44 protein-coding genes and 1 tRNA gene (1 of these 45 only partly in view) are annotated in these 57671 nt (G+C 44.0%); 33 read left to right on the forward strand and 12 right to left on the reverse strand.

What is annotated here, in order from left to right:
* Positions 1-69: 69 nt before the first annotated feature.
* The 7 genes from R7Q09_RS18260 (at position 70) to choV (ending at position 9745) form a co-directional block, all read left to right on the forward strand.
* Positions 70-2091 carry a tetratricopeptide repeat-containing diguanylate cyclase gene (locus R7Q09_RS18260; RefSeq protein ID WP_081008327.1) on the forward strand — a complete coding sequence of 674 codons (2022 nt, stop codon included), beginning with the start codon at positions 70-72 and terminating at the stop codon, positions 2089-2091.
* Positions 2092-2696: 605 nt separating this feature from the next.
* Positions 2697-3296: a transcriptional regulator BetI gene (gene betI, locus R7Q09_RS18265; RefSeq protein ID WP_064369302.1), complete on the forward strand. Its 600-nt coding sequence runs from the start codon at positions 2697-2699 to the stop codon at positions 3294-3296.
* An 18-nt stretch (positions 3297-3314) separates the two neighbouring features.
* On the forward strand, positions 3315-4775 hold the full coding sequence (gene betB / locus R7Q09_RS18270) for a betaine-aldehyde dehydrogenase (protein ID WP_025767886.1): 1461 nt from the start codon (positions 3315-3317) through the stop codon (positions 4773-4775).
* A 180-nt stretch (positions 4776-4955) separates the two neighbouring features.
* Positions 4956-6671, forward strand: a complete 1716-nt coding sequence (gene betA, locus R7Q09_RS18275; protein ID WP_318071075.1) for a choline dehydrogenase — start codon at positions 4956-4958, stop codon at positions 6669-6671.
* Between the two features lie 36 nt (positions 6672-6707).
* On the forward strand, positions 6708-7646 hold the full coding sequence (locus R7Q09_RS18280) for a choline ABC transporter substrate-binding protein (RefSeq protein WP_005382646.1): 939 nt from the start codon (positions 6708-6710) through the stop codon (positions 7644-7646).
* A 75-nt stretch (positions 7647-7721) separates the two neighbouring features.
* On the forward strand, positions 7722-8564 hold the full coding sequence (choW, locus tag R7Q09_RS18285) for a choline ABC transporter permease subunit (protein WP_318071076.1): 843 nt from the start codon (positions 7722-7724) through the stop codon (positions 8562-8564).
* A gap of 2 nt (positions 8565-8566) precedes the next feature.
* Entirely contained in the window at positions 8567-9745 is a 1179-nt protein-coding gene (choV, locus tag R7Q09_RS18290) for a choline ABC transporter ATP-binding protein (protein WP_132937138.1), read from the forward strand.
* A gap of 95 nt (positions 9746-9840) precedes the next feature.
* Here choV and R7Q09_RS18295 read toward each other — a convergent pair whose 3' ends face one another.
* A complete protein-coding gene (locus tag R7Q09_RS18295; protein ID WP_042523604.1) occupies positions 9841-10497 on the reverse strand; it encodes an NAD(P)H-dependent oxidoreductase in 657 nt (218 codons plus the stop codon).
* A gap of 243 nt (positions 10498-10740) precedes the next feature.
* Between R7Q09_RS18295 and R7Q09_RS18300 the strand changes: the two genes are divergently transcribed.
* A complete protein-coding gene (locus tag R7Q09_RS18300; RefSeq protein WP_115386585.1) occupies positions 10741-11175 on the forward strand; it encodes a globin in 435 nt (144 codons plus the stop codon).
* 41 nt (positions 11176-11216) lie between these two features.
* Here R7Q09_RS18300 and R7Q09_RS18305 read toward each other — a convergent pair whose 3' ends face one another.
* Both R7Q09_RS18305 and R7Q09_RS18310 read right to left on the reverse strand, forming a co-directional pair.
* Complete coding sequence (locus R7Q09_RS18305) at positions 11217-11999, reverse strand: slipin family protein (protein ID WP_005373196.1); 783 nt, start codon at positions 11997-11999, stop codon at positions 11217-11219.
* Positions 12000-12009: 10 nt separating this feature from the next.
* Entirely contained in the window at positions 12010-13386 is a 1377-nt protein-coding gene (locus R7Q09_RS18310) for a nodulation protein NfeD (RefSeq protein WP_318071077.1), read from the reverse strand.
* A 498-nt stretch (positions 13387-13884) separates the two neighbouring features.
* Here R7Q09_RS18310 and R7Q09_RS18315 point away from each other — a divergent pair, with 498 nt between their 5' ends.
* The 3 genes from R7Q09_RS18315 to R7Q09_RS18325 all read left to right on the forward strand — a co-directional run bounded on the left by R7Q09_RS18315 (position 13885) and on the right by R7Q09_RS18325 (position 17770).
* A complete protein-coding gene (locus R7Q09_RS18315; RefSeq protein WP_017820324.1) occupies positions 13885-14853 on the forward strand; it encodes a cytochrome-c peroxidase in 969 nt (322 codons plus the stop codon).
* Positions 14846-17203, forward strand: a complete 2358-nt coding sequence (locus tag R7Q09_RS18320) for an ATP-binding protein (protein ID WP_318071079.1) — start codon at positions 14846-14848, stop codon at positions 17201-17203. Before R7Q09_RS18315 ends, R7Q09_RS18320 begins: the two co-directional genes overlap by 8 nt.
* A gap of 99 nt (positions 17204-17302) precedes the next feature.
* Positions 17303-17770 carry an OsmC family protein gene (locus R7Q09_RS18325; protein ID WP_213893474.1) on the forward strand — a complete coding sequence of 156 codons (468 nt, stop codon included), beginning with the start codon at positions 17303-17305 and terminating at the stop codon, positions 17768-17770.
* A 75-nt stretch (positions 17771-17845) separates the two neighbouring features.
* Here the strand turns inward: R7Q09_RS18325 and gdhA are convergent, their stop codons facing one another.
* Complete coding sequence (gene gdhA / locus R7Q09_RS18330; protein WP_318071080.1) at positions 17846-19198, reverse strand: NADP-specific glutamate dehydrogenase; 1353 nt, start codon at positions 19196-19198, stop codon at positions 17846-17848.
* 305 nt (positions 19199-19503) lie between these two features.
* On the opposite strand from gdhA, the gene R7Q09_RS18335 reads away from it, so the two are divergent.
* Complete coding sequence (locus R7Q09_RS18335; RefSeq protein ID WP_206225659.1) at positions 19504-20514, forward strand: DUF2804 domain-containing protein; 1011 nt, start codon at positions 19504-19506, stop codon at positions 20512-20514.
* 7 nt (positions 20515-20521) lie between these two features.
* Positions 20522-21379 (forward strand): sterol desaturase family protein, encoded by an 858-nt coding sequence (locus R7Q09_RS18340; RefSeq protein WP_005373167.1) that lies wholly within the window; start codon positions 20522-20524, stop codon positions 21377-21379.
* Positions 21380-21395: 16 nt separating this feature from the next.
* On the opposite strand, the gene R7Q09_RS18345 is transcribed toward R7Q09_RS18340, so the two are convergent.
* Positions 21396-21470: transfer RNA gene (locus tag R7Q09_RS18345), tRNA-Gly, on the reverse strand.
* A gap of 371 nt (positions 21471-21841) precedes the next feature.
* Between R7Q09_RS18345 and R7Q09_RS18350 the strand changes: the two genes are divergently transcribed.
* The 3 genes from R7Q09_RS18350 (at position 21842) to R7Q09_RS18360 (ending at position 23616) form a co-directional block, all read left to right on the forward strand.
* A complete protein-coding gene (locus R7Q09_RS18350; RefSeq protein WP_318071081.1) occupies positions 21842-22360 on the forward strand; it encodes a DUF4136 domain-containing protein in 519 nt (172 codons plus the stop codon).
* An 87-nt stretch (positions 22361-22447) separates the two neighbouring features.
* Entirely contained in the window at positions 22448-22885 is a 438-nt protein-coding gene (locus R7Q09_RS18355) for a hypothetical protein (RefSeq protein WP_225473018.1), read from the forward strand.
* A gap of 50 nt (positions 22886-22935) precedes the next feature.
* The gene (locus R7Q09_RS18360) at positions 22936-23616 is read left to right on the forward strand and encodes a DedA family protein (RefSeq protein WP_033906460.1); all 681 of its coding nucleotides are present in this window, start codon (positions 22936-22938) and stop codon (positions 23614-23616) included.
* 124 nt (positions 23617-23740) lie between these two features.
* Here the strand turns inward: R7Q09_RS18360 and R7Q09_RS18365 are convergent, their stop codons facing one another.
* From R7Q09_RS18365 to R7Q09_RS18375, 3 genes are all read right to left on the reverse strand, one after another.
* Complete coding sequence (locus tag R7Q09_RS18365) at positions 23741-24064, reverse strand: hypothetical protein (protein WP_042522561.1); 324 nt, start codon at positions 24062-24064, stop codon at positions 23741-23743.
* An 86-nt stretch (positions 24065-24150) separates the two neighbouring features.
* Complete coding sequence (locus R7Q09_RS18370) at positions 24151-24609, reverse strand: hypothetical protein (RefSeq protein ID WP_017633653.1); 459 nt, start codon at positions 24607-24609, stop codon at positions 24151-24153.
* A gap of 328 nt (positions 24610-24937) precedes the next feature.
* Positions 24938-25579, reverse strand: coding sequence for a murein L,D-transpeptidase catalytic domain family protein (locus tag R7Q09_RS18375; protein WP_167416091.1), 642 nt, complete (start codon positions 25577-25579; stop codon positions 24938-24940).
* A gap of 822 nt (positions 25580-26401) precedes the next feature.
* Here R7Q09_RS18375 and R7Q09_RS18380 point away from each other — a divergent pair.
* Positions 26402-26977 carry an imm11 family protein gene (locus tag R7Q09_RS18380; RefSeq protein ID WP_025767876.1) on the forward strand — a complete coding sequence of 192 codons (576 nt, stop codon included), beginning with the start codon at positions 26402-26404 and terminating at the stop codon, positions 26975-26977.
* A gap of 139 nt (positions 26978-27116) precedes the next feature.
* Here the strand turns inward: R7Q09_RS18380 and R7Q09_RS18385 are convergent, their stop codons facing one another.
* Positions 27117-29477, reverse strand: coding sequence for an EAL domain-containing protein (locus R7Q09_RS18385; protein WP_167416090.1), 2361 nt, complete (start codon positions 29475-29477; stop codon positions 27117-27119).
* 472 nt (positions 29478-29949) lie between these two features.
* Here R7Q09_RS18385 and rbsD point away from each other — a divergent pair, with 472 nt between their 5' ends.
* From rbsD to vctC, 13 genes are all read left to right on the forward strand, one after another.
* The gene (gene rbsD, locus R7Q09_RS18390; protein WP_005382620.1) at positions 29950-30369 is read left to right on the forward strand and encodes a D-ribose pyranase; all 420 of its coding nucleotides are present in this window, start codon (positions 29950-29952) and stop codon (positions 30367-30369) included.
* 23 nt (positions 30370-30392) lie between these two features.
* Positions 30393-31898 carry a ribose ABC transporter ATP-binding protein RbsA gene (rbsA, locus tag R7Q09_RS18395; RefSeq protein WP_206954260.1) on the forward strand — a complete coding sequence of 502 codons (1506 nt, stop codon included), beginning with the start codon at positions 30393-30395 and terminating at the stop codon, positions 31896-31898.
* Positions 31895-32878, forward strand: coding sequence for a ribose ABC transporter permease (gene rbsC / locus R7Q09_RS18400; RefSeq protein ID WP_005382618.1), 984 nt, complete (start codon positions 31895-31897; stop codon positions 32876-32878). Before rbsA ends, rbsC begins: the two co-directional genes overlap by 4 nt.
* Positions 32879-32965: 87 nt before the next feature.
* Positions 32966-33844 (forward strand): ribose ABC transporter substrate-binding protein RbsB, encoded by an 879-nt coding sequence (rbsB, locus tag R7Q09_RS18405; RefSeq protein WP_005373143.1) that lies wholly within the window; start codon positions 32966-32968, stop codon positions 33842-33844.
* A gap of 223 nt (positions 33845-34067) precedes the next feature.
* Positions 34068-34985, forward strand: coding sequence for a ribokinase (gene rbsK / locus R7Q09_RS18410; RefSeq protein ID WP_149192074.1), 918 nt, complete (start codon positions 34068-34070; stop codon positions 34983-34985).
* Positions 34986-35020: 35 nt separating this feature from the next.
* The gene (locus R7Q09_RS18415; RefSeq protein ID WP_213972718.1) at positions 35021-36043 is read left to right on the forward strand and encodes a substrate-binding domain-containing protein; all 1023 of its coding nucleotides are present in this window, start codon (positions 35021-35023) and stop codon (positions 36041-36043) included.
* 499 nt (positions 36044-36542) lie between these two features.
* On the forward strand, positions 36543-37274 hold the full coding sequence (gene pnuC, locus R7Q09_RS18420; protein WP_025767870.1) for a nicotinamide riboside transporter PnuC: 732 nt from the start codon (positions 36543-36545) through the stop codon (positions 37272-37274).
* Positions 37275-37284: 10 nt separating this feature from the next.
* Positions 37285-38016 carry a nucleoside phosphorylase gene (locus tag R7Q09_RS18425; protein ID WP_137282702.1) on the forward strand — a complete coding sequence of 244 codons (732 nt, stop codon included), beginning with the start codon at positions 37285-37287 and terminating at the stop codon, positions 38014-38016.
* Between the two features lie 134 nt (positions 38017-38150).
* The gene (locus R7Q09_RS18430) at positions 38151-38831 is read left to right on the forward strand and encodes a Crp/Fnr family transcriptional regulator (RefSeq protein WP_167416087.1); all 681 of its coding nucleotides are present in this window, start codon (positions 38151-38153) and stop codon (positions 38829-38831) included.
* A 163-nt stretch (positions 38832-38994) separates the two neighbouring features.
* Positions 38995-39903 (forward strand): siderophore ABC transporter substrate-binding protein, encoded by a 909-nt coding sequence (locus tag R7Q09_RS18435; RefSeq protein ID WP_005376635.1) that lies wholly within the window; start codon positions 38995-38997, stop codon positions 39901-39903.
* Positions 39904-39925: 22 nt separating this feature from the next.
* A complete protein-coding gene (gene vctD / locus R7Q09_RS18440) occupies positions 39926-40861 on the forward strand; it encodes an iron chelate uptake ABC transporter permease subunit VctD (protein WP_130546284.1) in 936 nt (311 codons plus the stop codon).
* Positions 40854-41804: an iron chelate uptake ABC transporter permease subunit VctG gene (vctG, locus tag R7Q09_RS18445; RefSeq protein WP_213972719.1), complete on the forward strand. Its 951-nt coding sequence runs from the start codon at positions 40854-40856 to the stop codon at positions 41802-41804. The genes vctD and vctG overlap by 8 nt, the downstream gene beginning before the upstream one ends.
* A gap of 2 nt (positions 41805-41806) precedes the next feature.
* Positions 41807-42562: an iron chelate ABC transporter ATP-binding protein VctC gene (gene vctC, locus R7Q09_RS18450; protein WP_017635379.1), complete on the forward strand. Its 756-nt coding sequence runs from the start codon at positions 41807-41809 to the stop codon at positions 42560-42562.
* 42 nt (positions 42563-42604) lie between these two features.
* Here the strand turns inward: vctC and cueR are convergent, their stop codons facing one another.
* Positions 42605-42991: a Cu(I)-responsive transcriptional regulator gene (cueR, locus tag R7Q09_RS18455; RefSeq protein WP_005376627.1), complete on the reverse strand. Its 387-nt coding sequence runs from the start codon at positions 42989-42991 to the stop codon at positions 42605-42607.
* Between the two features lie 77 nt (positions 42992-43068).
* Positions 43069-44037, reverse strand: coding sequence for a helix-turn-helix domain-containing protein (locus tag R7Q09_RS18460; protein WP_213972720.1), 969 nt, complete (start codon positions 44035-44037; stop codon positions 43069-43071).
* Between the two features lie 116 nt (positions 44038-44153).
* Here R7Q09_RS18460 and R7Q09_RS18465 point away from each other — a divergent pair, with 116 nt between their 5' ends.
* Together R7Q09_RS18465 and R7Q09_RS18470 are read left to right on the forward strand one after the other, a co-directional pair.
* On the forward strand, positions 44154-46160 hold the full coding sequence (locus R7Q09_RS18465; protein WP_176311500.1) for a TonB-dependent siderophore receptor: 2007 nt from the start codon (positions 44154-44156) through the stop codon (positions 46158-46160).
* 41 nt (positions 46161-46201) lie between these two features.
* Positions 46202-46483: a DUF2218 domain-containing protein gene (locus tag R7Q09_RS18470; protein ID WP_005376622.1), complete on the forward strand. Its 282-nt coding sequence runs from the start codon at positions 46202-46204 to the stop codon at positions 46481-46483.
* A gap of 88 nt (positions 46484-46571) precedes the next feature.
* On the opposite strand, the gene R7Q09_RS18475 is transcribed toward R7Q09_RS18470, so the two are convergent.
* Positions 46572-46823: a YgjV family protein gene (locus tag R7Q09_RS18475; RefSeq protein ID WP_005376619.1), complete on the reverse strand. Its 252-nt coding sequence runs from the start codon at positions 46821-46823 to the stop codon at positions 46572-46574.
* A gap of 861 nt (positions 46824-47684) precedes the next feature.
* Between R7Q09_RS18475 and R7Q09_RS18480 the strand changes: the two genes are divergently transcribed.
* Positions 47685-57671, forward strand: the 5' portion of a protein-coding gene (locus tag R7Q09_RS18480; RefSeq protein WP_318071082.1) for a retention module-containing protein. Its footprint extends 8634 nt past the window's final position; only the first 9987 of its 18621 coding nucleotides appear in the window; it begins with the start codon at positions 47685-47687; its stop codon lies off the right edge, out of view.

Consider the following 57671-nt stretch of genomic DNA (forward strand, 5'->3'; position numbering starts at 1 on the left):
CTCAATTACACTGAAGTAACTACCCATTAGGGAAGAGCAATAATGTCACTATTTCATTCGCTTAGGACGATGCCGCTATTATTGGGGTGTCTGTGTTTTTCTGTTCAGGCCTCCACAGAAAAGGTGGAACAGGAAGGTAAGTTTTTACAGTCGTTAGAAGGCATCGAAAATCAAATTTACGCATTACCTCAGAGTTCTTTAGCTTTGATTGAAGCGTTAGAAGAAGAGTCTTTACTACAAAACCAACCAACAGCGCTGTTGGTGCGTTACTGGCTTGCCAAGGCCACGGTTTTAGAGCTGCTAGGGCGCGTAGAAGAGAGTCAGAGTGTCGTTCAAAAAGGATTGGAGCTTGTACGTCCACAGAGCCATGAGTATCTCCTGTTTAAGTTGATTCAGATGCGAACTATGGTTGGAAAGAGCGATATCGATACCGCGCTTTCTGCGTTGGATAGCTTGTTGGAAACATCGCGTGAGAATGGTGATAAGCAACTTGAATCAGAAATCCTGTTGCTAAAAGGACGCTATTACGATGAGCAAGGTGAGTTTAAAAAATCCTATGCTGCACTTATGTCGTCCATGGATGCGGCTGAATCTTCAGGTGTTCACGGGCTGGTCGAACGTGCAGCACTAGAGCTAGGTGACGTACTTGTCAAAATTCAGGGTTACGACCGATCTGAGGCGCTTTTGGAACAAGCATATCGCTATTTTAGAGATAGGCGTATGTCGTTCAATGAGTTGTTGAGCGTTTTGACGATAGCGAAACTTCATAAAGCACAGTTCCAATACGAAGAGGCGATAGCGTCATATCAGCGAGCGTTAAAGCTGGCTCAAATTATCGGTGATGGACGCTTTAGATTTCGAGTTAACCTTGAACTTGCAGCTTTATATCGCGAGACGAATCAAGAAAAGAAGATGGTTAACCACTTGAAGCTGGCGGAGAATTTACAGTACAGAGAAACGTCTAGCGCGTATTTGGCAACATTTAAGTTGTTACAAGCCGAATATATGTTAGAGCAGCAGCAATTTGAAATACTTTTAGCGATGATCGCGCCAATGCTGCCGGAGATTATAGAGAGTCGATACGTCAAGCAACAGCAAATGGAGCTACTAAAAGTCGCCGCTATGGCCTATGCGGGAAGCAATGACTTTAAACTAGCATTCGAAACTTACGGTAACTATCACGATAAATTTATCCAATTTAGCAATCAAAGAGAAGTTGAAAATCTTGAGCGCCAGCAGACGTTATTTGAGTTGGAACGACTTGAATATGAGAACGAAGATCTCAACTGGAACAATGTGTTGCAGCGTATGGAGCTAGAAAATAACCGTCGTACTTTTTACTTATTGGGTGAAGCGCTACTTGCGCTCATCGGTGTTCTATTTTTGATGGCGGTAGTATTTCTCGTCGTCAATCGCTCGCGTTTGAGAATGCGTCGCCTCGCAAAGACAGACACATTGACAGGGTTGTTCAATCGCCGTTTTTTAGAGGACTGGTTCACTAAGCCAGTAGAAGTGAGGCGTGAGCGAAAAGAGAAACCGGTACCTCAATCTAAGCAAGAAAAGATACAACACTTTGTTTTTGAGCAAGTCGAGCAAGTTAAGTACGGTTATCTAGCTTTAAATAAATGGGTAGATAGCAAACTCGATAAACAGAAAATGGTGCCAAATAAACCACAATCGGGGCCAGTAACTTTAGCGTTAATCGATGTGGATTATTTCAAGCAGGTAAATGATACCTATGGGCATGTGTTTGGAGATACCGTACTAACGGGCGTTGCCAAAGTGTTGGAGGAAACTGTACGTGAAAACGACATTGTTGCTCGCTTTGGTGGTGAAGAGTTTGTTGTTGTTATGCCCAATACAGACCATAAAAACGCCCTTATTACTGCAGAACGTTTACGTAGCGCTTTATCCCTACATGGCTTTGTTACGGAACAGAAAGAAGAAGTGAGAGTGACCTGTAGTTTTGGAGTCGTTACCACTGAAGATAATGAGATGAGTTTTAAATCACTTTGTGATCAGGCCGATAAATTGCTTTATCAAGCGAAAGCGAACGGACGCAACTGCGTGAAAGGTCGCTCGCTAGCGTAACAGAAATCAAAAGTTCAGGCTCATCGCACGATGAATCTGAACTTATCCCTCCCATTTACTTTGATAGCCAAGTGACTTTGAGATCCTTGCTTCGAATATAAAACGCTGAATCTAACATCTTAAAGTCACTTGGCGATATTACTTAAAAATGGCTTAAGGATATCGAATCGCATATTCATGGCGTTCAATATAACCTCTCTTTTTGCCTCCTTCACCTTCAAAGTGCGAATGCCACTTGTGTCTACAAAACTATAACAAACTAGTGTGTCTATTCTTTGTACAAACAAACCATGTACAGGTGAAATGATTAGTGGTCGATATAAATTTTTTGTGGCACAGATTTTTGTTGTTCAAGAATCAACTCGTTCATAATCGTTTTAAAAATAGATTAATAGTTAACTATTTGATTTTCTTTGTCTTATTTGTTTGTTCTTAAACTGAAATCTAGTTATCCCGACAAGTTCTTGCCGAGCAATTTTTCGTACACCCTCAACTTTTCATCCTTTTTTACTAACATTTTTCTTTAAAAATAATTTGAGTTCGAATTAATTTTCAGGCATTTTATATTTAACTAACCGTTCAATTAAAAATAACAGGGACGCAAAATGCCAAAGGTGGGGATGCCTGAAATCAGAAAACCGCAGCTTGTGAAAGCGACAATGTCAGTGATTGATAGAGTCGGTTTACACGCGGCGAGTATTTCGTTAATCAGCAAAGAAGCCGGTGTATCAACGGGGATTATCAACCACTATTTCGGTGGTAAGCACGGATTGCTGGAGGAAACGATGCGCGAAATCTTGCGTCAGCTTTCGTCCACTATCACACAGAAGTTACGTGAGCTGCCAAGTGATGCTCATCACCAAAGAATTAACGCCATCATTGATGGTAACTTTGTCGGCTATCAGGCAGAAAACCAAGTTGCTAAGACTTGGCTGGCGTTTTGGTCGTACTCAATGCATGACGAGCAGCTCAAGCGTTTACAGCGTGTCAACGAACGACGTCTATTGTCCCACCTAAGAAAAGAACTCAAAGCATTATTAAATGCAGAGCAGGCTGAATTGGTTGCTCATGGTATTGCATCACTTATTGATGGAATTTGGCTGCGCGGAACGCTCAACCCGCAAGGCATTGATGCAGAAAGAGCGAGAGTCATCATCAACGATTATCTCGAAAAACAACTTACGTTTTATTCTGAAAAAATATAAAAGTTACAGGTCTTCAAAATGGAAATGAAAGCACACTATATCAATGGTGCGATGTACGACGGGTGTTCAGATGAACACTTCACCACTTACAATCCGGCGAATGGTGAGCCATTGGCCAACATTAAACAAGCGAACCAAGACGATCTTCAAGCAGCAATTGAATCGGCAAAGAAAGGTTTTGCTGCATGGTCGGCGATGACTGCGATTGAGCGCAGCCGTATTTTACACAAAGCCGTTGCCATTTTACGTGAGCGTAATGACGAGCTGGCTGCATTGGAAGTGGCAGATACTGGTAAGCCAATTCAAGAAGCTATCGCGGTTGATGTCACAACAGGTGCCGATGTTCTTGAGTACTATGCGGGTCTTGCTCCAAGTCTACAAGGTGAACAGCAGCCACTCAGCGACGATCAGTTTTTCTATACACGTCGTGAGCCATTGGGCATTTGCGCCGGTATTGGTGCTTGGAATTATCCAATTCAAATTGCGATGTGGAAATCGGCGCCAGCACTGGCTGCGGGCAACGCAATGATCTTCAAGCCATCAGAAGAAACACCATTAACGGCGCTTAAGCTCGCCGAAATTTATTCAGAAGCGGGCATGCCAGATGGCGTATTTAATGTCGTGCAAGGGGATTACCGAGTAGGACAGATGCTAACGGCGCATCCTGATATCGCAAAAGTGTCATTCACGGGTGAGTCAGGCACCGGTAAAGTCGTCATGAGTGACAGCGCTAAGACACTAAAACAAGTAACGATGGAGCTGGGTGGTAAGTCTCCACTGATTATTTTTGATGATGCGAAGTTAAACGATGCCGTTTCTGCGGCCATGGTGGCGAACTTCTACACCCAAGGTGAAGTTTGTACGCACGGTACACGCGTATTTGTCCATGAAGGTATTTATGACGACTTTATCGCACAACTTAAAGCCCGAACCGAGCTGTTAGTCGTCGGCGATCCGCTTGATGAGAACACGCAAATTGGCGCGCTAATCTCTAAAGATCATGAATCGAAAGTTCTAGGAGCGATTGAAGCCGCGAAAGCGAGTGGCGCGACGTTACTGACTGGCGGCTACAAAGTAACAGACAATGGCCTAGCTAATGGTAACTTTGTTGCTCCAACCGTATTTGTCGATTGCGATGATGACATGAGCCACGTTCAACAAGAAATCTTTGGCCCGGTAATGTCAGTTCTGAAATTCCGCGATGAGTCGGAAGTGATTGCGCGTGCAAATGGCACCGATTATGGCTTAGCGGCAGGTGTATTTACTCAAAACCTATCTCGTGCGCACCGTGTGATCCATCAAATTCAAGCGGGTATTTGTTGGGTGAACACATGGGGTGACTCACCTGCGGAAATGCCAGTTGGCGGCTACAAGCAATCAGGTGTTGGCCGTGAAAACGGAGTCGAAACCCTTAAACATTACACACAAACGAAGAGTGTTCTGGTTCAGCTAAGCGACTTCGAAAGCCCTTACAAATGATACTACTCATAGTAGATAACTGACCACTTTAGCTTGTTAAAATGCTCGATAACTACGTTGTCAATTTTGATTGTAGGTTAACTACTTATCAAAATTTCCGCCTTGTTCTCAAGCATTTTTCCTACGCTAATTTCGTTCACTTATCTACGGTGATGAGTATTAACTCCTAGGAGAATAAAAATGCAACAACACTACGATTACATCATCGTCGGTGCGGGTTCGGCCGGCTGTGTGTTAGCGGATCGCTTAAGTGAAAGTGGTCAAAATTCGGTCCTATTACTCGAAGCGGGTGGGTCGGATAAAAGTATTTTTATCCAAATGCCAACAGCGCTTTCTTACCCGATGAACACTGAAAAATACGCGTGGCAGTTTGAGACGGTTGAAGAGCAAGGGTTGGATGGTCGCCAACTCCATTGTCCTCGCGGAAAAGTTCTGGGCGGTAGCTCATCTATCAACGGCATGGTTTACGTTCGCGGACACGCTTGTGACTTTGACCAGTGGGAAGAGGAAGGCGCGAAAGGCTGGAATTATCAGTCGTGTTTGCCTTATTTCCGTAAAGCAGAGTCTTGGATTGGTGGTGCTGATGAATATCGGGGCGATCACGGTCCAGTCGGCACATGTAACGGCAACGATATGAAGCTCAACCCGCTGTACCAAGCTTTTATTGATGCAGGCAAAGAAGCGGGCTACCCAGAAACAAAAGATTACAACGGTTATCAGCAAGAGGGCTTTGGCCCAATGCATATGACCGTCAACAAAGGCGTACGCGCTTCGACCTCTAATGCATACTTAAGCCGCGCTAAAAAACGCAAAAACTTCACTCTAATGAAGAGGGTGACGGTTCATCGAGTTTTATTAGAAGAAACTGGTTCAGAAGGCAAGAAAGCGGTAGGCGTTGAATTTGAAAAGTCAGGTTCAATTCAGCAATGTTTTGCTAATAATGAAGTGATTTCGAGTGCGGGTTCGGTTGGCTCCGTTCAGCTGTTGCAGCTTTCAGGCATTGGCCCTAAGGCAGTATTAGAAAAAGCGGGCATTGAGGTGAAACACTTGTTGGAGGGGGTAGGTAAAAACCTGCAAGATCACTTAGAAGTGTACTTCCAATATCACTGTAAACAACCTATCACGCTCAACAGCAAATTAGGTTTGGTGAGCAAGGGATTGATTGGCACTGAGTGGATATTAACTCGCAAAGGCCTTGGTGCTACTAACCACTTTGAATCGTGTGCATTTATCCGCTCTCGAGAAGGGCTAAAGTGGCCAAATATTCAATATCACTTCTTGCCAGCGGCAATGCGTTATGACGGACAAGCTGCTTTTGATGGTCATGGTTTCCAAGTGCACGTAGGACCTAACAAGCCAGAAAGTCGTGGGTCGGTCGAAGTTGTCTCTGCGAATCCGAATGATAAGCCGAAGATTGAGTTTAACTACATTTCCACTGAACAAGATAAGCAGGATTGGCGTGATTGTATTCGCCTTACTCGCGAGATCCTCAATCAGCCAGCCATGGATGAGTTTCGTGGGGACGAGATCCAACCCGGTCTGAACATCACAACGGATGAGCAGATTGATGAATGGGTGAAGCAAAACGTCGAGAGTGCTTACCATCCATCTTGTACCTGCAAAATGGGCGCAGATAATGACCCATTAGCCGTCTTAAATGAGCGATGCCAAGTACGCGGTATTCAAGGCTTGCGTGTGGTGGACTCTTCTATTTTCCCAACCATTCCGAACGGTAATTTAAATGCGCCAACGATTATGGTGGCAGAACGCGCCGCGGATATGATTTTGGATAACGCCCTAGAAACGTCGAACAACGTACCAGTTTGGATTGCACCGGACTGGCAAAAGATGCAACGAATGCATCCGCCAAAAAGAGATCTCGATTCGATCTCATAAAATGAAAAAGTCAGTAATCATTACAAGGAATTCAACATGTCTAAGATGACAAAAATCTTCTCAACAATTGCACTAAGTACTTTAGCAACAGGCGCTTACGCCAACCAATGTGAAACGGTTCGTTTCGCAGATGTAGGTTGGACTGACATCACAGCGACCACTGCCGTTACATCAGAGTTACTTAAAGGGTTGGGGTACAAAACGAAGACCGATCTTCTGTCTGTGCCTGTAACTTACTCCTCTATGGCTAATGGCGATATCGACATTTTCTTAGGTAACTGGATGCCAACGATGGAAGGTGATATCGCGAAATACCGTGATGCAGGTACCGTTGAAACCGTACGCGCGAACCTCGTTGGCGCAAAATACACGCTAGCGGTTCCAAAATACGTTTATGACGCAGGCGTGACCAACTTCGCTGACCTAGTAAAACATGCCGACAAATTTAAAGACCGCATTTACGGCATTGAACCTGGAAACGATGGCAACCGCTTAATTCAGTCAATGATTGATAGTAACGCATTCGGCCTAAAAGATTTCAGCCTAGTTGAGTCCAGTGAAGCTGGCATGGTGTCTCAAGTATCACGTGCCGCACGCCGCAATCAATGGATTGTGTACCTAGGTTGGGCGCCGCACCCAATGAATAGTAACGTTGAAATGGAATATCTAGCGGGTGGTGATGACTTCTTCGGTCCTAACTACGGCGGCGCGAACGTCTACACAAACGTACGTAAAAATTACCTCGCTGAGTGTCCAAATGTAGGTCAGCTAGTGAAAAATCTAGAGTTTAACCTAGAAATGGAAAATGAACTGATGGAAGCGATTCTTAACCAGAAACAGAAGCCATCAAAAGCAGCGCAAGCATGGTTGAATGCAAACCAAGAGCAAATTGAAGCGTGGCTAGAGGGCGTGAAAACGGTAGATGGCCAAGATGCGCTAACAGCTATTACAAACTACTTAAAAACAAACGCTTAATAAGCAGTATTTGAGCTCGTTTTTTTAAAAGAAAGTGGGCAGTTTTGCCCGCTTCATTAACACAAAGGTTTTATTTTGAATTTTATTACGGACAACAAACTACCGTTGGGCCAATGGATGGAAACTGGCGTCGATTGGTTAACCATCAATGCATCGGGTTTTTTCGATGCAATCTCTATTACACTTGAAACGATCATTCTTTTCGTGGTGGACATTTTTAAATGGATGCCACCTGCAGCGCCAATCATTATGACGGCGGCAATTGCTTGGTTCTTACATCGCAGCATTCCTCTTGTCGTATTTATCGTGTTGGCCTTATTCGCAATTCTCAACCTTGGTTACTGGCAAGAAATGCTGGAAACCTTTGTCCTTGTGTTTGCAGCGACAACGATTTCCGTATTAATTGGCGTGCCGTTGGGCATTATGGCGGCGCACCGTCCTTGGTTATACACCTTGTTGCGGCCAATACTCGATTTGATGCAGACCGTACCGACATTCGTTTACCTAATTCCAACCTTGGTTCTGTTTGGCTTAGGTATTGTCCCTGGTCTAATCTCGACCATCATTTTCGCTATCGCTGCGCCAATTCGATTGACGTACCTCGGCATTATTAAAGTGCCGGAGGAGCTACTTGAAGCGGGTAAAGCATTTGGTGCCAGCCGCATGAAGCTACTGTTTAAGGTGGAGTTACCTGCGGCATTGCCAAGTATTATGGCTGGCGTTACGCAGTGCATTATGTTGTCTCTGTCTATGGTAGTCATTGCGGCGCTTGTTGGTGCTGATGGACTTGGTAAACCAGTCGTACGCGCACTGAATACGGTAAACATCTCGCAAGGTTTTGAAGCTGGTTTAGCGATTGTACTCGTTGCCATCATTCTTGATCGCTTGTGTAAAGCACCAAACCAGAAGGAGGCATAATCATGGACGCTATTACTATTCACAATCTTGATGTCGTTTTTGGTCAGCAACAAGCACAGGCGCTAGCACTGTTAGATCAAGGGAAGTCTCGACAAGAAATCATCGACGAAACTGGCCAAGTGGTTGGGGTTGATAATGTTTCGCTGAACGTGAAACAGGGTGAGATCTGTGTCTTGATGGGGCTTTCAGGCTCGGGTAAATCAAGTTTGCTGCGAACAGTTAACGGGTTGAACGAAATTTCTCGTGGCTCTCTGAAAATTAAAGACGGCGACGACATGGTTGAGCTCTCTAATTGTGACGAACAGAAGTTGCGCCACCTTCGTACTCACCGCGTATCCATGGTGTTTCAGAAGTTTGCATTGATGCCATGGTTAACGGTATTAGATAACGTTGCGTTTGGTCTAGAAATGCAAGGCATTGGCAAAGCAGAGCGCCGTAAAAAAGCGCGTGAACAGCTCGAAATGGTCGGTTTGTCTGAGTGGGAAACGAAATTCCCGCACGAGCTCTCTGGTGGTATGCAGCAGCGTGTTGGCCTAGCGCGAGCGTTCGCGATGGACACAGATATCTTGTTAATGGATGAGCCGTTTTCAGCGCTTGACCCATTGATTCGTGCTCAGCTTCAAGATGAATTGATTCTGCTTCAAGAAAAGCTAAACAAAACCATTCTTTTTGTGAGTCACGACTTGGATGAGGCGCTTAAAATCGGCAACAACATCGCCATTATGGAATCAGGAAAGCTGATTCAACATGGCAAGCCAGAACAGATCATTCTTGCTCCAGAAAACGATTATGTGGCGGACTTTGTTGCTCACACTAATCCATTAAATGTGCTGAAGGGACGTTCCTTAATGCGTGACGATTTGGTTCGCGAAGATACGCGTGTTCTGATTTGCCCTGACAAAGATATTTGGGTGATACAAGAGAGCAAGGGGTTAAGTTTAGCGGATAAAGATAAATCGTTGATTCAATGGAAGAGCGATTCTTCGAACCTTGACGAAGTTAATGAAAACTCTCTGGTTCAGGTTAGCCCAGAAATCAGTATGCGAGAAGCGATTGAACTTAAACAGCGTAGCAATCAGCCTCTGCTTATGGTTGAAGATAATAAGCTGGTTGGTGTGTTAAGCGACAATGAGCTTTACGATGCATTGCTTGGTAATTTTAAGTCAGAGCAAGTTGCGTAAAGTTGACGCAGAACCAAGTAAAAAAGAGCCGCACATTAATGCGGCTTTTTTTGTTTAAACAATGATTTAAGTCGCTAAGCTAAGACAATGGTCGACTATAGAGTCGTAATTACATCATCCATTGCAAGGCGCGCTTTTGGAAGACCATGATTATAATCTTCCCCATCTTTATGGTAGCCAATCGCCAGCGCAACTTCACAAATATGGCCCTCGAGCTCTTCTTTAAACTCTTCTCCAATCAGAGCCGGATCGACACCTTCCATCGGTGTTGAATCAATGCCTAGTCGTGCCAATGTGTGTAGTAGGTTGCCTAGTGCCAAATAGACTTGTGCTTTTGTCCAGTTTCCGTTGAAGCCATTTTCGTCCGTATTTGCATCGGCAAAAGCGTAAGCACCCATAAAGTTGTTGTACATCTCCGCTGGCAAGTGGCCAGATGTTACTTCTGCATCCACACGCTTCGCAAATTTCTCTTTAGTAAATTTAGGATCGTAAGCAAACAGAATCGTATGTGATGCGGCTTTCGCGTGTGGTTGGTTAAACTGATGCATATTTGCAAACGTATTGTGGAAACGTTGCTTCGCTTCATCACTTTCAATAACGATGAATTTCCATGGTTGTGAGTTGATAGAAGACGCCGACAAACGCAGTGCTTCTTTGATTATCGCCATGTCTTCTTGAGAAACGCGCTTGGTTTCATCATATTTTTTTGCAGTGTAACGGTTATTTAGATCGGTAATGATTTGATGGGACACGTTTATATCCTCTTTATGTGATGACAGATGAGGATGCACTAGCATCGACAACCATGCGTACCTCGAATATGGGTTCATGATAATGGATATTTTTTCATTGATAAGAGGGTGTTTATTTAAATCACTTTTTACTTTTTGTTGAAAATCGATGTGAGTTGATCGATTTGAAACTTAAAAGTCCTTATTTGGAAGCTTTTATTTGATATTAAATTAAACTCATATTGAGGCGTAGGGGAAAGCAGCATGAACGTGATTGAAGTTTTTAATGATAGCTATGAACGTTGTACTTCAGATCAGGAGTTTTTCGACTTGTTCTACAAAAATTTATGGTCGAAAAGCGCCAACTTTAGACAGAAGTTTGACGGTATAGACATGCACCAACAAGTGAGAATGCTTAGAGGGTCTATCGTATTTTTTATGATGGCAGATACCTCGACCGAAGCGCACAAAATGGTGGAAAAGTATGGGAAAAAGCATGCAAGTGCCGAAATTGGTATAGAGCCGCAGGATTTTGATGTTTGGCTTGAGAGTTTGTTAGAAACGGTTCGACAGTGTGATTCCGGGTACGATACCGATGTTGAAACCGCTTGGCGAACATGCTTTAAAACGGGCTTAGAAGTAATGAAACAAGAATGTGATAAAGAAGATGGGCACTTCCTTAAAGCGAGTACCAAATAAGGAAGTAACGTGAGTGGTCGTTACTTCCTAGGGTCAGAACCTTACTTATCTTGTGTCTCTTTATTCTTTTTCACCGCTTCGGCGATATCACTGACAGCTTCGACAAGATTGATCGGCATTGGAAAAATAATAGTGGATGTTTTGTCTGTAGTGATTTCAGTGAGTGTCTGCATGTAACGTAATTGCAGTGCATTCGGTGCTTCGTTGAGCATTTGCGCTGCTTCTTTTAATTTATTTGAAGCCTCTAACTCGCCAGTAGCGTGAATGATCTTCGCCCTACGGTTACGTTCTGCTTCTGCCTGACGGGCTAGGGCTCTGACCATGCTGTCATTTAAATCAACATGTTTGACTTCAACCGTAGCAATCTTGATTCCCCAGTCATCAGTCTGTTGATCGAGAATGGATTGTAAATCCTTATTGAGGCGTTCTCGCTCTGATAGCAATTCATCGAGTTCATGCTGACCCAATACCGAGCGCAGCGTGGTTTGTGCTAGCTGGCTGGTAGCATCGCTGTAGCTTTCAATATTGTTAATCGCCATTTGAGGATCGACTACGCGAAAATAAACGACCGCGTTGACGCGCACAGAAACGTTATCTTTGGTAATTAAATCTTGTGTCGGCACATCCAAAACGACAGTACGTAAATCAACCCTCACCATTTGCTGAATAAATGGGATAAGGATGATCAAACCAGGTCCTTTGACTTCTTGAAATCGACCAAGAAAGAACACAACCCCACGTTCGTATTCTCTCAAAACCTTGAACATTTGGGTCGCTAGTGCGAACAGCAGCACCACGATCACCGCAACGGTATAGAGCATCATAAAGCGCCTCCTATTTATTTTGGCGGTCATCAGGCATCACCGTTAAGGTCAGCCCTTTAACATTAACAATGGTGACGTGATCACCTTGTTTGAATTGTTGATGGTCTTTGGCTTTAGCTCGCCATAACGCACCGTTGAGTTGAACGCGTCCTTCGCCATCGATAAAGTCATCGCTTACCACAGCGACCTTCCCAGGGTAAGTCTCTAAACCCGTCGTTACACGCCGGCGACGAATTTTGAGCAGCAGGCCGACGGTCAGCACGATTAGAGCCACGGAAAATATGGCAATACCAAAAATCAAAGGAAGGGCGATCTGGAATCCTGGTAACTCACTGTCCATGAGAAATATCGAACCGAGTACAAAGGCGACAACGCCGCCTAAGCCCAAAATACCAAAGCTCGGGCTGAATGCTTCCGCTATCATTAGTGCAATACCGAGTAACAGCAGACCAAGACCTGCGTAGTTGACGGGCATCATTTGTAGTGCGTACATGGCAAGAAGCAGACAAATCCCACCTAGCACACCGGGTAAGCCAATTCCTGGGTTGTAAAATTCAAGAAGTAAACCGTAGATGCCGATGAGCATTAGAATGTAGGCAACGTTTGGATTGGTTATAACGGCTAACATTTCTGCTCGCCAATCTGGCGTTCTTTCAACCCATGTTGGATTTTCAAGTGACAATGTCACAGTGCGATTGTTTACTTTAACTGTTTGCCCATCTATGGCTTTGACTAAGTCCTCTGGCGAATTGGCTATGTAATCGATCACGTTTAATTCTAATGCTTCTGTTGCATCCAAGCTCGCCGCTTCGCTTACTGCTTTCTCTGCCCATTCTGCATTTCGTCCATGAAGTTTTGCTAAGCCTTTAATGTAGGCTTTGGCGTCGTTAATTACCTTTTTCTCCATTGCGGTTTTAGCGGGAACTTTCTCTGAGCTTTCGTTGGTTCCTTCTGGCGTTTCTTCCGCGTTTTGATCTTTGCCATCATCCGATGAAGGAGGTTGAGGCGCACCACCTAACGCGACGGGCGTTGCAGCTCCGAGGTTTGTCGCTTCAGCCATGGCGGCTACGTGACTAGCGAGCAAGATGTATGTTCCTGCACTGGCAGCTCTAGAACCAGATGGGCCGACCCAAGTTGCAATGGGAGTCGAGGAGGTTGTTATCGCGTGAATAATATCTCGCATTGCGCTATCTAAGCCGCCTGGTGTGTTCATCTCTAAGATCACTAAACTGACACCGTTTAGTTGAGCTTCTTCTATTTCACGAGATAAATAGTCGCTAGTAGCAGGCCCTATAGCGCCTTTGACAGGAACAATCCAAACACTATTCGCCAGTGCTTGACTGGCCATCAAGAGTAAAGGTAAGAACCATATCCATAGTCGTTTCATGCAGTCCTCCTTGTGTGGTCACAGGGACTTTTTGAAATCCTAATTCAAGTATATCCAAATAACTTAGAGATGCTTGAGTATAGGTTCTAATGAATAAGTTCCCGAGGCTAATTAGGAGACTACTTTTTTATATATAAACGCTGTGTGAGATAGTAAACTAAAGCAAATTATTGGTAATTGTGATGTTTATGTTTATTGTTCAGCGTTTGATTAAGTTGGCCGTTATCTGTGCCGTTTTCTTTACTATTTTCGATCTGATCTCCTATGGAGAGGTGACTTGGTTTCAACGGTTTTTGGCTTTTCTACACTAAACTCAGATTTCAATACGTTAGCTACTCATAAGGCGATCGATTTCTTCCTATTCGCCTTATTACTCCCTCTTCAACCAAAGCCTTAAACAAAGCAATACTTAACTCGTTTTTTCAACTTCCTGTCGGTGGAAAAAACGCCAAAATGCAACTAAATTCATATCAATGACAAGTTTAAGGTATGTAGTTGATGAGGCAATTCAGCGCAATCGCACTAGCTGTTGTAACACTCATTTTGAGCCAAACAACAACCGCAAGAAACGCGAAGATGTTAGGTGATATCTCCCTAGTTCAGCCCATACAGGGTGATCCTAATGTGGATATTAAGCTAGCGAGAATTGGCTGGCATCTCTTCCGCGATCCTCAATTATCGTCAAATGGTAATGTCAGCTGCGCGACATGCCACAATCTGCAAACCAATGGCGCTGAAAATACACCAGTCTCTACGGGGGTGAAAGGTGATGGAATTAGAAATTCTATAACAGTGTTTAATGCAGCGTTAAATTATCGTTTTTTATGGGATGGTACGGAAAACACCTTGATGGCTCAGATTGATGGTCCAATCCATAATCCAATGGAAATGGACTCAAACTGGCAAACAATAGAGCAATATGTAAAAGAGAGTGAACATTATCAAGCGCTATTTAATCGTGACGGTGAATTGCCGATTAACGTTCATAATATCAAGTCCGCTATTGTGGAGTTTGTTGAAGGGCTGCAGACGCCTGGCGCACCATTCGATGCTTACTTATTGGGTTACACGCATGTATTGAGTGAACAGCAAATCAGAGGTTGGAAAACATTTCAGACTTCAGGTTGTGTGCAGTGTCATCAGGGCAAAAATATCGGCGGAGCGATGATCCAAAGGTTCGCCTATTTCAAGGATAAGCCAGTAGTAGAGGACTCGGGCAGGCAACTCGTTACGATAGAAGATGAAGAGCGATTCTATTTTAGAGTAGCCAGTTTACGCAATGTCGCGCTAACGAGTCCTTATTTTCATAATGGGCAAGTCGATAAGTTATCCGACGCGATACAAATCATGGCTAAAACCCAGCTCGGTATAACGATGAACGATGAGAATGTCGCGGACATTGAAGCATTCTTGCAGTCGTTGACAGCACCTAGACCCATAATTTTAGAGGTGTTGGAAAATGAATAAATTCAAACTGATCAACTTTTGCTTTTTTATTGGGATACTGACGTGCTGCACACTGGCGTATATGTCGTATATGAATTCAAAAAACGCTCAAGAATTTCATGCAGGGCTAATGAATATCGGACATGAGTTGATTGAAGAGCGTGATGTTATCGTGAACCGATATGCCGTTGAAGATAGGAAAAACTATGAGTTAACAACATCTTTAGTAGAGATAGAAATCGCAGCACAGGCACTGTTGGAATCATCAAAGGCATCAGTTTGGTTTCCCGTGACACCCAATCGTATAAAAGTTAGGGATACGCTTGAACAGTTTAAGGAGCGAGTGCTTCAAACAACGTTGAAGCTTGATATGTTAATTGGTGTTCAGGTAGAAAATCGGTATGCATTACTCATGTTGTTCAATTTATATCAGCAAGATGTTTCTACCGAGCGCGGCCAATCATTGGGTGGCAGTCGTTATTTTGAATTTCTCAACCAGTTGCTTCTAACACAAACTGAAGTTGAGAGTGAAAAGGAAGCGAACTTCCTTAAACGGCTTCAAACGAGTGATAAAAGAATTGAATTGCTGACGAATGAACTGCTTGATCACACTTATATTGAGTTTGTCGAAAGCTCAGAGCATCGGTTACTCAATATTGCTCAAAGTGAGGCGCGTTTTACGTGGTTGTTTGTATTTATCGCGGTGATGTTTCTAGTTAGCGCGTTTGTTTATCAGTCACATCACCGAATGCATAACTTAAAACAGTTGAATCTTGAAATTGAAGAGGCGAGAAACAAAGCCGAGCGAGCGGCAAAAGCGAAATCAAATTTTCTCGCTGCAATGAGTCACGAACTAAGGACGCCGATGAATGGTGTACTAGGGCTTTCTCAAATGATTGCAGAAGAGACCAAAGAGCCGACGACGAAAGAGCATATTAGGGTTATTCTTGATTCTGGCCAGCATCTGATGACTATCCTCAACGATATTTTGGATTTTTCTAAAGTTGAAGAAAACAAACTGGAATTTGAGCAAGCTAAGTTTAAGCTCGATCAAGTGCTTTCTCCGGTGTGTAGCGCAATAAAACCACTTGTTGATGAAAAAAATATCGAGTTAATCTTGGAAAACGAGGTTTCTGAATATACTGAATTTACTGGAGATTGTGCGCGTTTACGACAGATCTTGTTTAATCTCGCCGGTAACGCGGTGAAGTTTACCAATGAAGGGCATGTGCTGGTTAGAACTGAGTTAGATGAATCGAATCAGTTGTTGGTCATGCGCGTGAGCGACACCGGTATTGGTATTGCGCCAGACAAGCACGAGCATATTTTTAACTCGTTTGAGCAAGCAGACTCATCAACGACTCGAAGGTTCGGCGGAACAGGGCTTGGGTTAGCCATCGTCAAAAAACTAACCGATTTGATGGGTGGCCATATTACTCTGAAGAGTATAGAAGGCGTTGGAAGTCAATTTATCGTTGAGTTGCCGATTCCTTGGGTAGAATCTGCTCCGAAAAAGCAGCAAGAAGCACCGAAACCTCGCGCAAAATCACACCATTTAAAGATACTACTTGCTGATGATAACCGTGTGAATGCCATTGTGGCAAAGGGGTTTTGCGAAAAGCTTGGGCATGAAGTGGATGTTGCAGAAAATGGATTAATCGCGGTTAAAAAGGCGAAAGAGAACGAGTACGACCTGATCTTGATGGACAACCATATGCCCGAGATGAATGGCGTTGAGGCGACACGCGTTATCCGACAAGAGTTAGGTATCAAGACATTACTCTTTGCGTACACGGCAGACGTATTTCGTGAAGCCCATGATAGCTTTATTGAAGCAGGAGCAGACCATGTGCTTACAAAACCGCTACAGCATGAGAGCTTTTCAGACGCTCTCAAACAGTTTGCCGCCAGACTCGAACCGAAACAGAATCCGCCACTAACGAGTGACAGCAATGTGCTTCAGTTGCAACGTAAGCCAATCGAGAACTTAAGGTTAACAGAGGAAGAACTCTCCCGCTCAGGCATGTTTGCTTCTTTACGAGATGAGCCAGAAGCGCTCGACGAGCTGCTAAAAAGCATTATTGTCGATTTTGAGACATCTGTTGATGAGCTTATTGAATACTTTATGGCTGAAGACTTTGCTTCATTAGAGCTGACGTTGCACAAAACGAAAGGGATGGCACTGAACCCAAGTTTACCTATTTTGGCGAGCCAAACGGAGGCCCTGGAAACTCAACTTAAAGCCAACCAAAGTCCCGAGATTGAGCAGTTGCAGATGCTGATCAATCGGTTACAGGTCAACATCCATCAGTCTCATAGACTTTTGGATGATATCCAGAGGAACAATGCCGATCCTCAACAGATTTTATAGTCCCTGTGAGTGCGATGCTTTCCTTAACTCATTTTGTTGTGGTTTACTGTGGCAAGGACGGATAGTGTTGATTCGTCGTCGGAAAATCAGGGAGTTAGAATGAGTAAGCATTCCGCTTTAATCAAATGGCATCGTAAAGCTGGCGAAGAGTTTAGTGATAATAAGTATAGTAGGGCGCACATTTGGCAATTTGATGGAGGGTTGCAAGTCCCAGCATCTCCATCTCCCCACGTAGTACCATTACCACTATCCGTAGAAGAAAACGTTGATCCAGAAGAAGCGTTTGTCGCGGCACTTTCTAGTTGTCATATGCTCGTTTTCCTGTCTATTGCAGCAAAGCGACGTTATGTTGTGGACAGTTACTTAGATGAAGCGGTGGGGGAGCTTGAAAAAGGCGAAAACGGAAAAGAGTGGGTATCAAAGGTGACGTTAAACCCTAAGATAACATTTTCAGGTGAAAACCAACCGACACTATCTCAATTAGAGAAACTGCACCACATGGCCCATGAGAATTGCTTTATCGCCAACTCCGTTAAAACAGAAGTGACAACGCTTATTGCGAATTAAGTGAAGCTCTTTATCAAAAGCGCGGCCTATTACAGAGTTATATTAAGCCAGCAGTCATCCTGCTGGCTCGTTCATCTAGACGACACCTTGCTCAATCATTGCATCAGCGACTTTTCTAAAGCCTGCAATGTTGGCGCCTAAAACTAAATTTCCAGGTTGGCCAAACTCTTTACTGGTTTCGTTTGCATTGATGAAAATATTTTTCATGATGGTTTGCAACTGACTATCCACTTGTTCAAACGTCCAGTTTTGCATGCTGGCGTTTTGCGCCATTTCAAGTTGACTGGTTGCAACACCGCCTGCATTGGCTGCTTTGGCAGGCCCATAAGCTATGTCTGAGTCCACGATAATATTGGCAGCATCACGGGTGGTTGGCATGTTCGCCCCTTCACTAATCAAAATACATCCGTTTTCGATAAGAGCCAGTGCGTCGTCTGACGTTAATTCATTTTGAGTCGCACAAGGGAAGGCAGCATCAGCCTGATATCGCCAAACAGCATGTCCTTCATTAGGATAGTTGCTCTCTGGTGTGTATTCTGCTTCAGGGTAAGTTTCTAAATATTCTTCTAAGCTTGCTCTTTTCACTTCTTTCAGTTGTTTGAGGAGCTTAAGATCAATACCGTGCTCATGATAAATCGTACCTCGAGAGTCGCTGCATGTAACCGGCGTTGCTCCCATATGGTACAGTTTTTCAATGGCGTAGATAGCCACGTTGCCAGCACCAGAAACGAGGCAAATTTTCCCTTTCAATGAATCGCTGCGGTCGTTGAGCATGCATTCTGCAAAATAGACGGCGCCATATCCTGTCGCTTCTTTTCTGGCGAGTGAGCCACCCCAAAGAAGACTCTTGCCTGTGAGCACACCTTCGTAGCGTCCCGTCAATCGTTTGTATTGACCAAACATATAGCCAATTTCGCGCGCCCCGACGCCGATATCGCCTGCGGGTACATCGGTGGCAGGACCGATATGACGGTACAACTCGTTCATAAATGATTGGCAAAATCGCATGATCTCGCCGTCGGATTTTCCTTTAGGATCGAAGTTTGAACCGCCTTTGCCGCCACCGATAGGAAGGCCAGTCAGTGCGTTTTTAAAGATTTGCTCAAAGCCGAGAAATTTTATGATGCTCGCATTGACTGAGTGATGGAATCTCAATCCTCCTTTGTACGGCCCCAAAGCAGAGTTGAATTCAACTCGATAACCTTTGCTTACTTGTACATTTCCAGCATCATCAACCCAAGGAACTCGAAACATGATTTGACGTTCTGGCTCGACGATCCTCTGGATAATCGCTTGTTCCTTATATTTATTATTGCCTTCTATTACCGGCGCGAGAGAAGTTAATACTTCTTCTACCGCTTGGTAAAATTCTTTTTGCGCAGGGCTACTGTGTTGCAACGCAACAATAGTATCGTGTATGTATGACATAGATTTCTTCCTTGATGTGAATAAGCAATCAGTTTATATGAATGTATTTCCATTAAATAGTGATTTTGACCAAGATTCAATGGTTGTAGTGGTCTTTCCTGCGGATGAGAATGTGCAGCTTCTAACCCAGGCTGTGTTGGTTGAGATAGGTAGGGCGAGCTAAGTAAGCGGGTGGTTGAGTGATCAGTTTCACATATAACAAGCAGAAATCACTTTAGTCGATGTTGTTGTGCAGTTACGCAAATTGTTTATGTTAACGTCATGTTAAAGTTTTTGTGTGTGATAACTTGTGAAAAGACAACTATATGGATGAGCTTAAGGTTCTGAACTCGTTTATTCAGCAGAATGGCCTACCAGCGTTTGGCCACCTTGATGGAATTCCAACATCGTTACAGCTAGATAAATTTACCTACCTCGATGAGATGGATAAGCCGGTGTCTAAGTGGCGCCGTTACCGCGATTATAAGCAGTTTCAGTTCGTCAATTTGGTCACACCTAATTACGTCATTGGAGTAGCGATTGCTGATATACGGTATTTAGCATCCGGCTTTTGCTACCTGTTTGATATTAAAAAGAATAAGTTGATTGAGCAACAATGGTTGAAACCTTTTAATATAGGTTATCAAACTCAGCCTTCCAGTTGGTGCAGTCTTGCCCATCTTGCTAACAAAAGAGTTCAGTTTTCTATTAAGGATGGTATTTGGCACGTCCACTTTGTGACAGAGTCAGTCAATGCGGATCTCTATTTACGTCCAGAAAATATGAGTTTGCCATTAATGTTGTGTACGCCAACAGGTTATGCGGGTTGGACATATACTCAGAAGCACAATGCGTTAGCAGTAGACGGTAACTTGTTCATATTAGGAAAAGAGCAAGATCTTTCAGAGGTGGCTGCTGGTTACGATTTTTCCGCTGGGTACATGCGGCGAGAAACAAGTTGGCGCTGGGCGAGTATCAATTGCTTTGAGGATGACAGGCGTCTGGGGTTGAACTTGGCAGCTGGCGTTAATGAAACTGGCTATTGCGAAAATGTATTGTGGATTAATGGTCAGCGTCACTTTTTGCAACCTGTGCAGTTTCAGTTTTCACGAAGTGATGAAGGGCAAAAGTGGCATATTACGTCGGAAGATAAACGAGTTAACTTACAGTTCACGCCTTTGAATCGACGCTCAGAGAAGAAAAATTTTTGGCTTCTCAAAAGTAACTTTCGTCAGTACATCGGTTATTTCTCTGGCTATCTTATCGATGGAAATGGCATCAAACATCAGTTAGAAGAAGTTATGGGTCTTACTGAAGATCACTATGCAAAATGGTAGAAACACAATGGATTGGACGCAATTGATGGACCGCCCAGAATTACTTCTGATGATTCTGGCTCCAGTTTTCTTTTTCTGCATGCTTGCCGAATATTGGTTCGGACAAAGAAGGGGACGCTTGCCTGAAAGCGCGACGTATTACTTCCCTGAAGTAGCGTGTAATTTTGTTCTTGCGGGCTTACACCAAGCGACAGACATACTCACGGGTTTGCTGATTGCTCAGTTGTATTTGTGGTGGTTTGATTGGCGTTTGTTTGATATCGAAATGAGCGTCTCAGCTTTTCTTTTACTTGTTGTCCTGCAAGATTTTTTCTATTACTGGTTTCATCGGGCTAGCCATCGTATTCGTTGGATGTGGGCCGCGCACGTTGTTCATCACAGTTCGGAAAGAATGAACTTCAGTACCGCATTTCGTCAAAGTTTAATGTATCCGCTAGCGGGGATGTGGATTTTTTGGTTGCCCTTGGTGATTATTGGTTTTGAGCCAAAATGGGTTGTCTTCGTTGTGTTGTTTAATCTGGGCTTACAGTTTTTTGTTCACACCCAATCAATTCGTTCGCTCGGGCCACTAGAGTGGGTATTTAACACGCCGTCTCATCATCGCGTTCATCATGGTGTGAACCGTCAGTACATCGACAAAAATTATGCGGGTGTATTAATTATTTGGGATCGAATGTTCGGAACGTTTGAACCAGAGGTGGAAACGGTTCGGTATGGGGTTTCTAAACCTGTAAACAGCTTTAATCCCATCCGCGTGACGTTTGCAGAATGGAAAGACATGTTTTATGACGTAACTCGACCAAACTTATCATGGAAACAACGCTGCCGCCGTTTGTTCGCTCCGCCATCGGATTTTTATGAGTAAATTGAGATAAAGAGATTGGAGCGGGCAGCGGGAATCGAACCCGCATCATCAGCTTGGAAGGCTGAGGTAATAGCCATTATACGATGCCCGCGCATCGATAGGACTCGGTTAATATGCCACACTGGACGAAAAAGAAAAGTCTTTTCTCATCAAATGTTTGTCAGTTGCCTAAAAAAGTAGCGGGCTGATGTTAAAGTGTTCATTGTCTCTGGTTTTTTGTGGCACTCGCGATTTCGTTACTAAGCCTAGAGGCTTCCAATTAGGTCGTAAAAACCGAATTCTTAGGTGTTTAGATGTTGATGATATTCAAGATTTTCTGTGCAAAGGTTAATCTCGTTTATTGAACAGTCACGTTTCATGGTCAAGACTAGATATTGAAATGATTACTTTTTACTGTTTATGCGTATGTATAACACAGGGTAATTCTGCTGAAACAGTCAGCTTAACCAAAGGAGATTTAACATGATGAGAGGTTTGATATTAGGGCTGGTGGTGATGCTGGTATCTGCTTGTACTACCGTTACAACCGATGTAGATAAACAAGCCGACTTTTCAGCTTACAGAACGTTTGACTTCGGTGCTCAGGCGGAAGCTCCTACCAGTATTGATGTTCGACGTATTGAGCAAGGGCTTGCTGAACAGCTTGAGGGTAAGGGTTTAAACAAGGTAAATAGCGGCGGTGACCTTTACGTACATCATGATATCGTAGAAGAATCCGAGCTTGTTTCTTCAGGATCGTCGGTGAGCTTTGGTTATGGCTGGAATAGCTTTGGTGTGATCACTTCAAGCCCGGAAAGATATAAAGAACGTAAGTATGGGAAGTTGGTAGTTGAACTGGTTGATGCAAAGGCTAATCAAGTCGTTTGGAAAGGCGTTTCAAGTCGTAAACTGTCTGAGTCAATGAGCTCTGAGAAAAGAGAATCTCTCATCCAAGAAGAAATCGCGAAGATGTTTGAAAGCTACCCTTACGGTGAAAAATAATTAGTATTCTTAACGATTAAGAATACTAATTGCCAATAGCTACGCACAGGGTTAAAAGAACTTATTATTTTGGTTTTGGTTACCTTTGTGCGTACGACTCTGATTGCTTTACTCGGACTACTTTTCTGCTTGCTGGCTCCGAGCATGAGCCTGGCGCACTCACACCCAAATTTTCTTTCCGTTCATAACCAGAATATCGCTGTTGACGCTAAGTCGAAGCACTTTTCAGAACATCCTATCTCTCCAATACAACAAGACTATCCGAGTTTAAACAGCCGGAATGTAGTGAGGGTTAGCCATGCTAAGGAAATGAGCTCGAACGACGATGTAGAACCCGAATGGTTTGAAATGCTTGATGTAGCATGGTGGGCGCATCGTTCGGCAATTTACTCGATGAAGTGGCTAAAACGCATCGGCAATGAGGCTTTAGATTGTTGTATTGAATGTATTTTTACTCACTCTAAATACAGAATCGGCGTGAGAAAAGAATCGAATTTCATATACCGCTTTATACATGCTCGCTAACACATTCCATGTTTTTGCAACTTTTGGTTAATTATGCTTAGGAGCGGTTTATGTTTGATTCGATCATTCAGGTCTTGAGTGCTTTTTGGCATCAAGATTTCACGGCGTTAATGGCGCCAGGCAGTGCAGGTTTGGTTTATTTTGTTGTTGCTGTGATTATCTTTTTGGAAAGTGGTTTTATTCCTGCTGCACCTTTCCCATGCGACAGTGTCGTCGTACTATCCGGTACGCTGGCGGCGGTTAGCGTCCTTGACCCAATTATGATCATGTTGGTGATAGCTGTTAGTGCGGGGTTGGGAAGTTGGGCGGCTTATTTACAAGGCAAGTGGCTAAATCGCTTACCTAAGGTCCAAGGCTGGGTGAGTGCGGTTCCTCAAAAGCGTTTGGAACAAGTCGACGTATTACTCAGTAAACATGGATTGGTTGCGCTTTTGTGCGCGCGGTTTATTCCGGTTGTTCGTTCCCTATTGCCATTAATGATGGGGTTGCGAGTGAAACGTATTAGTAAATTCCATTACTTTGCGTGGCTGAGTGCGATTTTATGGACGCTGATATTATGCGGTTTTGGTTCATTACTTCCTTTGCTACCGGAAAATATGAGCAAAGCAATCACAATGCTATTAATGGCGGCACCAATAATTACTCTTGTGATTGGAGTGCTTAGTTTCTTGTTTGTTAAAGCACGTCGAGCGTTCTGTAAACCCAAGGATGTGTCTGAGTTTTCTCAGTAAGTTTACTTGATTTGCACTTTTAAGCTTGTATGCAGATTAGACATCTAATCGACAGGTTTTTATCAGTAAAAAGAAAGGCGCATACATTGCGCCTTTCTTTTTGAGTGTCGTTAGGGTTTCGAATTTAATAGCCAATGCTATATAAGTATTCGCCAACTTCTTTGCACTGAGACTTGTAGATGTTCTCTACTTCAGACTCATTCTTATCTGCTGCTTTAAATTCAAGTTCGGCAGACGATAGCTGGTCAAAGCTGTAGTCTCTCTCAGACATTAAGTAGTGTCTGAACATCGCTCTGTGTTCCGGAACTGCAATACGTGCGTTAGAAACGTTGGCACACTCTAACAGAGTGTCGTTACTCATTTCTTCTGGCTTAGTTTCTGTGTTTGCAAAGGTTGAGCCCGCTGAAAATAGTAATGCTAGTGCGATTGTTGTAGCGATTCTTGTCATTATATGGACCTCAAATTGGTTCTAGTAACAATGAGCATATTGGCTCTTATCGTTACATTTTCGTGTTCTCTGTATGTCATAAAAAGTTAAACAACAGAGAAGGCGTTGCGACCATGAGTAAAGACGTACATTAAGTTCGCTTCCTTTCTTCCTGAGAGGCGATAAAGAGAGCGTTGACTCATGAGTCCGCCATAACTGTCTAGAGGTAAGCGAGATGCTTGTTTTGCCAACTCCAGTAGTGGTGGAGAAGAGAAAGCAATAAGTAAAAAATAATCAGGAGTAAAATCTGATGATAAAACGCCATCAGTAGCTGATGTTCGGCGACAGGAGACAAGCCCGAACAACTCGCGCTTTATATGTAGGTAGTAACTTTCTGAACCCCAAGAGCTCAGAGAAGCTGAGGCATGAAAATCAGTGTGTGCTAGCTCAAAATCGTCTTGTTGAGAGAGTTTAAGTAGGCGCTCGGAAGTGTAATGTTTGGTGTGGTGCCACTCATGCGCATATGAAGCTGTGATGAGCCCTGAGAGCAGGGACAAAGAAAGCATCAATAATATATGGTGTAGATAACGCAAGAAGTAACCCTAAACATATAAAGCCACAGTTACCCACCATGATTAAGGAATCTTAGTGGAACTATGATAACGACGAAAGCCAGTGTCTGATGAACTCAGCGTATACTAACGAGATGGAAGGGGGATGAACAGAGTTTTCTGATCGCACTTAGGTATATCAGCGAATAACACAATAGTTTTCGCTTTCGAGTAAGCGAAAATGGAAAGAGAGTCGTTGCACAAGGACGATTAAGCTAACAGGATTATTACTGGGGAAGAAATAGAATCTTCTTTTTTCTTCCCCATATGTGTCGCATCGGTATTACGCGCTTGCGTAAATAACGCTGCCGCCTTTTATAGTGTCAATGATCTCGCGAGACAACTTCTTTGGTAAAGCAGGGCAACCCCAACTGCGTCCGAGGTATCCATTCTTCTTGATAAAGGAAGGGTTTGCGTAATCGGCACCGTGCACGACAATGTAACGCTCGCGAGCTTTGTCGTTTAATCCAGAGCTTAGCCCATCTAATCGAAGTGAATAGCCATTTGAGCCGTAGTAAGTGGTATCAGTCAAAAAAGTGCCCAATGATGTTTTTCGCGAGTTCACGACATTTGAAAACTGTGTCGCTGTTTTCTTTCCGCTGTTCACGCCGTGAGAAACATACGTATTGTAGATTAGCTTCTTTTTATCTAAATCAACCACATAAAAACGCTTTTCAGTTGATGGTTTACTATAGTCGATGATCGTTAGTACCGACTTCTTTCTATCGGGTGTCTTCTGATAAGCGATGTAAGCGTCACTGAACAACTTAAAGTCTACTATGCCATCTAGCTTGGCTTGTTTAAACACATGTTCAACTTGCTTTGGTCGTAAATGATCCCTGAGTTCGTTATCTGATTGTTTTGCAAAAGCAAAAGGTGAGACAGACAACAGCGCACATGTAAATAATAAAATTAACTTTTTCATCTTGGCTAAATAAAACTCTATGGTGTTACAAATTTACCGATTGCTTCATGCATTCGTTAAAACAACATGCACATCAATATAATTCTATTCCCAATGTTTCTTATTGCACGCTTAGGTGCTTGATATTGGGTTGACGATAAGTTTTCGAGTTAAAAACTAACTAATTGAAACTTATATAAAATATGAAGTTTAACGATGGTTTCTATAAACTTCGGCGTAAATAATATCTGATATATGTAATTAATAAAACTGTGTTTAAGGATATTTGTGAAGTTGCTAATTTATAAAAACGGCGTTTTATTTTTCGTACTTTAGAAACTCTTTTTATTTCAATGTGTTTTCTTTTTCTACGCTTTATCCAATACCTCAAAAGTTTGTGATTTAACTCGTAACAAATCGTAACGCCGAATCGTTATGTGTATAAGTGCATTTATAATGTATGAATAAACAACAGGGTGGTAAGAAAAGGCAGTAAAACAGCGGTGAATCGGTTGTTTTTAATTCACGATTGACAAAGCCAAGTCTAAGTCGTACAAAAATTGAACTTGTGAATGTATCGTTTAAGTGAGAGTGATGAGCTCGACAAAAGTGAAGTGATGCGTGCTATTGTTTATTCTCTAATTTATTCGATTACATAAGGAAGGGTACATAGTAAAAATTTAAAAAATAATTCTATCGTGTGGATTAAAATATATAAATAATAAAACTTAGAAATTAAAAGATAAGAACGCCAGATCTGAATTCATTAAATTTTTGAACATGAAAGTAAACTCTATTTATTATGTTTGGTTTGAAAGCGCTCAAATTGATTTAAGGACGGTTATGACAGCATTTAATAAAGTGTTTATTGTCACTCCCAATGTTAATGATTTTGCAATGTTGCGAGAGTCGCCATTGGAAATGTCTCTTCAAGTAACGGCAAGCAAACCTATCCAACTCTATGGAGAGTCTGTTAAAGCCAGTTGGAAAAGTATTGATATTGAATGGTTAGACGTTAAGGGTGAAAAGCCATTACCCAGGCCTGATATTGCAGCATGGGGATCTTTTACTCTTGCTGTATCCGCTTCTATTGCGGATAAGCTCGATGTGTTGAGCGAGAATGTCGAATTTTTACCATTAAATCTACAAGGAAAGCCTTGGCGAGCATTAAACATTGTCACTCAAATTGATGCCATTGATACCTCTGCTACCGAGTATAATCTTCGTCATGGTAAGCTAAGTCGTGCTAGACCGTTTAAGAAACTCGTTTTGAATAGGGAAGCCGTTAATGAATCTGACTTGTTCAGAGTAAAAGGTGCTGGGCTCAGAACGTTTTGCACGGACAAAAAAGGTGGCTTGTACGATAGCGTCAAAGCGCTGAATTTGACCGGTTTGGATTTCAAGGAAGTGCTGGTTTAAAAACGAATAAATAGTGATTTACTCGACTAAAGTCATAGATATAGGTATGGGGGAACAAAAGCTGAGCATCTATCAATGAAGCTCATATATAACTAAATACAGCCGCCACAGTTGTGACAGCTGTACGTCTCCCCTTAACTTATGTTCTTGAAACCCTAATTGAGCTGGCCATGGACGCATCAAATCGACTGTCGTCATTTGCCGATTGCCACCACAAGCTCAATTGTTCTTTAGTCATTGGTTTGCCAAATAAATAGCCTTGCATATAGTCGCAGCGGTATGCCGATAGCCATTCATGCATCATATTGTGTTCAATACCTTCTGCTGTAACCGTTTTATTCTGGGCATGGCATAGCTCAATAATAGGTTTGATCACATGGCCGTTGTTGGTCTTCATCAATGTAACGAGGAACTCTCGATCAAATTTGATTTTTTGAACCGGATACTGAACGAGCTGAGTTAACGATGTGTAACCAGAACCAAAGTCATCAATTGCAAGACGGTAGCCACGTTTTGATAGCTCATCAAGTAGAGCCGTTCCTTGTTGTTCTGCGGCAAAGGTTTCGGTTATTTCTATCTCAATACATTCTGGTTTAACACTGTGCAGTGTCGCTTGTTCATGGATGTAGTTTGCCATTTCTATCGAGTTTAGCTCTGCTGATGAAAGATTGACCGAAAGAACAATATCCTTACCGAAAATATTCCTTAATTGATGGTATTCCGCCGTTGCATTGGCGAAAACCCAGCGGTCAATTTTATCAAATAATCCGGCTTGCTCTGCAATTGGAATAAACTCCTTTGGAGGGATAGGGCCGATACCTTCGGCTTCCCAGCGCAACAAGACTTCTAACCCCTCAATTTCGTTGCTTCGATTGTTCATATAGGGTTGAAAAACAAGGTGAAATTCTTCCTCTACATTGCTTTTTCGGAGCGCACGTTCAAGTTGACTTCGTCTTTGAGACTCAATATTGAGAGCGGCTGAATAATAGGCGTATTGATTTTTCCCTGCCCGTTTTGCTTGATACATAGCCGCATCGGCACTGGAGAGTAACTTCGCGATGTCAGTACCGTCTTGAGGATATTGTGCAATACCTACGCTTGCCGTAACGGGAAATGAATTACTCCAAGATGAACTGAGATTACTAATCGGTTTTAGCAGCTCTGATGCAAGCAAATCAGGCAAGCGTTTTACCTCTTGATTTGAGCTCAGCAAAATTGCAAATTCGTCACCAGATAACCTGGCGGCAAAGCAGGGGCTGTTGTAATCGTGCGAGAACTTTTGACAGGCATTCTTGATGTGTGATGAGAACACTTTTAATAAGTTATCTCCCAATTCATGCCCGTATTTATCATTCACGTATTTAAAGTTATCAAGATCGACGTAAACAACCCACAGAAACTGCGAAGGGGAGATAAGTTCACGAGTGGCAAGCTCATGAAAACGATGGCGATTGGCGAGTTGCGTCAGGTGATCCGTTTCAGCTAGGCGTTTTGTCTTTTTATAGATGACATTAAGTTCCTCATACATATCAAAAAAGCGTGCAGAGAGGCGTCCTATTTCATCGTTTGTTTCTAGCTTTTCAATATTGTCACGTTGATTAGATTCAAGTTCGTTCAGCTGCTTATCAAGGCGAGAAACAGGGCGCAACACATAGCGGTACAACACCAAAATGATTAATGTGATGGTGAAAAACGCCGCTACGCCAAAGGAGAAAGCAAGTTCTAGCCACACTTTATCGACTTTGTTCCACATTAAATATTCGGCAGGAGAAAGCACGGCATAAAAGTGCGGCAGCAGCTCAATGGTTTGAGCGAGAGGAATATCAAGATAAATGGGTTTGTCGGCGAAAGTAATCACGCTGTGTGTGTCAAACTCGATTTCATGCTTAATCTCGTTAAAGGCTTCAAGTGATACGGAAACTACCACAAAAAACACATTTTTCGAGTCAAAGCTCAAAGGGTGAGTCCCCGTTCTTTTGTCGACGACCTCATATTGAAGAAGAATGCTTTGTCCACTGGAGTTATAAATAAAGCCAGTGTGACTGAAAGCCTCTCTCTCATTGAAACTTCGTGATATGTACTCTAACACCTTTGGGTCGACCACGCCCGATGATTCGTAATATTTGTTTTCTGTGTAGTAGAGAAGGTTTTGTTTGCCGTCGAGGATCGCCATGCTCGCATCGCCTTTGTAACCATGGCTCAATACTTCAGCGGTCTCGTCTAATCGGTTAAACAAGACTCGTTCACGATAGGGGTTGTTATGATTTACCAAATAGTCTTGTAATACATCACTTTTACTGAGCGTATAGGCATAGCTATTAAGAAAAATATTCGCTTGTCGAAACTGCCCGGCGAGCTTTTCCATCTGCAACTGAATATAGCTGTCTTCCCGCTTGATGAGCGTCACTTTTTGAATGCTATAAATAATATAGCTAGATACTAACGCGCTTAATAAGATCACTGGCGCGACAAGCAAAATGACTCTATTGCTTAACTTCATTATGGTTCTTAGTTTCCGTTTGTGTCCCTACAAACGTCGCGTACCAGGTAAGGTACTGAACGGATGATGTGTTTTGGCAAATTGTAACCAGATTGTAAGGTGAGCGTTCTCCAAAATCAGGCAGCTATCTAAGAATTGTGATGACGTGAAAGGTTTCGAGCTTATTAACTAGAGGTTTTCTCAGTAGTTGGACGTCTCTTTTCTTCCCTCCCTGTATAAAACCTAACTGTAATGACAGGGAAATACTGTCATCGAAACGTTTCGATGATAAAGTGTGACTCAAGTGCACTTTTCCTATTCAATGACAATTGAATTACAGATCATTCTCACACCTTATCGATCTCACACTGGTCAAATTGCGATGACGAATTATTATTTCATCGAAACGTTTCGATGAGTTTTCTGTTAATAACAAAACACTTTAAAACAGGCGCTCATGGTTGTATGAACGTGTAACCGAAAGGTCGATGAGATGAAAAAAAGTACCCTAATTAACTCAGATATTTCTTACTTGGTGGCGACGCTAGGCCACACCGACGAGATCACTATATGTGATGCTGGTCTACCAATCCCAGAGCATGTTCAGCGAATCGATTTGGCGCTAACGCATGGGGTACCAAGTTTTCTTGATACTGTTCGCGTAATTCTATCTGAGTCCCAAATCGAAGGGGTCATCATTGCGGAAGAGTTCTCTGATGCAAGCCCAGTTTTGCATGAAGCGTTGCTCAACGAACTGAGCAAAGAGAGTGAAGAAACGGGCAAATCTATTGAGGTGAGCTACGTGTCACATGAAGCGTTTAAAGCACGCACGGCCCAAAGTCGCGCTATCGTAAGAACGGGCGAATGCTCGCCATATGCGAACGTTATTTTCCAAGCGGGCGTGGTTTTTTAAGCCAGAGATATTGAGGACAGATTATGACTCAAGCCATTCTACAACTAAGCGAAATTGAGAAGGCGTTTCCGGGCGTAAAAGCACTCGACAAAGCAAGCCTGAATGTTTATCCAGGCCGTGTTATGGCGCTGATGGGTGAAAATGGAGCAGGCAAGTCAACGTTAATGAAGGTGTTGACAGGCATTTACCACATGGATGCGGGGAGCATTCAATATCAAGGTCAGCCGGCGGCCTTTAAAGGTCCACGCGATTCACAGGAAGCTGGTATTAGCATTATTCACCAAGAGCTGAACCTGATTCCTGAACTGACGATTGCCGAAAATATTTACTTGGGACGAGAGTTCACTGGATCCTTAGGGCGTATCCAGTGGAGCAAAATGTATGACGAAGCTGACAAGCTTTTAAAACGCCTCAATGTAAAGCATTCATCAAAAACATTGCTTGGCGATTTAAGCCTTGGTGAACAACAAATGGTGGAAATTGCAAAGGCACTTTCGTTTGAGTCGAAAGTCATCATTATGGATGAGCCAACGGACGCATTGACCGATACCGAAACGGAATCACTGTTTAAAGTGATTAATGAGCTCCGCGAGCAAGGATGCGGCATCGTATACATTTCGCATCGTCTTAAAGAAATCTTTGAAATCTGTGACGACATTACCGTGCTTCGTGATGGTAAGTTTATCGGTGAGTGCAAGGTGTCCGACACTGATGAAGATGGCCTAATTGAAATGATGGTTGGCCGAAAATTAGAAGAGCAATATCCACGTATTGATGTCCAACATGGCGAAACTTGTCTTGAAGTCATTGGTTTGACTGGGTCTGGCGTTCAGGATGTGAGCTTTACTCTCAAGCGTGGTGAGATTCTTGGAATTTCTGGCTTGATGGGCGCAGGCCGCACTGAACTCATGAAAGTCATTTACGGCGCATTACCTAGTGAGCATGGTGTTATCAATCTTGATAACAAAACTATTAACCCGGTTAGCCCGCAAGATGGTTTGGCAAATGGTATCGCTTACATCTCTGAAGATCGCAAAGGCGATGGTTTGGTTTTAGGTCTTTCGGTTAAGGAGAACATGTCACTTTGTTCGCTAAACCAGCTGACCAAAGGCTTCCAGATTCAACACAGCGACGAAGTGATTGCTGTGGAAGATTTTATTAAGTTATTCAACATTAAAACCCCAACGCGAGATCAAATCATCGGCAACTTATCTGGTGGTAACCAGCAAAAAGTTGCGATAGCGAAAGGGTTAATGACGAAGCCTAAAGTTCTGATTCTGGATGAGCCGACACGTGGTGTTGATGTCGGAGCAAAAAAAGAGATTTATCAGCTCATCAACAAGTTTAAGGCCGAAGGCATGAGCATCATCTTGGTTTCTTCCGAGATGCCTGAAGTGCTCGGCATGAGCGACCGTATTTTAGTGATGCATGAAGGTCGTATCACTGGCGAATTTGATGCGAAAGACGCCGATCAAGAAAAATTACTCGCCTGTGCCGTAGGCAAAGAGATCAATGAGGAAGCAGCATGAGTACGAATACCATGAGCAAACCAACCGAAACTGGCAACAAGAAGTTGTTCACAAAAGAGTGGCTGATTGAGCAAAAATCACTGATAGCTTTGATCTTTCTGATCGTTGTTGTGTCATTTTTGAACCCGAACTTTTTTACGGTCGACAACATTCTCAACATTCTTCGTCAAACCTCCGTGAATGCCATTATCGCAGTGGGTATGACATTAGTTATTTTAACAGCAGGCATCGACTTAAGTGTTGGTTCGGTATTGGCATTGTGTGGTGCCTTTGCGGCAAGCATGATTGCGCTTGAGGTTCCGGTGCTGGTGGCGGTTCCAACTGCTTTAGTCGCAGGTGCAGCGTTAGGTGCGATCAGCGGTATCATTATTGCGAAGGGTAAGGTGCAGGCATTTATCGCTACGCTGGTTACCATGACGTTACTACGTGGTGTGACCATGGTGTACACCGAAGGTCGACCAATCTCGACAGGCTTTACTGACACCGCGGATGCGTTCGCATGGTTTGGTACTGGCTACGCGCTAGGCATTCCGGTTCCTGTTTGGTTAATGGTGGTTGTGTTTGCAGCGGCTTGGTATTTACTTAACCACACGCGCTTTGGTCGCTATGTTTACGCACTAGGCGGCAATGAGTCTGCGACTCGCCTATCAGGTATCAATGTAGACCGAGTGAAGATTGGTGTCTACGCCATCTGCGGTATGTTAGCAGCGCTTGCAGGCATTATTGTAACGTCTCGTCTTTCTTCGGCGCAGCCAACAGCGGGTATGGGCTACGAGCTAGACGCTATCGCAGCGGTTGTTCTTGGCGGTACCAGCTTGATGGGCGGTAAAGGTCGTATCATGGGTACCTTGATTGGTGCGCTGATCATCGGTTTCTTGAACAATGCACTTAACCTACTTGATGTTTCTTCCTACTACCAAATGATTGCAAAAGCAGTGGTTATCTTGCTGGCGGTATTGGTAGACAACAAAAACAAGTAATTCATAACAATCTGTATATATAAAACAGTGAATACAAACCGAGTCAGGGGACGTGTACTGGCTCACCCTACACAAAGGACTAGAACGATGAAAAAACTTGCAACTCTTATCTCTGCTGCACTTCTTTCTTCAACCGTATCGGTAGCGGCGCAAGCTCAAGATACCATGGCGATTGTGGTTTCGACGCTAAACAACCCGTTCTTCGTAACGATGAAAGACGGTGCGGAAGCAAAAGCGAAAGAATTGGGGTACGACTTAATTGTACTGGACTCGCAAAATGACCCGAGTAAAGAACTGTCGAACATCGAGGATTTAAGTATTCGCGGCGTAAAAGCAATTCTTATCAACCCAACGGATTCTGATGCAGTGTCTAATGCAATTCGTATGGCGAACCGTTCTAAGATCCCTGTGTTGACATTAGACCGTGGTGCAAGCCGTGGTGAAGTTGTGAGTCACATCGCGTCGGACAACGTAATTGGTGGTGAAATGGCAGGCCACTACATCATGGAAAAAGTCGGCGAAAAAGCAAAAGTCATTCAACTTGAAGGTATTGCGGGCACATCGGCAGCGCGTGAGCGCGGTGAAGGCTTTATGAATGCAGTGAAGGGCAGCGATATGGATCTTCTTGCTAGCCAACCGGCTGACTTTGACCGCACAAAAGGTCTAAACGTAATGGAAAACCTGCTAGCGGCTAACCCGGATGTACAAGCGGTATTTGCACAGAATGATGAAATGGCGCTAGGTGCACTTCGTGCAGTTCAAGCTTCTGGCAAAGATGTCGTTATCGTTGGTTTTGATGGTACGGAAGACGGCATTGCAGCAGTTAACCGTGGCAAACTAGCGGCAACTATTGCTCAGCAACCAGACCTTATCGGTGCTTTAGGTGTTGAAACGGCTGACAAAGTTTTGAAAGGTGAAGAAGTAGAAGAGTACATCCCAGTACCACTAAAAGTAGTCACTAAGTAAGTTTCAAGTTCCAATAAATCATCCTAATTTTTGCTCTCTCCTCCGTTTATATCTGTCGTTTAGGAGGTGAGGGCAAACTTACCCAAAATACTGCAAAGTGTGGGGTATAGATGCCTTTGGCTTTTTATCGAGACTCCTTCATCAGGAAGAGAAGTTAAAGTCATCTAATGTATTTTCCTAAACAGTTTTTTAAAAGGGTTCATTCAGAACCGAGGATAACCGTATGAATAAGTTAGTGGTGTTAGGTAGTGTAAACGCTGACCATGTTCTTCAAGTGCCTTCTTTCCCTCGCCCAGGCGAGACGCTGCATGGTCGCAACTATCAAGTTATCCCAGGTGGCAAAGGTGCCAACCAAGCCGTCGCGGCGGCGCGATTAAATGCAGACATCGGTTTTATCGCTTGTGTGGGCGACGACTCATTCGGCATTAACATTCGCGAAAACTTCAAAATGGACGGCATCGATATCACTGGTGTGAAGATGCAGCCAAATTGCCCGACAGGTATCGCGATGATTCAAGTGTCGGACAGTGGTGAGAACAGCATTTGCATTTCAGCTGAAGCGAACGCCAAACTGACAGCAGAAGCGATTGAGCCAGATTTAGAGCGTATTCGCCAAGCAGATTACTTGCTAATGCAATTGGAAACGCCGATGTGCGGCATTGAGAAAGCTGCGCGTGTAGCGAAAGATGCCAAAACCAATGTCATTTTGAATCCTGCGCCAGCTCGTGAATTGTCAGATGAATTACTGTCTTACATTGACGTGATTACGCCAAATGAAACGGAAGCTGAAGTTCTGACAGGTATTACTGTAACAGACAACGAAAGCGCGCAAGAAGCGGCGAATGTGCTACATGGTAAAGGTATAGAAATTGTCATGATCACACTCGGTGCAAAAGGCGTTTGGCTAAGCCAAAACGGTCGAGGCGAAATCATCTCGGGTTTCCGCGTTGAAGCGACGGATACTACCGCTGCGGGCGATACATTTAATGGGGCATTCGTCACTGGTCTCCTAGAAGATTTACCTTTAGAATCAGCGATTAAGTTTGCACATGCGGCGGCTGCAATTTCTGTGACCCGCTTTGGCGCGCAAACGTCGATTCCAACCCGCGAAGAGGTGGACGCGTTTCTCGCGGAACAATAAGGCGCACAACGCCTCATTAAAATAGGAGTAGTAACATGGCGACGATGAAAGACATCGCAAAACTGGCAGGGGTTTCCACTTCAACAGTGAGCCATGTTATTAACAAGACGCGTTTTGTGAGCGAAGAGATCTCTGAACGCGTTAACAATGCCGCAAAAGAGCTTAACTACTACGCGCCCTCTGCGTTGGCGCGTAGCCTCAAAGTTAATCGTACCAAAACCATTGGTATGCTCGTGACAACCTCAACCAACCCATTCTTTGGCGAAGTCGTAAAAGGCGTCGAACGCAGCTGCTACCAAAAAGGCTACAGCCTCATTTTATGTAACACCGAGGGTGATAACGAACGTATGCGTCAATCCATTAATACGCTATTGCAAAAGCGTGTCGATGGTTTGATCTTGATGTGCTCGTCGCTAGAAGGAGAGCGTATCGATGTATTTGAGCGTTACCCAGATATCCCAGTTGTGGTAATGGACTGGGGGCCGATGCTATTTACAAGCGATAAAATCCAAGACAACTCACTTCGTGGCGGTTACTTAGCGGCGAAATACTTAATTGATTGCGGCCATACCGAAATTGGGTGCATCACAGGCCCTTTGATTAAACACCAAGCGCAAATGCGATACGAAGGTTATAAGCGAGCAATGAACGAATCTGGCTTGGAATTTAATGCCAATTGGATCATTGAGTCTGACTTCGAATGTGAGGGTGGGTATCAAGCGTTCAAAAAAATGGCTCAGCGTGGCGCATTACCTAGCTCGATTTTCGTCTCTAACGATATGATGGCGATGGGGGTGATTAACGCCGCAAATGAGCTCGATATTAAAGTGCCGGACGACCTGTCCATTATTGGTTACGATGACATCCATATCGCGAAATTTATGTCGCCATCGCTAACTACCATTCATCAGCCTAAGTACCGTTTGGGGCAGGCTGCCGTTGAGACTCTTGTCCGAAAGTTGGATGAAAAGTCAACAGAGGCACAGGTCGTACAATTAGAACCGACTCTAGTGGAACGGAAAAGCGTCAAGAGGTTAAAGTCAAACGTCACTGAATGACGTGTGATGTTGAGCTAAAAAATTAAAAAAGTCGTTTCTCTTTATACGATAAAGCCTTACTATCGTCGTTGATTATAAATAAAACTATTAATTGTTGTCTGGCGGATTAGTTAAATGTTATCAAAAGGTTACGCTAAGTTATCTGTAAAACACCCTTGGTTTCACCGAGTTAATGTTATTACAGTTGTATTGATTTTTTTTGTGAGCTGCTATCAGCTACTGGTTAATGAAGCATTTGAGTACGCAATTGGCTTTATTATTACACTTTTGGCGTCAGCTTTATTTGCATCAGCTTCTGCATTCAAAAAACGCTATCTAGGCTTGGATTCATAGGCACGTCTATTTCCAACATCGTTCAATAGCATCATTTATTGCTTTCAAGTAAACATTGAACTGAATTATGATCGAGTGCATCAAGAGGAGGACAAATGTCCTCCTTTTTGTTGGGGATCACGCTCTAATATAAGCGTATTCCAAACAAAATAATAAAGGACATGTTATGGACCTCTTTGCCTTACTCGATATTAATAATACTCTCGTTAACATTCCGATCGGCGACGGCTACGCAATGAGTTGGATCGAAGCTTTCGGTACAGTTTTTGGACTGCTTTGCATTTGGTTTGCCAGCCAAGAAAAAACCATCAACTACTTATTCGGTTTGCTGAATGTCACGCTTTTTGCCGTTATCTTTTTTCAAATTCAGTTATACGGATTATTGCTTCTTCAATTGTTTTTCTTCTGTGCGAACATTTACGGCTGGTATGCGTGGACTCGTCCAAATGCACAAGGTGAAACGCTGGAGGTTCGCTGGTTAAATAAACAGAAACTTATTACTACTGCCTCTATTAGCGTTGCATGTATCGCATTATTAACGATCTATATCGACCCATTTTTCTTTGCGCTAGCAAATATTGCTGTTGATAGCTTGAATCTCTTTGGTGCTGGCTTGGCTGAACCGGTGCTTGAACCTGACGCGTTTCCGTTCTGGGATGCAACCATGACAGTACTTTCTGTTGTTGCACAAATTCTGATGACACGTAAATACGTCGAAAACTGGATTCTATGGGTCGTGATTAACATTATCAGTGTGGGTATCTACGCGACGCAAGGTGTTTACGCAATGTCTGTTCAGTACGCGATTCTTATGTTCATCGCTGCCAATGGCACGCGTGAATGGGCTCGTAGCGCTAAGCGCAATGGCGATAAAACCTTAGCGCACGCTGCTGCGTAAGGAACGAAGAATGGCCAAACAACCTCATATCGGAGTGGATGAAACACAAATCGCTCCCTTCGTTATTGTATGCGGCGAGCCAGATCGAGCGAATCGTATCGCGGCATTATTTGATGATGCAGAAATGGTGTCGGAAAACCGCGAGTACCGTGTGTTTACCGGCAACTACAAAGGCAAGCCTGTTTCAGTATGTAGTACAGGTATAGGTGCGCCATCGATGATCATCGCAGTGGAAGAGCTAAAACAGTGCGGTGTGACTCATGTGGTACGCGTTGGATCGGCGGGGGCAATGCAATCAGGCATTCATCTTGGCGAGTTGATCATTGCCGAAGGCGCGGTAAGAGATGAGGGCGGCTCTAAAGCGTATGTCGATTCGTCTTATCCAGCCTACGCAAGCTTTTCACTGTTAAAGGAAGTTGAGCGTTACTTGTCGATGCAAAAAGTGCATTATCATTTTGGTGTGGTGCGTTCTCACGACAGTTTCTATACCGATGACGAAGATGCAATATGCCAACATTGGAACAAAAAAGGCATCTTAGGTGCCGATATGGAAACCTCTGCGCTGTTTACGGTCGGTCGACTACGAGGCCTTCATGTGGCTTCGATATTAAACAACGTGGTGCTGTATCAACAAGATGTGAAAGAAGGTGTTGGTCAGTACGTTGATGAAGCCAAAGTAATGATGCAAGGTGAGAAGAGCGCCGCGATTACGGCATTAGAAGCCTTGGTTGCTCAGCGTTAGCCAGTCTTTATCTCAGTAAGTCACATAAACAGAATAGATGTAAAGCGACAGGTCACTGTCGCTTTTTTATTTGGAGTTACGGGGTACAATCCACCTTAAATAGTTGTCCGTAACTTTTTCTGAGAGAGCAGAAAATGAAAATCAGCCCTTATCCGACTGGTCGCTTCAAAACATACCTTGAAGAAAAGAGTGCCACCTTTCGCGATTTGATTTATCAATGCCAAATAAATTCGCGTTACTTTGATGCTGGGGAAGCAATTCTCCGCCAAGGTGAGCAACTTCAGTACTTGTATGTTGTGCCAGTAGGTCGAGTCTCGATGAACATATTGGCCGCAAATGGACGACGTTTTCAATTAGGGGAAGCTAACTGCGACTATCATGTTTATGGTGAAATGGAGTTCTTCACTCGGACTCCTTGTCAATGGAATGTGATAGCAGATGAACATATGCAGGTTGATGTTATCTGTATCCAAAAACTAACCGAAGCACTGCAAAATTATCCCCAAATGATGGTGTTCTTCGCTTCAGCATTGGCTGAGGATTATCAAGACTCCATGGATATCTACACTAGTCGTTTGTTGCATCCCATTACTTACAACATTGCCTATGATCTTCTCGTCCGTAATCAGACGGATAAGCTCCTTGGTGGCTTTGATAAAGTGAACCAAGAGGCTGAGCGGTTTGGCACCTCAGGCCGAGTCTATCGACGTGCAGTTAAGGACTTGATTGAAAAGGGATTGATTACAAAAACGGACAACGGTTTGGAGATTATTGATGAGCTGGCACTCAAAGCGTTTATTGAAGCGCATGAATGATACGCCCAGGTATTGAAACTGATGGGTTTTATAAGTCTTTGATATATCTAAGTCTTGAGTAAACGTAACTAATGTAAAGTACCTTAAATTTTGTTGAATGCATTAAAGAGTAGCGTTATATTGCGAACGCGTATGATAATAGATCTCATTAAGGCTTAACAAAATGAAAAAATTCGTCGGTGCGGCTATGCTGTCGTTATTTACTGTTTCTCCTTCTTTCGCTGCTAAAGTTGTGATTGACCACTACATGGGTCAAACAGAGCTAGAACAATCCCCAGAGCGTGTGGTTGTGATTGGCTTTGGCCCGCTAGATGCGCTGGACAACTTTGGTATCGATCCTGTTGCAGTATCTAACTCGTCTAATCTTCCTAGTTACCTTTCAAAATACAGCAAAGATAACTACACCTCTGCGGGTAGTTTGTTTGAACCTGATTTTGAAACCATCTACATGCAAAAACCGGATTTGATTTTGGTTGGTCCGCGAGCGTCTGCGAAATATGAAGAGCTGAGTGAAATTGCCCCTACAGTTGTTTTTGCGGCGAAAGAGAACCAAGGCTATTGGGAAGGCACGCAAGCGCAATGGCGCAATATTGGTAAGATCTTCAATATCGAAGAAAAAGTAGAGCAGAAAATTGAAGCGCTAGATGCTCAATTCAAAGCAATCCGTGACTACAACCAATCGAACAAAAATGATGCACTAACGATTTTGAGCATGGGTGACAACATCAGCGCGTTTGGTGCCCAGTCGCGATTTGGCGTCATTTATAACGACTTTGGCTTCTTGGAAACGGTTGAGCACGTGAAAACGGGCACTCACGGAGATGTCATTTCTTATGAGTTTATTCGTGAAGCTAACCCGAAAAATATTCTCGTGGTTGACCGAAATTCTCTGACAGGTACGCCGGATAACGATATTCGTAAATCCATGGATAACGACTTAGTCAAAGCGACCGCAGCATATAAAAATCACAAAATCACTTATTTAGATGTGGACGCGTGGTATTTGTCGATGTCTGGTGTGACAGCAACAGAAAAAATGGTCAGTGAGATAAAGCAAACCGTTGAACTGTAATCCAAGATAGCAGAGGTTAACTTTGAAGAAGTTATTGCTAACCCTTGTGGTTTTAAGCACGGTTTCGTTATTTGTTGGGGTGGCAAACATGACGCCCCAACAACTCTTTTCAGGTGATGAGAAAGCATTAGAGCTTTTCTTTACCAGCCGTATACCACGTTTATTTGCCATACTGCTTGCTGGTGCTGGCTTGAGTATTGCGGGTCTTGTCATGCAGCAAATCAGCCAGAACCGATTTGCTGCACCTTCTACAACTGGTACGATCGAATGTGCCATGCTGGGCTACGTACTGAGCGTGGTTTTCTTTGGTAACGACAATCACCTTTGGCTCGTATTCGGCATCTCGGTATTTGGGACGCTAGCGTTTGTTTTCTTTATTCAGCGCATTCAATTTAAGAGCGTGGTTTTTGTGCCTCTTGTCGGGATTATTTTCGGCAATGTCATCCAATCCATGACTACGTTTATCGCTTACAAATATGATGCACTTCAAAGTCTGAATGCTTGGACAGTAGCAAACTTCGCCAACATCTTGCGTGGTGATTTTGAACTGCTGTACATCGCGGTACCAATGGTTATCCTCAGCTATCTTTTTGCCGCAAGGATCTCTGCCGTAGGTATCGGAAAAGATTTCGCGATAAACTTGGGTTTAAATTATCAGCAGGTTGTGACGATTGGCGTGCTATTGGTATCCATCATGTCAGCAAGTGTCGTGATGATTGTTGGCCAGTTGCCATTCTTAGGGCTGATTGTACCGAATCTCGTGAGTCACTTTTATGGCGATAACCTCAAAAAGAACATTCCGCTTACGGCCATGTATGGGGCCATTTTAGTGTTGTGTTGCGACTTGGTGAGTCGTTTAATTATTTTCCCTCATGAAATGCCAATCTCTATCGTGATTAGCATATTGGGTGGCATGGTATTCATCGCTATGTTGTTGCGAGGTAAGCAACATGCGTGATTCAACGAAAATCCTGCTGCTAGGTGGCATTGCGATTCTTTTCGCGTGTTTGTTTATTGGTATTGGGCTAACGGCTGACAACTACCAATATTTTTTGTCTCGTAGAGTTCCTAAAGTATTGGCGATAGTGCTAGCGGGTGTGGCCATTGCTCAGTCTTCACTTGTATTTCAAACCATTACGCACAACCGAATTTTAACGCCAAGTATCATGGGTTTTGATGCGCTGTATGTGTTAACCCAAATTTTGATCGTGTTGATTTTTGGTGGGTTGAGTACCTTAGTTCTTAACTTGTACGTCAATTTCGCGATTGCAGTAATTGTAATGGTGTCGTTTTCGCTACTGCTGTTTGGGTTTTACTTTTCAAAAGGAAGCAAGAACTTGATTACGTTGCTATTGGTCGGCTTGATCTTTGGTCAGCTATTTTCCAATGCGGCGTCATTCTTTTCTTTGCTGATGGACCCAAACACATATGCAATTGTTCAGTCGAAACTGTACGCCAGTTTCAATAATGTCAAAGTGAACTTGGTTTACTTTAGTGCTCCGGCTTTGATGTTTGCATGTTGGTTGTTGTTTAGGATGCATCGCACTTTAGATGTGTTTTGGCTCGACCAAGACAATGCGAAAAGCTTGGGTGTTGATGTACCTAAAGTGACGAGAAATGTGTTTATTATCTCGGCGGTTTTGATTGCTATTTCTACGGCTTTGGTAGGGCCAATCATGTTCTTTGGTTTACTAGTGACCAACTTAAGCCGAGAAATGTTCCTAAGTTACCAACATAAAACGCTATTGGTCGGATGTTCGTTTCTATCCATCAGTTCACTACTTGCTGGGCAATGGATAATTGAAAACGTGTTCAGTTTTGAGACGACGTTGAGTGTCGTAATTAACTTTATCGGCGGTGCGTATTTCTTATACCTGCTGCTGAAAAACAAAGTTGTATAAATATGATAGTAATAGACAAATTAACGAAGGCTTTTGGTTCAAACAAAGTCGTAGACGAGGCCAATACTCAGTTTGAAAAGGGCAAGGTAACATCGATTATCGGTCCAAATGGCGCGGGAAAGAGCACGCTGTTATCTATGGCCTCGCGCTTAACGGAGCGAGATGGCGGTAGTGTTATCATTGATTGCAAGGAAATCGCGGAATGGGACACAAAAGAGCTAGCGAAAAAACTGGCAGTACTTCGCCAAGCTAACTCGATTACAATGCGGTTTACCGTAAAAGAGTTAGTCTCTTTTGGTCGTTTCCCATACTCTAAAGGAAATCTGACTAAAGAAGATCATGAGGTCATAGAACAAGCGATCGACTACTTAGATTTGCAAGATATTCAAGACAAATACTTGGATGAATTAAGTGGTGGTCAGCGACAGCTTGCATTTATTGCTATGGTGATTGCACAAGATACAGATTATGTCTTTCTTGATGAACCTCTTAATAACTTAGATATCAAACACTCTCTTCAGATCATGAAAGTTGTACAGCAGTTAGCCCATGACATGAATAAAGCCATGGTGGTCGTGATTCATGATATTAATTTCGCGGCGTGTTACTCAGATGTCATATTGGCGCTTAAGAAAGGCAAGGTTGTGGCGAGTGGTGCGGTTGAAGAGGTTATTCAAGCATCTACGCTAGAGGACATCTATGAAACGCCATTTAACATCATAGAGTTAAACGGTAAGCGCATGTGTACCTATCATTAAGCGAGCTAGTTCGTTTTTAACGAGATCAATAGATAGGCGGGCTTACTTGGTGAGCTCGTCTATGATCGGGCATCGGCTCTCTGCATCTCCAGGACAAGAAGAAACCCAACCTTCAAGTTGTGTTTTGATCTCCATGAGGTGTGCAATTTTTTCTTCAACCTCTCTCAGTTTGTCCATGGTTCTTGCTTTTACTTCGCTACTTTTGCGGTTGGGGTTATGAGCAAGTTGTACGAACTCTTTGCATTCTTGCAATGAAAAGCCTGCGCTTTTTGCGCGTGATACCAAGTTAAGCTCTTGAATATGATTATCTGAATATTCGCGATAGCCAGAGTCGCTACGCGCTGGTGGAGATATGATCCCTTTGTCTTCATATAATCGAATCGACTTAGATGAAAGCCCTGTGAGCTTCGCGACAGCACCAATATTCATGTTTAACCTCCATAACGTTTAAGGCGAGTATATACCGATGTTGTGGATAAGACACTTCTAAATAACAGTCAGTTACCTTACTCTTTAATCACTTCATGTGGTGGCACACCAAATGCCTTTTTGAAGGCATAAGTGAAGTTAGAAGGGTGGTGGTATCCGGCTTCATAGGCGGCTTCTGTTATCGTCACTAGGCCACGTTCCAAATGTTGCCTAGCAATCTCAAGACGTCGAAAACGAATGTAGCCGTTTATGGTCATATTAAGTGATTGTTTAAATCGGCGCTGCAGGTTTGAAACACTCATTGAGAATTGGCTCGCCAACTTTTCCAAGCGTAGTTCTTGATCAAGGTGAGTTTCAATATAGCTGACAATATCCTCAATCCGACCATCAATGTGTCGTTCAATACTGCTGTTTTTAGCACTGAAATTCTTAGGAATTTGCTTGGTGGCTTGATGTAATATTTGATAGATCAAGCTTTCGACCTCTAGCTTCTCTTGGAACTCTTGCGGTGTTTCTCTATTTGTTAACGTTTCAGCCAGCTCGCATAGCGTCTGGTTAAGCTCCAACTGTTGAAACGCCTGATGAGAGTTAAAAAAGGCTCGATGACTACAATTTTGCTCAAGGCGGGCCTCTAGCCATTGGGGCTTAACCAATATGTTGATCTTATTAATGAGGTTATCTTTGAGCAGTGAACGACGAAAATTTGCAGGTTTGAGTAAGTTCACCACTACACCCTTAGGGCCGTCGCTCGCGTCTAAATCAAATTGCAAATCGTCGTAGCCAAACGAGAGTCTACCTTCTAAAAGAATAGTGACCAGCAGTGAGGCGTGTGCAGTAGAAACAATATTCGAATCAATAAGTTCTAGACAACGCCCGCCATGAACAAAAATTTGATCATTGTACTGATATGATAGGAACTTACCTTCGGCCAGTTGAGTTTGATAAGGTTGGCCTTGCGTGACAATCCATTGTTTCTCTGTCGCCTCTAGTCTTTGGGTTAAAGCTATCTTGGCAATTTTAGTTCGTTTTGTTGTGACTTCCTGCATTTGACACTTCCTCATAACACTTGTGCGATTTCGCATAACCAAATCGCCTTTGTATTTATAAAACTCATGCTTATTATACCTGAGAATTATTATCATTAATATTTAGGAATTAAGTTATGGAAAGCCCTGCTTGTTCACCTATCAAGCTTTCAAGCCTTTGCCTTGCAGTGGGAATGGCGCTATCAACCCCTGTTTTAGCTCAAGATACTGAGTCACATTTTGAAGAGGTCGTTGTATGGGGAACGAAAGTTTCCAGCAACACTGAGTCGATGTTTGCGGACGACATGTCACTGAAGCAAGCGGATCACATGTCTGATTTACTGCGCGATATTCCCGGTGTGGATGTTGGTGGCACACACTCTGTGAATCAACGTATTACGATTCGTGGTTTGAGCGAAACCGATTTGGACATTCGTCTTGACGGTGCTTCTCAGCATGCGAGCATGTTCCATCATATTGGTAACTTGACGTTGAACCCTGACATTCTCAAATCTGCGGACATTAAGGTAGGTAATAACTCTGTGACTCAAAACGGGTTAGGCGGTTCGGTCTACTTTGAAACGAAAGACGCTCGTGACTTACTTCGTTACGATGAAAAGTTTGGTGCGCGTGTTTATGGCGGCTATGCATCCAACGACAACCAACAAGGTTCGTTGACACTGTACGGACTTTTGTCCGAAAACATTGATGCGATGGTCTATGGCCATTACGTTACGCGTGATGATTTTGAAGATGGTGATGGCAATAAAACCTATGGTGCTGCAGGTGATGTTTACAACATTCTGGCTAAGCTGGGGTATGAACTAAATGACATCCATCGTTTTGAGCTCTCTTATGACATGTACCGAGACAGTGGAGATTACAGTCCGCGTCCTGATATGTCTGGTAGTGCAAATAATAGCCTGTCGAGCAAGTTACTTATCCCTACGGATTATGACCGCGATACCGTTACTTTGAGTTACGAGTTGCGAGGCGAACAACACCAAGGAAACGTCACTCTTTATAATACCGAGACAGAAATTAAACGTGACGAAACGGTGATGGCCCCTCGTTGGCCCTCGAACCGTTTATCAAAGAACACCGCCAAAAACCAAAACTTTGGTTTGAATGGCAAATTCCAGTCAGATGTTATGTTAGGTGAGTTTGATAATCGAGTCACTTATGGCTTCGACTACATGGATAAAACGTCTTCGAGTTACTACGGTAGTCGTAAGTTTATGGACGAATCGGCGATTTCAACCGCACTGTTTGTAGAAGATCAGTTCTTCTTCTCTGATGCCTTCTTTATTACCGCAGGTATGCGCTTTGATGATTACAAACGCAAAGCTGAGACAGGAACCAGTAATTATGATGATGTGACTTGGGCTCTAGCAGCAGAGTGGGCGGTGACTCAAGATTGGACGTTGTTTGCGAGTGCACGTTCTCTATTTAAAGGTCCAGAGCTAATGGAAACCTTTATTGCTTACCAAGACGTTGCATTTTTAGAGGATGGGTTAAAGCCAGAAACGGGATTGAACACGCAGGGTGGTGTTCGTTTTGATAAAACCTTTGATAAGCATTTCTTTGGGGCGAATATTACGGTATTCCAAACGGAAATTGATGATTACATTGCAGATCAGTACCAAAACGCGACTCAAACTTACCTGATTTACAACTTAGGTGATGTTGAGATTAAAGGCTTTGAGGCAAGTGCTTCTTATGGTTACGACAAGTTTAACAGCAAACTTTCTTACTCTAAGTCGGACACCAAAAACAAGAATACTGGTGGTCCTGTTGCTGGGGGCAATGGGCGTAGCATTGATATGGGTGATAGCATTGCTCTAACTTTGGATTACCAGTCAGACGCTTTAGAAACGATCTTCGGGTGGAACTCAATGTTTGTTCTAGAGGAAGACAACGTCTTTGATGGTCAGCCAAAGAAAGCAAGTTATGATGTGCATAATCTATACGCTCAATGGGTGCCGTCTGATATTGATGGACTGTCGGTGACCTTTGGTATTGATAATGTATTTGACGAGTTGTACAGCTCTCATGCGTCTCGTTCGGGTACTGCACGTGGCTTCACGCTTGATGACTACGAGCCGGGTCGCAACTTCAAGCTCTCTGCAGCTTATCAATTCTAACAAGGTTCTTCATAGGACGTTTCAAAGTAACGAGTAAGTTCATGATTAAAGAAAGCACCCGAATAGATAGCGAACACGCTGACAAATACTTAGTGACGCTTTGTCGGCATTTTGGACGAAAAGTTCCTGCTACTTGGAATGAAAATAGCGGTTTGGTGACATTTCCGACGGGAAAAGCGGAGTTTAACCTTTGTGCATCTAGCTTAACTATAACCTGTGAGGCGGATTCAGAAGAGAAACTGAATACGGTTAAGGCGATCATTTCATCGCATGTGGACATGTTTTCTCGTCGAGAAACATTAGCACTTAGCTGGGTTCGTTAGCGCTCGTTTAAGGATGCTGTGATAGAAAGGGAATGTTAAAAGCAAAAGCCCGCAATCTTATGATTTGCGGGCTTTTATTGTTTGAATGCTATTGCGCTTTCTCAGGCTCTAGGCTTTTTTTTTCCTGCTGCATTTTTGCTAGGAAGTAGATGTTAACGCAAGCTATAAAACCGTTAGTTAGTACTACAGGCCAAGAATCAATCATTAGTCCGTAAGCAGTAAATAGCGCACAACCAATAAAGTTAAGGATACGAAGCTTAACAATATCTTTCATAGTTAGCGAAATAGCGACCATGATTGAAGCTGCATAACCTAAAATCTCAACCATATTCATGTCCATTTTTTGACCCTCTTAAAATCTGCCGAATTTTGTCGGTACCAATTCTTCTCATCTTGAGATTAATGAGGAAGCTCCATGCCTCGAATGGTCTTTTTTTGTTGTATGGACGCACTATATCAATGGAAAAACCGTGATAAAAGCCTCAAATCAAGGTTAAGAGAAGGTTAGCGATTACGCAAACGTTTAGGACTGGAATTACTGATAATTTTACTTATTGTGTTGATTGATAATAACGATGACATTAATAGCTCAAACACCATTGAAAGTAAGGGAATATTTACATATGATTGAAAATGATAATTATTTTCAAGTGCTGTGTTTATGTATTTTATTATTAGCTTGCTCGTGTTTTTTTTGCTGTATATCAGAACAAAACCGAACTCGTGGTGTGCGGGGATTCATATCGTAAGCCACATTTTTATCGTTGCATTTTGTCCTGCAATTTATGTTGTTCAATATTTAATCGTTACGTTTTTTTCGTCACCGATATTGATTAAGCTGTCATCACGCTCCGGTGTATACAACATTCTCATTGCTTTTCTTCCATTATTGATCGCAACCGGCAGTCTGGCGTTTAACTGAATGATTTCATCTCTCTTCTTTTCTTAAAACAACTACACTTAATTAGAATAAGGTATCAATTTCATATAATTATTCGATATCTACGTGTTAGCACATGTGTCACATTTCTGTGACTACGAGTAAGTTTTACTTATGTTGCTCGGTAGTAGGGTATTTATCGATTGTTTAATGATTCAATACTTAGTTTAATCGCATAAAGGTGTGCAGTATGCCGCACTAAATTAATAAGAAATTATCTAAAAAGGTTAATGGGAAACGTAAGCCATTAGCGGAGGTCAGATGAGTACGCACACGGTACCGCAGAGCGCGATTGTAAATGCTGTCAAAGGTGAAGTTTTGGTTTTGGGCCTGGATGGAAACGTTAAGGTCATAAAAGCGGGGGATGAGTTAAGACCTGGCGAGATTATTATCACAGAAAATAATGCTTCTCTCGACGTACAGATAAATAATGAGCTTTATCTGGTCGATGCAAATTGTGTTGCTTGTCTTCCTTTGCCTTCTTCTGAATCACTAGAACCAGTATTGGTACAATCTCCAGTTAATGGCTTGGTGACTTTTGACCCAACGGCTATTGGAAGTGCTGACTTCGACGCCAACGATATTGCCGCTATCCAGCAAGCTATTTTAGACGGAGCTGACCCTACCGCTATCTTAGAAGCAACAGCTGCTGGCGCAGGTGCTGAAGGCTCGGCTAATGCTGGCTACGTGACGGTTGAATATAATAACCCGGAAGTACTCGCGTCTACTTTTTTTGAAACGTCTGCGACTCGCAGCGGAGAAGATGATCGCGACGAAGATGACGGTTTGAATGTCACGATCTTTGCTGATGGTGGGCAGTCACTGCAATCTAGCGTAACAGAAGGCTCAATTTCTCTATCTAGCTACCCGCAAACCATTTCTTCTAGTGTGCTGGTTGAAGCAGGGGATCTCGCACTTGATACTGCTTCATTTGTACCTGAAACGTCCTCATTAGAGTCTTTGTTAACCGAGTTAAATAGTGACATTACCTCTGGTGGTCAGCCAGTAGCGTTCGTTTACGACGAAGCGCAAAATGCCATTATCGGCACTCAAGGTGGTAACGAAGTGCTTCGTATCGAGATCGAAGCGACATCTTTAGGCCGTGATTTAGAGTTAGAGGTCGTTACCACGATTAGCCAGGGTATTGACCATGTGGCGTCCATCGCTGATGGCCAAGTATCTATCGTCGGTGATCAAATCAATATCGCTTTTGATATTACTGGCGCAGATATTGGTGGGAACAGCATTCAAGCGCCTATTGATTTTACGACAACCGTTATTGATGGCGATGATCCTGCGCCGCAAAACGTTACTTTTGAAAACGTTGAATCTTCTTCTACACCAATCACTGGCACCTTTGTTGATATTGGTAGTGATCAATTGGCAACGGTCACGTTTAATCAAGAAGGACTTAGTCAGTTCGATGGCCTATTGAGTGATAATCAGGCGACAGAAGCGGTACTCTCTGAAGACGGCAGTACTATCACCTTGTCCATTGCTGGCTCGAATGAAACCGTCTTAACCATCAGTCTGAATACTGATGGTACCTACCAATTTGAGCAATTTAAGCCGTTAGAACAAACAAACGGTGAAGATACGATTGAGCTCTCTTTGCCAACCACAATCGTCGACTTTGACCAAGATACAGCAAGCAACACCTTTACGATGACCATCCTTGATGGCGATAATCCAGTGATTGAGAACGTGACGGGATTGTCTTTAGACGAGGCGGGTGTTGACCAAGGTTCACAGGAAGGCGCGGTAGTAACAAGTGGTACTGGGGCGATCACGACAGCGGTCGGTAGTGACATCATTGATCACTATGAGTTGGAACCTACAGAGTTCAATGTTGGTGGAGAACTCCAATCTCAAGGGCAGGTTGTTCAACTAGAACTAGCGTCCGAGAGTAACGGCGTACGTACTTACGAAGGCTTCATTGAGCTGGATGGTGTGCGTATTACCGTATTTGATGTGGCGATTGATGCACCTGCATTGGGCGAATACCAATTCAACTTGTATGAACAACTTGACCATACGGGTGCTAACGATGACTCGCTCACTTTCTCACTGCCAGTTTACGCGGTAGATGCGGATGGTGACCGCTCCTCTATTACCGAAGGTTCGAACACACCAGAAGCTGCGCAAATTGTCATTCAAGTTCAAGATGACGTTCCTTCGATTGATGGCGTTGATGCGCTAGCCGTCGATGAAGACGATTTATCAAGCATTGGCTCCGATCAAAGCGACTCTGTGTTCGCGCAAGGTAGCTTCACGACGACTCAGGGCTCAGACCGTGTTGTAAGTTATCAATTAGAGAGCGGCACTGATCCACTCAATGGGTTGGAATCGCAGGGGCGATCTATCTCTCTGACGGAAACAACCAATTCAGATGGCAGCTTTACCTATTCTGCAACGGCAGAAGGGGACGCTATTTTCACCTTACAAGTTAACCCTGACGGTACTTATTCGTTTACCCTTGAAGGTCCAATCGATCATGCTGTGGGTAGCGATAGCTTAACTCTAGACTTCACTATTGTCGCAACGGACTTTGACGGTGACACCAGCTCACTTGTTCTACCGGTTACCATTACTGATGATGTGCCAACTATTAATGACGTTGTCGCTCTTAACGTCGATGAAGATGACTTAAGTTCGGTAGGCTCAGACCAATCACAGCCAACATTGGTTGAAGGTCAGTTCACGACGACTCAAGGTTCTGATGGCGTCGTACAGTATCAGTTGGATGTAAACGCTGATTCTTTAAATGGCCTGCAATCTCAAGGTCAAACCGTTTCCATTGCCGAAACGCAAAATGCAGATGGCAGTTACACCTACAGCGCAACGGCAAATGGCAGTGCAGTTTTCACATTAATTTTGAATACCGACGGCTCGTACAGTTTTGAGCTGCAAGGTCCAATTGACCATGCGGCAAATAGCGACAGCTTAACCCTTGATTTTAGCGTTATTGCTACAGACTTTGATGGTGACACAAGTCAAATCGTATTGCCTGTTACCATCGTGGATGATAAGCCAACTATTACCGATGTTGATGCGATTACTGTTGATGAAGATGATTTAGGCACGATTGGTTCGGACCAGACTGACCCGATTTCTATTGATGGTAACTTCACCACCACACAAGGCTCTGACCGAGTGGTGAGCTATCAGCTTGACGCGTCTGCAACACCAGTAGCTGGCCTTACATCACAAGGCGTGGCAGTTACGCTGACTGAAACCGCAAACGCTGATGGCAGCTTTACTTACGAGGCGACAGCGGGTAGTGAAGCGGTCTTTACGCTGACGGTGAATACTGATGGTAGCTATAACTTCACGCTTGAAGGTCCAATCGACCACGCGGTAGATAGCGATGAGCTGACACTCAACTTCCCAATCATCGCAACAGACTTTGATGGCGACACCACAAATGCCACTATCCCAGTGACAATCGTGGACGATAAGCCTGTTATTACCGACGTCGACACCATTACGGTTGATGAAGATGATCTAGCGTCAATTGGCTCAGACCAAAGCAATCCAATTTCTATTGATGGCAACTTTACTACCACACAAGGCTCTGACCGAGTGGTGAGCTACCAACTCGATGCTTCAGCAACACCAGTGGACGGTTTAACATCGCAAGGCGCGGCTGTCACACTGACAGAAACCGCAAATGGTGATGGTAGTTTTACCTACGAAGCAACAGCGGGCTCTGAAGCGGTCTTTACGCTGACTGTAAATACTGATGGTTCTTACAACTTCACGCTTGAAGGGCCAATTGATCACGCGGTTGATAGTGACGAGCTGACACTGAATTTCCCAATTATCGCAACCGACTTCGATGGCGACACCGTTACTGAAACCATTCCAGTCACGATTGTTGATGATGTACCGACCATCACAGCGGTGGATGCGTTAAGTGTCGATGAAGATGACCTTAGCGGCGTGGGCTCAGACCAAACTGACGCTGTGTTCGTTGAAGGCGCGTTTACTACCACACAAGGCTCTGACCGAGTGGTGAGCTATCAACTTGATTCAACCGCTGATCCTGTTGCGGGGCTAACGTCTCAAGGTGAGGCGATTACCTTGGTGGAAACCGCCAATGGTGACGGCAGCTTTACCTATGTGGCGACCGCAGATGGCAATCCTGTTTTCACGTTAAACGTAGCAACAGATGGTACGTACGACTTTACGCTGCAAGGCCCGATTGACCATGCCGCCAACAGCGATAGCCTGACGATTGATTTCCCAATTGTTGCCACCGATTTTGATGGTGATACGACCACGGCAACCATTCCCGTTACGATCGCAGATGATGCGCCAATCATCGATAATGTTGTGCCTTTGGCTGTAGACGAAGATGATTTATCAGGTATTGGCTCAGACCAAAGTGACGCTGTGTTTGTTGAAGGCGCGTTCACCACTACCCAGGGTTCAGACCGAGTGGTGAGCTACCAACTTGATTCAACGGCTGATCCTGTCGCAGGTTTAACTTCTCACGGTGAGCCTGTTACCTTGGTAGAGACTGCGAATGCTGATGGTAGCTTCACTTACGTGGCTACCGCGGATGGCGATCCTGTCTTCACCATGAATGTGAATGCTGACGGTACATACAACTTCCGTCTGGAAGGCCCGGTTGATCACGCGCTAAACAGCGATGAATTAGTTCTGAACTTCCCAATCATTGCAGCCGACTTTGATGGCGATACGACAACCGCGACCATTCCAGTCACGATTACTGATGACGTTCCAACTATCAATAACGTTGTCCCACTCACGGTGGATGAAGATGATCTCGCTACAATTGGCTCAGACCAAAACGATGATGCGTTTATGTCGGGTTCTTTCACCACAACTGAAGGCTCGGACAGTGTTGTTAAATACCAGCTTGATGTAACAGCAGATCCAGTAGCAGGGTTGACCTCTCATGGTGAGCCTGTCGTGCTTGCTGAAACTGCTAACGGCGACGGCAGTTTTACTTACACAGCCACAGCAGATGGCAATGCCGTATTTGAATTGGTGGTGAAGCCAGATGGTAGCTACACCTTTACTCTGCAAGGCCCACTAGACCATGCGGTGAACAGCGACAGTCTGCAAATCGACTTCCCGATTATCGCAACAGATTTTGATGGCGATACCTCGACAGAAACACTGCCTGTCACCATCGTTGACGATAAACCAACCATCACCGACGTAGACGCGATCCGTGTGGATGAAGATGACTTAGCAACAATTGGCTCTGACGGCGCAGATCCAATTTCAATCGACGGCAACTTCACTACAACGCAAGGCTCTGATGGGGTAGTAAGCTACCAATTAGATACTGCTGCAACGCCAGTTGATGGTCTAACATCGCAAGGTGTGGCAGTGACGCTGACTGAAACCGCAAACGGCGACGGTAGCTACACTTATGAAGCGACAGCAGGAACTGAAGCCGTATTTACGCTGACCGTTAATACGGATGGTTCATACAACTTCACGCTGCAAGGTCCTATCGACCATGCGACAGACAGTGATGAGCTGACACTGAACTTCCCAATCATCGCGACGGATTTTGATGGTGATACCACCACAGAAACGATCCCAGTCACCATCGTGGATGATAAGCCGACCATTACCGATGTCGATGCAATTACCGTTGATGAAGATGACTTAGGCACGATTGGCTCAGACCAGACTGACCCAATTTCAATCGATGGCAACTTCACCACCACACAAGGCTCTGACCGAGTAGTGAGTTATCAGCTTGACGCGTCTGCAACACCAGTAGCTGGCCTTACATCACAAGGCGTGGCAGTCACATTGGCTGAAACCGCAAATGGCGACGGTAGCTTTACTTACGAGGCGACGGCGGGTACTGAAGCGGTCTTTACGCTGACAGTGAATACTGATGGTAGCTATAACTTCACGCTTGAAGGTCCAATCGACCACGCAGTAGATAGCGACGAGTTAACGCTCAACTTCCCAATCATCGCGACCGACTTTGATGGCGACACCACAAATGCCACTATCCCAGTGACAATCGTGGACGATAAGCCAGTTATTACTGACGTCGACGCAATCACGGTTGATGAAGATGACCTAGCCTCAATTGGCTCAGACCAAAGCAACCCGATTTCTATTGATGGTAACTTCACCACCACACAAGGTTCAGACCGAGTGGTGAGCTACCAACTCGATGGCACATCAACACCAGTTGACGGTTTAACATCGCAAGGTGTAGCGGTAACGCTAACAGAAACCGCAAACGGTGACGGCAGTTTCACTTATGAAGCGACAGCGGGTGGCAACCCTGTATTTACTTTGACTGTGAATACTGATGGCTCTTACAACTTCACGCTTGAAGGGCCAATTGATCACGCGGTTGATAGTGACGAGTTGACACTTAACTTCCCAATTATCGCAACCGATTTTGATGGCGACACCGTCACAGAAACGATTCCAGTCACCATTGTTGATGATGTTCCGACCATCACTGCGGTGGATGCGTTGAGTGTCGATGAAGACGACCTTAGCGGTGTGGGCTCAGACCCAGGTGGCGATCTGTTCGTTGAAGGCGCGTTTACGACCACTCAAGGCTCTGACCGAGTGGTGAGCTATCAACTGGATTCAACTGCTGATCCTGTTGCGGGGCTAACGTCTCAAGGTGAGGCGATTACCTTGGTGGAAACCGCGAATGGCGACGGCAGCTTTACTTATGTTGCGACCGCTGACGGCAATCCGGTATTCACGTTAAACGTAGCAACAGATGGCACTTACGATTTTACGCTGCAAGGCCCGATTGACCATGCAGCTAACAGTGACAGCCTGACGATTGATTTCCCAATTATTGCCACCGATTTTGATGGTGATACGACTTCGGCAACCATTCCAGTCACGATTACGGATGATGCACCAATCATTGATAATGTCGTGCCTCTGGCTGTAGACGAAGATGATTTATCAGGTATTGGCTCAGACCAAACTGACGCAGTGTTTGTGGAAGGCGCATTTACGACCACTCAAGGTTCAGACCGAGTGGTGAGCTACCAACTTGATTCAACTTCTGATCCTGTTTCAGGTTTAACTTCTCAAGGTGAGCCTGTTATTTTGGTAGAGACTGCGAATGCCGATGGCAGCTTCACTTACGTGGCAACTGCGGATGGCAATCCTGTCTTCACCATGAATGTGAATGCTGACGGTACATATGACTTCCGTCTGGAAGGGCCAATCGATCACGCGTTAAACAGCGATGAGCTAGTACTGAACTTCCCAATCATTGCAACAGACTTTGATGGCGATACGACGACCGCGACCATTCCAGTCACGATTACTGATGACGTTCCAACCATTAATAACGTTGTTCCACTGACAGTAGACGAAGATGATCTCGCTACAATTGGCTCAGACCAAAACGATGATGCGTTTATGTCGGGCTTTTTCAGCACAACTGAAGGCTCAGACAGCGTTGTTAAATACCAGCTTGATGCAACCGCAGATCCAGTAGCAGGGTTGACCTCTCATGGTGAGCCTGTCGTGCTTGCTGAAACTGCTAACGGCGACGGCAGTTTTACTTACACAGCCACAGCAGATGGCAATGCCGTATTTGAATTGGTGGTGAAGCCAGATGGTAGCTACACCTTTACTCTGCAAGGCCCACTAGACCATGCGGTGAACAGCGACAGTCTGCAAATCGACTTCCCGATTATCGCAACAGATTTTGATGGCGATACCTCGACAGAAACACTGCCTGTCACCATCGTTGACGATAAACCAACCATCACCGACGTAGACGCGATCCGTGTGGATGAAGATGACTTAGCAACAATTGGCTCTGACGGCGCAGATCCAATTTCAATCGACGGCAACTTCACTACAACGCAAGGCTCTGATGGGGTAGTAAGCTACCAATTAGATACTGCTGCAACGCCAGTTGATGGTCTAACATCGCAAGGTGTGGCAGTGACGCTGACTGAAACCGCAAACGGCGACGGTAGCTACACTTATGAAGCGACAGCAGGAACTGAAGCCGTATTTACGCTGACCGTTAATACGGATGGTTCATACAACTTCACGCTGCAAGGTCCTATCGACCATGCGACAGACAGTGATGAGCTGACACTGAACTTCCCAATCATCGCGACGGATTTTGATGGTGATACCACCACAGAAACGATCCCAGTCACCATCGTGGATGATAAGCCGACCATTACCGATGTCGATGCAATTACCGTTGATGAAGATGACTTAGGCACGATTGGCTCAGACCAGACTGACCCAATTTCAATCGATGGCAACTTCACCACCACACAAGGCTCTGACCGAGTAGTGAGTTATCAGCTTGACGCGTCTGCAACACCAGTAGCTGGCCTTACATCACAAGGCGTGGCAGTCACATTGGCTGAAACCGCAAATGGCGACGGTAGCTTTACTTACGAGGCGACGGCGGGTACTGAAGCGGTCTTTACGCTGACAGTGAATACTGATGGTAGCTATAACTTCACGCTTGAAGGTCCAATCGACCACGCAGTAGATAGCGACGAGTTAACGCTCAACTTCCCAGTCATCGCGACAGACTTTGATGGCGATACCTCTGCTGAGACAATTCCTGTCAAGATCGTTGATGACAAGCCGACACTTGGCGGAATCGAAGCAACAAGTGTGCAAACGGTTGATGAGGATGATATCCCAACAGTCGGATCTGATGGTACACAGTCGAACAGCATTGCCGGTAACTTCATCGCGACTGATGGTTCTGATGGCATTGTCGAGTACAGCGTTTCTGACCTAACGACGCCAGTACAAGGCCTGACCTCTGGTGGTCAATCTCTGGTTATGGTTGAAGTATCAAACGCAGGTGGCGTTTCAGTTTACGAAGCTCGTATTGATGGCACGACGACGCCAGTATTCCGTGTAACCCTCGATGCTTCTGATGATAGCTACACGTTCGATTTGCTTGCTCCTCTCGATCATCCAAATGCTGATGGCCAAAATGAACTGGTCATCAATTTACCGATAAACGCGACTGACTTTGATGGAGACGTGTCGAACAACATCACCTTACCAATTACGGTTGTGGATGATGTTCCGACCATTGACGGTTTACTAGCAGGCAGCGAACAAACCGTTGATGAAGATGACCTACCAGCAGGTACGGATGCTGCAAGTGCAGAAGATACTGTTATTTCAGGTACTTTTGATATCACCGAAGGTGCTGACCAAGTTGCTTCTATTCAGCTGAGTGACCTGACCACGCCTGTTGCCTCTCTGACTTCAGATGGTGAAGCTATCACCTTAGTTCTGTCTTCTAGCGCAAACGGCGTGAACGTATACCAAGGTGTCGCTGGCAATCCTACTGAAGTGGTGTTCGAACTGACGTTGGATGCAACGAACAACACCTACGAGTTCGATTTACAGAAGCCGCTTGATCATCCAGATGGTAATCAGCAAAACGAGATTGTTATTAACCTCCCTGTGACGGCGACAGATAATGATGGTGATACTTCACCAGCCTTCACATTGCCAATTACCGTTGTGGACGATGTTCCAGTTGTTACCAATATTGAAAGTCTACGTGTCGACGAAGATGACTTACCTCTTGGTTCTGATGGCACTAAAGAGCCGTTAACGGTATCAGGTGAATTCGAAGTCACTAGCGCAGATGGTATTGATGCTTTCGAATTGGATCTGAGCTCAAATCCTATCCCGAATCTGAAATCGGGTGGAGAAGAGGTAACACTTTCTCAAGACGTTGGTGCTTCAACTGCTGACGCGCTTGTTTACGTGGGACAAACTCCGGGTGGAGTGACGGTCTTCACGTTGACACTTCATCAAGATGGTAAATACGACTTTGAGTTATCTGGTCAGTTAGATCACGCGGTTAACTCTGATGAGATTTTGTTGAATCTACCTGTGAAGATCACGGATGGCGACAACGATATCATCACTGCGACCTTGCCAGTGACCATCGTAGATGACAAGCCAACCATTGATGCTATTAGCTCTAGTAGTACCTTGTCTGTGGATGAGGATGATATTCCAAGCCAAGGTTCAGACGACACGCCAGAATCCAATATCATTGGTGGCAATTTTGAGGTTACCGATGGTGCTGACTCTATCGTTAGCTTTCAGTTGGATAGTTTAACATCACCTGTATCTGGACTTACCTCAGGTGGTCAGCCGCTTGAATTGGTTGAATTTTCAAATTCAAATGGTGTGATTGAGTACCGAGCTTATGTACAAGGTACGACGGACACCGTCTTTAAACTGACG

The organism is Vibrio sp. 2130-1, assembly GCF_033339515.1.

Coding starts and splice junctions, on each gene's coding strand:
- R7Q09_RS18385 (WP_167416090.1), bottom strand. CDS start 29,477: ATGAAGTTAAGCAATAGAGTCATTTTGCTTGTCGCGCCAGTGATCTTA.
- R7Q09_RS18415 (WP_213972718.1), top strand. CDS start 35,021: ATGGCGACGATGAAAGACATCGCAAAACTGGCAGGGGTTTCCACTTCA.
- vctG (WP_213972719.1), top strand. CDS start 40,854: ATGCGTGATTCAACGAAAATCCTGCTGCTAGGTGGCATTGCGATTCTT.
- R7Q09_RS18305 (WP_005373196.1), bottom strand. CDS start 11,999: ATGATGCTCTATACCGTTGCGGTGATCGTGGTGCTGCTGTTCGCACTA.
- R7Q09_RS18310 (WP_318071077.1), bottom strand. CDS start 13,386: ATGAAACGACTATGGATATGGTTCTTACCTTTACTCTTGATGGCCAGT.
- R7Q09_RS18425 (WP_137282702.1), top strand. CDS start 37,285: ATGGCCAAACAACCTCATATCGGAGTGGATGAAACACAAATCGCTCCC.
- R7Q09_RS18340 (WP_005373167.1), top strand. CDS start 20,522: ATGGATTGGACGCAATTGATGGACCGCCCAGAATTACTTCTGATGATT.
- rbsD (WP_005382620.1), top strand. CDS start 29,950: ATGAAAAAAAGTACCCTAATTAACTCAGATATTTCTTACTTGGTGGCG.
- R7Q09_RS18300 (WP_115386585.1), top strand. CDS start 10,741: ATGAACGTGATTGAAGTTTTTAATGATAGCTATGAACGTTGTACTTCA.
- R7Q09_RS18370 (WP_017633653.1), bottom strand. CDS start 24,609: ATGCTTTCTTTGTCCCTGCTCTCAGGGCTCATCACAGCTTCATATGCG.
- R7Q09_RS18475 (WP_005376619.1), bottom strand. CDS start 46,823: ATGGACATGAATATGGTTGAGATTTTAGGTTATGCAGCTTCAATCATG.
- R7Q09_RS18350 (WP_318071081.1), top strand. CDS start 21,842: ATGATGAGAGGTTTGATATTAGGGCTGGTGGTGATGCTGGTATCTGCT.
- R7Q09_RS18325 (WP_213893474.1), top strand. CDS start 17,303: ATGAGTAAGCATTCCGCTTTAATCAAATGGCATCGTAAAGCTGGCGAA.
- R7Q09_RS18260 (WP_081008327.1), top strand. CDS start 70: ATGCCGCTATTATTGGGGTGTCTGTGTTTTTCTGTTCAGGCCTCCACA.
- R7Q09_RS18315 (WP_017820324.1), top strand. CDS start 13,885: ATGAGGCAATTCAGCGCAATCGCACTAGCTGTTGTAACACTCATTTTG.
- R7Q09_RS18470 (WP_005376622.1), top strand. CDS start 46,202: ATGATTAAAGAAAGCACCCGAATAGATAGCGAACACGCTGACAAATAC.
- R7Q09_RS18320 (WP_318071079.1), top strand. CDS start 14,846: ATGAATAAATTCAAACTGATCAACTTTTGCTTTTTTATTGGGATACTG.
- R7Q09_RS18335 (WP_206225659.1), top strand. CDS start 19,504: ATGGATGAGCTTAAGGTTCTGAACTCGTTTATTCAGCAGAATGGCCTA.
- rbsA (WP_206954260.1), top strand. CDS start 30,393: ATGACTCAAGCCATTCTACAACTAAGCGAAATTGAGAAGGCGTTTCCG.
- rbsC (WP_005382618.1), top strand. CDS start 31,895: ATGAGTACGAATACCATGAGCAAACCAACCGAAACTGGCAACAAGAAG.
- gdhA (WP_318071080.1), bottom strand. CDS start 19,198: ATGTCATACATACACGATACTATTGTTGCGTTGCAACACAGTAGCCCT.
- choV (WP_132937138.1), top strand. CDS start 8,567: ATGGACGCTATTACTATTCACAATCTTGATGTCGTTTTTGGTCAGCAA.
- betA (WP_318071075.1), top strand. CDS start 4,956: ATGCAACAACACTACGATTACATCATCGTCGGTGCGGGTTCGGCCGGC.
- R7Q09_RS18375 (WP_167416091.1), bottom strand. CDS start 25,579: ATGAAAAAGTTAATTTTATTATTTACATGTGCGCTGTTGTCTGTCTCA.
- R7Q09_RS18465 (WP_176311500.1), top strand. CDS start 44,154: ATGGAAAGCCCTGCTTGTTCACCTATCAAGCTTTCAAGCCTTTGCCTT.
- cueR (WP_005376627.1), bottom strand. CDS start 42,991: ATGAATATTGGTGCTGTCGCGAAGCTCACAGGGCTTTCATCTAAGTCG.
- R7Q09_RS18280 (WP_005382646.1), top strand. CDS start 6,708: ATGTCTAAGATGACAAAAATCTTCTCAACAATTGCACTAAGTACTTTA.
- R7Q09_RS18430 (WP_167416087.1), top strand. CDS start 38,151: ATGAAAATCAGCCCTTATCCGACTGGTCGCTTCAAAACATACCTTGAA.
- rbsB (WP_005373143.1), top strand. CDS start 32,966: ATGAAAAAACTTGCAACTCTTATCTCTGCTGCACTTCTTTCTTCAACC.
- betB (WP_025767886.1), top strand. CDS start 3,315: ATGGAAATGAAAGCACACTATATCAATGGTGCGATGTACGACGGGTGT.
- R7Q09_RS18380 (WP_025767876.1), top strand. CDS start 26,402: ATGACAGCATTTAATAAAGTGTTTATTGTCACTCCCAATGTTAATGAT.
- R7Q09_RS18365 (WP_042522561.1), bottom strand. CDS start 24,064: ATGACAAGAATCGCTACAACAATCGCACTAGCATTACTATTTTCAGCG.
- R7Q09_RS18360 (WP_033906460.1), top strand. CDS start 22,936: ATGTTTGATTCGATCATTCAGGTCTTGAGTGCTTTTTGGCATCAAGAT.
- pnuC (WP_025767870.1), top strand. CDS start 36,543: ATGGACCTCTTTGCCTTACTCGATATTAATAATACTCTCGTTAACATT.
- betI (WP_064369302.1), top strand. CDS start 2,697: ATGCCAAAGGTGGGGATGCCTGAAATCAGAAAACCGCAGCTTGTGAAA.
- R7Q09_RS18435 (WP_005376635.1), top strand. CDS start 38,995: ATGAAAAAATTCGTCGGTGCGGCTATGCTGTCGTTATTTACTGTTTCT.
- R7Q09_RS18460 (WP_213972720.1), bottom strand. CDS start 44,037: ATGCAGGAAGTCACAACAAAACGAACTAAAATTGCCAAGATAGCTTTA.
- rbsK (WP_149192074.1), top strand. CDS start 34,068: ATGAATAAGTTAGTGGTGTTAGGTAGTGTAAACGCTGACCATGTTCTT.
- vctC (WP_017635379.1), top strand. CDS start 41,807: ATGATAGTAATAGACAAATTAACGAAGGCTTTTGGTTCAAACAAAGTC.